A 55,108-nucleotide genomic window follows, 5' to 3' on the forward strand; every position below is an offset into this window, starting at 1 on the left:
TCGGGCCTGTTTTGTTCTCTGGTAGAGCAGAGCAGGCTCAGGGCTACTGAAAGCCCGCTCCGTACCGCTTAGCGGTCGGAGCCGGGTAGTTTACTTGCCCCGATCACAAGAACTTTGTCCCGCTGTCGCGAACGGTTAGGATCGCAACGCTGACTCAAACCTACACTGCACCCCCATGTTGCCATGCAGCGCCAACGCGAACACAGAGCATCGCTGGCTCTGGCGTGACCAGCCCATTCGCTACCAACAGTCGGGATCCACAGGCCCAGCCGTGTTGCTCATCCATGGCTTTGGGGCCAGCAGCGACCATTGGCGGAAAAATTTGCCGGAGCTGGGGCAGCACTGTCAGGTGTATGCGGTCGATTTGTTGGGGTTTGGGGGATCCGCCAAGCCCCTGCCGGGATCCCCTTTGCCCTACACCTTTGAGACCTGGGGATCCCTGGTGGCAGACTTTGTCCGAGAGGTGGTGGGCCAGCCAGTCTATCTGGTGGGCAACTCGATTGGCTGCATTGTGGCTTTGCAGGCGGCGGTTCTGGATCCGGCCCAGGTTTTAGGGGTAGCGATGTTGGATCCCTCGCTGCGGCTGTTGCACGAGCGGAAACGGGGCCAGGTCTCCTGGCTGCGCCGCCGGTTCACCCCTTTGCTGCAATCCCTGCTGGGGTGGCCCCCCTTTGGTCGTTTCTTCTTTGCTCAGGTGGCCCAGGCTAGGGCCATTCGCAATATCCTCCTCCAAGCCTACGGGCGCAAAGAAGCGGTTACCGAGGAGCTGATCCAGCTTTTGCTCAAACCCGCTTTGGAGCCGGGGGCGGCAGAGGTCTTTTTGGCCTTTGTGCGCTATTCTCAGGGGCCTTTGGCTGAAGATCTCTTGCCTCAGCTCACCTGTCCCGTCTTGATCTTGTGGGGGGAAGCGGATCCCTGGGAACCCATTGCTCTGGGGCGGGCCCTGGCAGAGTTTCCTTGCGTGGTGGGGTTCATCCCATTGCCGGGGGTCGGCCATTGCCCCCAGGATGAAGCCCCCGAGCTGGTCAACCCGCTGCTGTTGGACTGGATCCGGGATCCCACCCGAAAACCTGAGAAAGGACTCCATTCTCTCCCCCCAGAAGAGGGGAGCTAGGAAGCGGCGCAGCAAGAGCTTCCCTGGGCTCAAGGATGGCGCGGGCTGCCCTTGGAATTCTCATAATCTACGCCCGACCAAGGTGCTCCAGTTGATCCAGGTTGGGGCCCCTCAGCCGGAATGCATGGCCAAACCCCTGGATGAAGCTACCAGTTTTGGGGACGATCTGACAGAAGTGAAAATCCGCCAAGCCCAGGATCATCTCGGCAATCTCGTACTTGGCGCGATAGAGGGCCTCAAACCCCTGCGCTTGCGCCTCTTCGCGGCTGAGAAACTGGGCTTCTCCGCTCACCATCACCCGCGACAGGGCATGGTTACTGCGGGGATCCCCTGGGGTGGGCGGCTCGTGGATGAGTAGCGCGGCCCGGGGATCCGCCCGCAAAGCCTGGGTGTGGGCAGAAAGATCGCTGATGACAATGGCAAAGCGCAAGGGATCCCGCTGCACCACAAAAGGCACCAACGACACCGCCGGGGATCCCTGCTCCAGCACCGCCAAGCTGGCCACCGGCTGGCCATCCAGCAGCATATTTAACTGTTCCAGCACCGACATGGTTGTCCTCCAGTCCCCTTGCTATTATCAGCTCCCCTGTACTGGGACAAGAGCCACAACCCTGCTTACAGGCTGTTCCTGGCCTGGTTGAACTCTGCCCGGCAGCTCGGAGCGTTGGGCATTAACGTTGTAAATAAAACTTTACAATCCTACGCAAAGCGAGCTACGCTGGGAAAGAAAGCACGAGGAGAACCCTATGACCCGATATCGCTCCGTCGTCGTCGAAGAAGGCGGTCGGCTGAACAACTACGCCATTGAGCCAGAAATGTATGTGGATAGCACCCCCCGCGTGGGCTTCACCGACTATGCAGAGCGCTTGAACGGGCGCTTGGCAATGATCGGCTTTGTTGCCCTGATCCTGTTTGAAGCTCTGTCTGGTACCACCCTGATTGGCTGGCTGCAGTCCCTGGGCCGATAAGCCAAAGAACGCTTCCTAGGAAGAGGGCTGTCTCTAATCGCCGATTGACTGTTCGCGATAGTGGGACGGAGTCCTCACTTTGTTGCACAATTCTCTACAACCTGATGTGCAAACGCTAGGCAGTTGTGCGAGTGTGCAGGGAGCGGGTGGTTAGGTTTATGTTTCTAGACCCCAGCTACCGTTTGAAATGTACCCCAAGCTCTGGGGGAAGTGACATACTCCCATCACTGACCCTACGGGTACAGTGTGGGCTTCTCGCTTCATTGGGGAGCCTACGCAAGAACCCTCTGCGAGCAGACACGGGATGTCCCACCGCGTAGCTGCACCAGATTCCGGCAAAAGCCGTTTTGTGCAACTACTCTCACCATACACCATGTGGGGGTATCTGTATCCCGACACTGACGCTACGGGTACAGTGCGGGGCTTAGCTAACCCCACACCCCGACAAGCTAACGCCTGTGGAGACTCCTCTGGCGGGGTGGTAGGTCTAAAACCTACCGCTAGTCAAGGGTTGCTGAAGCAGGAAGAAAGCAACAGCGCTGAGCAAAAATCTGTTCTGTTCAGTGCTGTGTAGGTCTTTCAGAGCGGCATCTCCCAGTGCAGCTCGACATGGGTATGGCCTTCCGGGGTGCGGGTGCGGTGCCAAGATCCCTTGGGTAGATAGCGGGCGATGGTGTTCATGGCCTTGCTGCCGTAGCCGCCGCTGAGGCCGGGAGCGTACTCGATACCATCGTTGACCACGGAAAGGCAGCAGTGGCGCTCCGTTTGGGCCAGCGACACCTTGACAAAGGAAGCATTGCCTTTGGGGGGTTGTACATGGGCGATGACATTGCCGATGGCCTCCCGCAAAAAGCGCAAGATGTCTTCTCGCTGATCAAACCACTCGCCGGTGTTGGGCTCCTGCAGAGGTTGCAGTTGGCGCTCCACAGACAGCGTCAGGCTGCCCGCTTGGATCAGCTCGTCCAGATAGATCTCGATGCCGCGATGCAACCCCTCTCGCAAGCTGGGGGAGATGCGCAGCTTGGCGGCTAGGGTGCGCACATCGTTGAGCTGATTCCGGATCCCGCGTCCGATCCTCTCCAGTTGCTCGAGCAGGTGGTCGTAGACGGTGGGATCGGGAGCTTTTCCCTGGTGCTGCTGCCATTGCAAGCTCTCCAAGTTGTCCATCACCACCTTCAGCTCCTGCAGCTCGCGATCGTGAATGTCGGTGGCTACTCGGTAGAGCAGCTTGCGAGCCTGGTCAATGGCGGCCTCCTGTTCGGCTCGGCGCAGGCGCTCCAGTTCCTGTTGCTGGGCCAAGAGCCGTTCTTGATTCTCCACAATGACCAAAGTGAGCAGCAGGCTCACCCCCGTTAGCCCACTGGCCAGGGCCGGCAAGACGAGAGGCCAAACCCAACGCCCCAGTAGAAACTGGGCCACAGCCCACCCTTCGTAAACGGCAAGCCCCACCACAGGCCGCAGGAGAAACTGCTGTTGCTTCCAGCCCCAAGGGCTCAAAAGTGCTCCGCACCGCTGACGCGAACGTAGGGGGGGACGATAAAGCACCAAAAGCAGTCCCGTTCCCACTCCCAGCAGCAAGACCACCGCAACCGCCACCCCCCCCGGCACGGATTGGTAGACCTCCCCGGTGAGCAGGCTGGAGAGGACTTGCGCCTGCAGCTCCACCGCCGCAATCTGGGATCCATCCGCAGTCCGCACTGGGAAGGTTTCGGGGTAGCCGCCCACAAAACCCACCAGGACAATTTTGTCCCGCAATTGGTCGGCAACTTCGGGATCGAGGGGAGGGATCCCTTCTTGGCCGCGGCAGGCTTGGCTGGGGTTGATCATCGGGGCAACAGACCCGGATCCTGCCTGGAGAACAGCTGGAGGGCAAACCCGTTCGATGGGGATGATGGGGATCCCGTGCTGGGATCCGAGGGGGTTGAATTGGATCGGCTGCAACCCCCGCTCGCGAAACCAGCGGCTGGCCCGCTCCGGGTCGTATTTGGCAAAAGCCAGAGCCTCGACCGAGGCGAACATCTGCTCCTCTTGGCTGTCGCGGCGCAGGTAGAGCCCCCGCAACTGGGCCTGGCGCAGGATCCCGGCACTGTCTACCCGATGTTGCACCACCCCCTGCACATGCTCTGGCGGCACCAGGTACTCCAGCCGCAGAGAAGAGAAGGGCAGAAAATGGTTGTAGATGTTAATCTCGGAGCGGCCAAAGCTCTCGCTGCTGCGGGTGGCCAAGACCAAGCGATCTGGGTAGCGCTGCACCACCTGACGCAGAGGGGCATCTAAGTTCTCGTTGCCCAGGTTTTGAGGTACCACAAAGCTGCTGGGCAGGTTTAGCACCACCACCCTGGCCTCAGCTTCTTCCAGTAGACGCAACGTCAGGCCGGCGTAGTTGGCCCGTTCCAGAAGGAAGTCAACTTGATGTTGGCCAAGGTGCTCTGCACCACTGGTGCGGCCATTGCTTTCCCCCTGTCCGCTGTTCCCGTTAGCGGGAACGTGCTCCGCACCGCTGTCGCGATCGAGTCCTATACGACCATCAATGCCGACGATCACCACCTCGGGAGAAGGCTGCTGAGGGCCACGCCAAGCGTACAGCCACTCCTGGGCGTCGCTCTCCATCCGCACCAACAAAGGATGCTGAGCAGAAAGGTTAAGCAGAGCAGCCCAACCCAAGCCCCAAGCCAACGCCCAGCCCAGCCGTCGCCGGGAGGGGGACAGTCGAGCTGGAGAAGTATAGCCTTGGCCAACGAGAAAGGGAGGGACGGGATCCGGCATATTGCAAAGGGCTTTGCACCGCTGACGCGACCACACGAACGGCAGTGCAGACGCGAGCCAGCTAAAAAGCGCTCCGCACCGCTGTCGCGATGGAGTTTTCTCTGCCATTTTGGCCGCTGCCGGCGGCTGTCGAGGGGATCCCTGGCCCCCCCGTTGCTGGGGGAAAACCGCAGCCTCAGTGGTGATGGTTGCGCACCCGCGCTGCTTCCTCAGGGCTAATGCCGAGGCGAGTGAGGTTGATACGGCCTTTGTGATCGATGCTGCGCACCTTGACCACCACCTCATCTTCCACAGCCACCTCGTCTTCCACCCTGCCGACGCGGTACTCCGCCAGTTGCGAAATGTGGATCATGCCCTCTTTGCCGGGCAAAAACTCCACAAAAGCGCCGATGGGGATGATGCGGGTCACCTTGCCCAAATACACCTGCCCCTCTTCCACCCGCCGCACCAGATTTTCGATCATCGCCCGCGCCGCCTCCGCCTGGCCGCCCACCGAGGAAGACACGGTGATTGTGCCGTCGTCGCTGATGTCCACCTTGGCCCCTGTCGCTTCGGTGATGCCGCGCACGGTCTTGCCACCGGGGCCGATGATCTTGCCGATATCCTCGGGATCCACCTTGAACGTGAGCAGACGGGGAGCCGTTTTGGCCAACTGGGGTCGAGGCGCAGCAATCGTCTCCAGCATCTTGTCGAGGATGAACTCGCGTCCGGCCTTGGCTTGCCGGATGGCCTGTTCCACCACGTCAACGGTGATGCCGGTGATTTTCATGTCCATTTGCAGAGCGGTGATCCCCGCCCGCGTACCGGCCACCTTGAAGTCCATGTCGCCCAGAAAGTCCTCGATCCCCTGGATGTCGGTGAGGATGCGCACCTCATCCCCCTCCTTAATAAGGCCCATGGCCACCCCGCTGACCGGCGCTTTGATCGGCACCCCGGCATCCATCAGAGAAAGGGTAGAGCCACAGACGGATCCCATCGAGGTGGAGCCGTTGGAGGAGAGCACTTCCGACACCACCCTCACCACGTAGGGAAACTCCTCTTCCTTGGGCAGCACCGGCACCAAGGCCCGCTCCGCCAGCGCCCCATGACCAATCTCCCGCCGTCCCGGCGAGCGTGAAGGCCGCGTTTCTCCCACCGAAAAGCCCGGAAAATTGTAGTGGTGCATGTAGCGCTTCTCATCCACCGGGTGCAAGTCGTCCAGCTCCTGGGCATCGCCGGGCGTGCCGAGGGTAGTGATGGAAAGGACTTGGGTGAGGCCGCGATTGAACAAGGCACTGCCGTGAACCCTTGGGATCAAACCCACCCGGCAAGAGACCGGTCGCACCTCGTCCAGCTTGCGTCCATCTACCCGCACCCCCTCTTGCAGGATTTGCTGGCGCATCAGCTTCTTGAGCAGAGCCTTGAACTGGTTGTCCAACTCTTTGGGGTTTTCCAGAAGATAGAGCCGCAAGGGATCCCCCTCTGGCCGTTCCTGGATTTGGGCCTCCAGCTTGGCCTTGAGCTCCTCCAGTTGCTGTTCCCGGCTGGTCTTGTCCAAAAACTGCCTGAGAATGGAGCGAATGCCCTCCTGAGCCTGCTCTTCTACAAAGGCAATCAGCTCCTCGTTTTTGGGGGGAGGGGGCAGCTCTACCGGGGTGATGTTGAGATCCGCCAGGACTTGCTGTTGGGCTTTGAGCAGCTCCTGGATGGCCTCAAAACCAAACTCGATGGCCTCCACCACATCCTTTTCCGGCAGTTGGTTGGCCCCGGCTTCCACCATGATCACGCCATCGGCACAGCCGGCCACCACCAGATCCAGATCGCCCGCCTCAATTTCGGCATAGGTGGGGTTGAGGATAAATTCATCCTTGACCAAGCCCACCCGCACCGCCGCCACGGGGCCATTGAAGGGGATGCGAGCGCCGTGAATGGCTAACGAGGCTCCCAAAATACACAACACATCGGGCGGCACCGTATCGTCCACCGAGAGGGTGGTGGCCACCACCTGCACATCATCCCGCAGCCATTCCGGGAACAACGGACGAATGGGTCGGTCTATTAAGCGAGAGATCAAAGTGGCCCGTTCCGGTGGCCGGCCTTCTCGCCGCAGATATCCCCCTGGGATCCGCCCCGCTGCGTAGAGGCGCTCTTCGTAATCGACCAACAAGGGCATAAAATCAACGCCAGGCCGGCCTGGCTGCCGTGTGGCGGTAACCAAAATCGAGGTTTCGCCCGAAGTCAGCCAAACCCCACACCCTGCCTGGGGGGCCATCAGCCCAATATTGATGTCAATTTCCCGCCCATAAAAGGAAATCGACCGAGTGTATTCTGCCATGTAACGCTTCGCCTTCTTTTTTTCTTGCCGCTATCGTAGCATTCTCCTTTTGCTCCTTTTCAGCCCCCGCTGACCGGAGGGATCAGGACGACTTCGTCTCCCGCCGATAGGGGAGTGTCGGCAGCTACAAAATTGAGGTTGAGACCGAAGCGCGTTTGGGAGCGCCAAGGAGCCAAGCTGGGGTAGCGCTGGATCAGTTGATCGCACAGCTGCCCGACGGTGGTACCGGGGCTCACCTGCAGGCACATTTCAGTTTGTCCGATCACTTCTTGATAGATGGCAAAGAGCTTCAGCGTGATGGGAAAAAGCTCATCGGGGGCTGGATTTTGGGCAGCAACCATTGACAGTGCTCCCACCTGCTTTGAACGATCTTGTGGACAATCTTGGGCAATCTTTGGCCGGTTTGTCCACCAGAATCCTCTGCCCATCTCCTACTCATCAGGGATCCCTACAGCCACAGAAAAATCGGCTCCGGGGAAAAGATGCCGTCTTTCAGATTCCAGTGAACTGTTCTTCTGGCTCTGGCCGGGGATCCGGGGCAAGGCTAGGGTAGGCCAAAAGCTTGCTTGGCAGCCAACCGGCTTCTGTGCTGATGCTAGAGCCACTGACCCCCTCCCAAATCAGGGCCTACTTGGATCGGATTGGCTACGTTGGCCCCACCCAGCCCACCCTGCAAACCCTCCGCCAGATCCACCTAGCCCACCTGCTGCGGGTGCCGTTTGAAAATCTGGACATTCATCGGGGTCGTGCCATTCGCCTGGAGCGGGATTTCTTGTTCCAAAAAATCGTCCGAGAGCGGCGGGGCGGCTTTTGCTTTGAGCTGAACAGCCTGCTGGCCGCTGCCTTGCAGGGAATGGGGTTTTCGGTACACCTACTCTCAGGACAGGTGAGCCGGTCGGAGTCCGATGTCCGCTTTGGACCTGAGTGCAACCACTTGGCTGTGCAGGTGAACATCGGCGATGAAGCCTGGCTGGCAGATGTGGGGTATGGGGAGGCCTTTCGCGAGCCGTTGCGGCTGGGGGATCCCGGGATTCAAGCCCAGGCTGAAGGACGCTACCGCCTCACCCTTTGGCCAGGGGATCCCACTGCTTGCCGTTATTGGCTCATTCAGCAGGAACAGCCGGATCGCACCTGGAAAACTCTATTTCTTCTGGATCGGATCCCACGCTCCCTGCAGGAGTTCGAGCCCATGTGCCACTTTCACCAAACTTCGCCAGAATCGATGTTTACCCGGCTGCGCCTTTGCACCCTGGCCACTCCGACCGGACGGGTCACCCTCACCGCCCGCGCCAATGGCTCTTTTAAGTGGATCGAGACCACCCCAGAAGGCCGCTGGGAACGCCCTCTCAGGGATGAAAAAGAGTATGAACAACTGCTCGCCTGCGCCTTCGGGATCTGCCTTCCCCCATCTCCTGCCGCCGCTGGGGATCCGAGGGGAAAGGTTGCAAGACCCAAGCCCAATGACGTCTCAACAGAGCCCACCCAAATCTTCCCCAAACAAGGCTAGAACCCCTGCCAGTTAATGTCAAAATAGTAAGGCAATGTTTCGTTATCTCAGTAACCGTTATGGATGCTGCCGCGGTCGCCGGGTTTGATGGCCAAGCTTTGGATCATGTACTCATTTTCGACACCACCCTGCGAGACGGGGAGCAGTGCCCCGGCGCCACCCTCAACACCGAAGAAAAGCTGGCCATTGCCCGGCAGTTGGCCCGGCTGGGCGTCGATATCATCGAAGCGGGATTTGCCTATGCCAGCCCTGGTGACTTTGAGGCCGTGCAGAAGGTGGCCGAGCAGGTGGGAACCCCCGATGGCCCTGTGATTTGCAGCCTGGCCCGCGCCCTCAAGCCGGACATTGAGGCCGCCGCCGCCGCCCTAAAGCCTGCTGCCAAGCCCCGCATCCACACCTTCATCTCCACCTCCGACATTCACCTGAAGTATCAGTTGCGCAAAACCCGCGCTGAGGTGCTGCAAATTGCCGAAGAGATGGTGGCCTACGCCAAGTCCTTCGTGGAGGATGTGGAGTTTTCCATGATGGATGCCACCCGCTCTGACCCAGAGTTCCTATACCAGGTCATCGAGGCGGCCATTCGGGCGGGGGCCAAAACCATCAACATCCCCGATACCGTCGGCTACGTCATGCCGGAGGAGTTCGGCCAACTGATCAAGGGCATCCGCGAAAATGTGCCCAACATCAAGCAAGCGATCCTTTCTGTGCACGGCCACGACGATCTGGGCGTCTCGGTGGCCAACTTCTTGGAAGCGATTAAGCAGGGCGCCCGTCAGGTGGAAGTGACGGTCAACGGCATTGGTGAGCGGGCCGGCAACACAGCCCTGGAAGAGTTGGTGATGGCCTTGCATGTGCGGCGCAGCTACTTCAACCCCTACTTCGGCCTGCCGGTGGACTCCGAGAAGCCCCTCACCCACATCAAAACTCAGGAGATCTATCGCACCTCGCGCCTCGTCTCCAACCTCACTGGCATGTTGGTGCAGCCCAACAAGGCTATCGTCGGCTCCAACGCCTTTGCCCACGAATCTGGCATCCACCAGGACGGCATGTTGAAGAACCGCCAGACCTATGAGATCATGGATGCACAGACCATCGGCCTGCAATCGAGCACCTTGGTGTTGGGCAAGCACTCGGGCCGCAACGCCTTTCGCAACCGCCTCAAAGAACTGGGGTTCGAGCTGTCGGAGCAGGATCTGAACAAGGCCTTCTTGCGCTTCAAAGAGCTGGCTGACAAGAAAAAAGAAATCTCCGACCTGGATCTGGAAGCGATTGTTAACGACGAAACTCGCCCGGTGCCCGAACTCTACCGCCTGGAGCATGTCCAAGTGGTGTGTGGCAATCGAGAGGCTCCCACTGCCACGGTGCGCCTGGTAACCCCGGAAGGGGAAGAGCGGGTGGACGCTGCCGTGGGCACAGGCCCGGTGGATGCGGTGTACAAGGCCATCAACCGCATTGTCAATATCCCCAACAAGTTAATCGAGTTTTCTGTCCAATCGGTTACTGCCGGCATCGACGCCATTGGGGAAGTCACCATCCGCCTGCGCCACGAAGACCGCATCTTTTCCGGCCATGCCGCCAACACCGACATCATCGTCGCTTCGGCCCAAGCCTACATGAATGCCCTCAACAAGCTCTACTCTGCGCTGCACGCGGCACGCTCGACGGCTGACCAGCGCGAGGCTGCTGCCCAGAAGATCTGAGGGAAGGGTTAGGGAATCCCAGTCGTTTCCAACAAAGCTGGGATCCTTCGCTGCTGACCCTCACCCCCAGCCCCTCTCCTCTTGGGGAAGAAGGGAGCCCACGCTCAACCTAACCCTGTTGCAAATGACCCTATGGGCTGGCCGAAGGGATCCCATCCGCAAACACCCGCCCGATCACTTCCTCGATGGGCGGGTCGGTTACCGTTAGATCCAGCACATCCAGCTCTGCCAAGAGCTTGGCCACCGTTTGGGTGAGCTGCTCCCGCTGCACCCACAGCCGCGCCTCACAGCTGCCCGGATCCCCGTCCGTGCGCACCTCTCCATAGAGCTGCAGTTGGGCAACAGGGCAAGGGCGAGCCAATTTCAACCTCACCTCTCGGTAGGGGGCAAAGCGCTCCAGCAATGCCTCGAGGTCGCCATCGTACATGAGCTGCCCCGCGTTGATGACCAGCACCCGTTGGCACAGCGCAGTAATATCGGCCATGTAATGGCTGGTCAACAGCACCGTTGCTCCATAGCGGCGGTTGTAGTCCCGCAGAAATTGCCGCACGCCGGCCTGGGCGTTGACATCCAACCCCAAGGTGGGCTCGTCCAAAAACAAGATCTGCGGGCGGTGCAACAGAGCCGCCAACAGCTCCGCCTTCATCCGCTCCCCCAGCGAGAGCTTGCGCACCGGTTGCTTCAGCTTGCTTTCTAGGTCGAGCAGCTCTGCCAGCTCCCCCACCCGCTCCCGAAACTCCTTCTCAGGGATCTCGTAAACGGCAGCGTTGATGCGCAGAGAGTCCATTGCCGGCAGATCCCAAATGAGCTGCTGCTTCTGTCCCATCACCAGGGTGATCTGCCGCAAAAACGCCGGCTCCCGGCGGTAAGGCACATGGCCGACCACCTGCACCGTGCCGCCGGACGGATAGATCAAACCGGTCAACATCTTGAGGGTCGTGGTCTTGCCCGCCCCGTTGGGCCCCAAGAATCCCACCATCTCCCCCGGCTGAACTTGAAAGCTCACGGACTGCACCGCCGGGATGTGGCGATAGGTGCGGCGAAAAAAGTGGCGCAGGGTGCCAACCACTCCGGGATCCTTGACGGCCACCGGGTAAACCTTGCTCAGGTTGTGGGCAGCGATGATTGGCTCCAACCGGGTCGGCACATCAGGCAACATCTACCCCCACCCCTACAAAACGGCCAGATCCGCTACCCCAACCCCAAGAACAGAGCTTCCAGAGCTGGGCATACCGGATCTGCAGAGGGCTATTTCTCAGTATCCGAGGGAAAGCAACGAACGAATAGGGGAACTACAGCAGTCCTACGTCCATCCCAGGCTTACCCGTGGCCAGCTCCACCTTCAGGATGCGGCCACCCGATTTCTGGATGCGCTGCTGTTCCCGAAACCAGTTCTCATAGGGCACCAGCTTGGTGAAGTAGGTATTTTGCAGCTCCCGCTGGGTGCGAATTCGGGTTTGGCTGGGCACACAGGCCGTGATCTTGAACATGCGCATGATATGGGATCCCCGCTCAACAACAAAATGGGCTATCTTGACCAGCAAAACAGGCGACTCACCCCAGAAAGCTCGCGTACTTCAGCTAGCACACCAGATCCCTGTGGCAAATCGCCCGCCGTGCTCGTTGAAGAATGCACCTCCCCTGAGGCAATGACGCCGGGAGTTAGCTCAGGCCAGAGCAGATGTAATCGAAGTACACCCCCATTTCCTTGCCGGCCTCAGCACCCACCAGAGCGGCAGTTACCTCTTTCATGGCTTGGATGGCCTGGATGGTTGCCCCAATGGGCACTCCCAGGGAATTGTAGGTCTCCTTGAGCCCGTTCAGCACCCGCTCGTCCAGAATGGAGGGATCCCCGGCCAGCATGGCGTAGGTGGCGTAGCGCAGGTAGTAGTCCATGTCGCGGATGCAGGCAGCATAGCGACGGGTGGTGTACATGTTGCCGCCAGGACGGGTGAGATCAGAGTACAGCAACGCCTTGGCAGCAGCATCCTTGACGATGGTGGAGGCATTGGCCGCGATGGTGGCAGCCGCCCGCACCCGCAGCTCGCCTGTGGCGAAGAAGGCTTTCAACTTCTCCATGGCCGAGCTGTCCAGATACTTGCCTTGAACATCGTAGCTGTTGATTACAGCAGTAATTGCGTCTTGCATGATGAGCTTCCTAAATCCAAATCGACGAACAGCAAAGGGTTGTGCGGCAAAAACAATGAGGGATTAGCTCATTGCCCCCACCACAAAGTCGAAGTAGTAGCCGGCTTCAGCCGCATCGTCAGGAGAGAGCAGACCCATGGCCACCTGCTTCATTTGACGAATGCTCTCGGCCACCGCCGGAATGGGTGTGCCCAGGGAGTTGTACATCTCGCGGACACCCACCAGGCCGATCTCTTCAATCGGGGTGACATCGCCGGCAATGATGCCGTAAGTGATCAGGCGCAGGTAGTAGTCCATATCGCGCAGGCAAGTCGCCGTCATCTCTTCCCCGTAGGCATTGCCCCCCGGAGAGACAATGTCGGGGCGCTTCTGGAAGAGTTGGTCGGCAGCTTGTTTGACGATGCGCTCACGAGACTCGGTTAAGACTTGAGCAATGCGCAACCGCTTCTCGCCCGAGGTGACAAAGGACTTGATCCGATCCAGTTCCCCCGGGCTGAGGTAGCGGGCCTCCGCGTCCGCGTTCACAATCGATTTCGTAACAACACTCATGGATATCCATCCTCAAGTCGATTTTTTAAAGAGTATGACGAGCATACCCGCAAGTTATTTTCCGATATGCTTGCCGTCTGCCATCTCAGATCTTCACACTTCTTAAAATCTCTCCCAGAAAAGGGCCGTCCCGCTGGCGCGACCAGTGTTGCGTAGGTCTTTCAGAGCGGACAGTCTCATTCCCGCCCCGACAGGGCAGTTCCCTCCCCAAAGTCCGGCAAGAGAGGGGCTACAATCTCACTTAGACTCACTTAGAATGAAGGCTGAGTCGCCAGGGGATCCCTGCAGGCTTGGTTTAAGACATGCGTTGAGGTTGCGATGACGGATGCCTCTGGGTCAGAACGATTGAAGCGAGCGAAAGGTATTTCTGAGGGTACGCCCTCATCTCTGCCGGATCACCTCATCCGGGCCACGGCGGCAGAAGGCAAAATCCGAGTGGTGGGCTTGGTGGCCACCCAGGCGGTACAAGAGGCAAGGGAGCGGCACAAGCTCTCCTATGTGGCGACAGTGGCCTTGGGGCGGGCCATGAGCGCAGCCCTGTTGCTGGCGGCCAACTTGAAGCGACGCCAGGCGCGGATTAACCTGCAACTGAAAGGGAATGGCCCCTTGGGCAACATCTGGGTGGATGCCGGCTTGGATGGCACGGTACGCGGGTATGTGAGCAACCCCGCCATTGAGCTTCCTCTCACTGCCGAGAGCAAGTTGGATGTGGGCCAAGCCGTTGGGCGCTATGGCTACCTCCATGTGCTGCGGGATCTGGGGTATGGCCAGCCTTACACCAGCGCGGTGGAGCTGGTTTCGGGAGAGGTGGGAGACGACATCACCTACTACCTCTCCTCCTCAGAGCAGATTCCCTCGGCAGTCCTTCTGGGAGTAAATCTCGACTCACAGCGGGTACGCGCCGCCGGCGGAGTGTTGTTGCAGCTGATGCCAGGGGCGCCGGCCAGTCTGATCCCAGAGATGGAAGCCCGTTTGGCCAAAGTGGAAGAATTTAGCCCGATGTTGGCTTGCGGCGGCGGCTTGCGGGAGCTGTTGCAACTTTGCCTGGGCGACCTGGATCTGAAAATTGCGCCGGAAATGCGCACCATCCGCTTCTACTGCAAGTGCAATTCCGACCGAGTGAAGGGGGCCCTGCGCATGCTGGGGCGGGACGAGTTGCTCGATATGATCCACACCGACAAGGGGGCAGAAGCGGTTTGCCAATTCTGCAACGAGGTCTACCGCATCTCGGAAGACGAGCTGCGCTCGATTGTGGCGGAGATGTCGGCCACCCCCTGATGGCACAATGATGGCCAACTACGGGATCCCGATTCTGACACCTCTCGATGTTGTCTGAGCCCCCGGTTGAGTTGGTTGAATTATCGGTTGTTGTCCCCTGCAAAAATGAGGCGGACAACCTGGAACACCTGTTTGAGCGTCTGCGGCAGACCTTGGATCCTTTAGGGATTCCCTACGAGATCATTTGTGTCAACGATGGCAGCCAAGACGACACACTGGAAAAGCTGATCGCCTTTCACCATCAGGATCCCCGCATCAAAGTGGTGAACCTTTCCCGGTGTTTTGGCAAGGAGATCGCCCTCACCGCCGGCCTCGATCACGCCTCTGGCAACGCTGTCGTTCCCATCGATGCCGACCTGCAAGATCCGCCAGAGCTGATCCCGGAGATGCTGCAGCAGTGGCGGCAAGGCTATCAGGTGGTTTATGCAGTGCGTCGCAGCCGCCAAGGGGAAAGCTGGCTGAAACGCTTTACAGCCAACGGCTTCTATTGGTTGATTGATCAACTCAGCCAGGTGCGGATCCCGCGCAATACGGGGGATTTTCGACTGCTGGATCGGCAGGTGGTGGAGGCAGTTAAACAGCTGCGAGAGCGCACCCGCTTTATGAAAGGGATCTTTGCCTGGGTGGGCTACCGGCAAACGGCCATTTTTTACGATCGCGCCCCCCGCTTTCGCGGCAAAACCCAGTGGAACTACTGGCGGCTGTGGAACCTAGCCATAGAAGGCATCACCTCTTTTAGCTCTTGGCCGTTGCGGGTGTGGAGCTACATAGGGTTGGCGATCTCGGTTCCAGCCTTTTTGTATGGCCTTTTTCTCATCATCCGCACCTTGCTCTTTGGCTCCGATGTACCTGGCTATGCCTCTTTAGCGGTGATGATCTTGTTTTTGGGCGGGATCCAGCTGATCAGCTTGGGCGTGATTGGCGAGTATTTAGGCCGCGTTTTTGAAGAAGTGAAAGGCCGCCCCCTCTACCTGGTCGATGGCACCTTTGGGTTTGAGACCCCACGACCTTCCCCTGCCCTAGATTCAGTACCTACGCAAAAGCTAGGATGAAAAGTCATCTTTCAGAGTTTTGGATCCCGAGGCAACATAACTTTGGTACTCGCGTGTAAAGATATCTTTCATCTCTTCTGGAGATAGCTGGATCCCTTGGATTTTGGCGCGGGCGATGGCCTTCATCAGCTCGATATAGGCCAGGCCCAGAGAGAGAGTGAGGGTGGCTGCCGTAGTGGATTGGATAGCGCTGCCTACAATCCCCGGGCCGGGAATCATCTTCAGCAAGTTGGACACAATCGTTCGCCCGATTGCTGTTGTAATTGTAGTGCCTGCCAAAGCGGCTATCAAAGAGTAGTAAAAAGAAGGGGAAGCCTCGAAGCCAAAAATAAAGCTGATATTGGCAATCATGCCTGCTTGGGCTGTAACCAACAGAGGGGCATCTGCAAAGGGAAGGGGCACTGCCCCGATAAACGCTGCACTGGCCACATAGCCTGATACGTACTTAAAGGCAGCCTCGGCTTTGAGATCCACCCGCAGCAATTGCTGGCGGATAAAGGCAAGGCGAGCCACTTCCGGCAAAAGCTCTAGCGTGCAGCCAATTAGGTGCTCCAGCCCGTGGGCAGGAATGGTAATTTGCCGGTTAATCGCCTTGTTGCGGGCCAAAACGGGAACAATGTAGCGGACAGGCAAATTTTGATGCTGCAAATACCGGAAAAACTCGCTCTCTTCAGGATTGGGATATTCCAAGCATTGGGTTAAGACCAAGATGACGGGAACGTCTTTGAGTTCCAACTCCTTTAGCCATTTGCGTTCAACTTCCTCCAACCGCTTCAGTTCGTGGTGGAGGCAGTACCAAACAAGATGGATGTGATGTTCAGGATCCTTAAAGCGCAGCTCCTCGATAAGCTGGGAAACCTCCAGGCGAACTTGCTGATTCTGTTCACCGTCTAGTTCCATGCCAGGTGTATCGTAGATGGTGATTGGGCAACCTGGCTTGGAATACTGACGAATGTGGCGGGTGACGGGGCTGCCAACACCGGTACGGGCCAGCTCATCTCTAAACACTGCATTGACCAAGGTGCTCTTGCCCACCCCGCTTTTGCCAATGACCAGGATGTTGCAGTGGCCCAACTCTGTCTGCGCCTCTAGGAGGTCCTTCTGTAGTATCTGAGACACCGAATTCCAGAAAGACTTAAAGGCTTCTGGCTTCTCGAGAGATTCAGAAGCTTCTGGGATCCCTCGGGCACGGTCAACAATTTGGCGGGTTAGGTCAGTCAGTTTCTCTAAGAAGGATGGGCTTTTCTGAGACATGCTTCTTGCTTCTTCCCCTAAGGCCGATAGCCCCACAAAGGTAGTTCAGGGCGGATCCTACTGCCAAGTTTCTTCCGATACCGGAGACTGACCTAGCCAAGAGCCAATCTGTCTGCGCCCTGATCCCACTCCAAAGGGATCCGCAACAACGGGCTTATTGAGAGTTATTCACAAGAGCCATTTTCTGCACTATGCTAGATTTGGAGGCAAACACCCAGGGATCCCAGGCCCGCTATGGCGGGCAGTTTAGGATTCGCAGCTCCTCTTAACTTGTGCTGGAGAATTTTATGTCCGAAACTTCAACCCTGCGCCAGTCTTTCAACAGCGTGCGCGACAATCCCGTCCTGCTCGGCACCGAGGTAACCCAGCCGGTTTGCGAGGGGATGAACGCCCTGCTGGCCAGCTTCCAGGGGCTGTACTTGCAGTACCAGAAGCATCACTTCGTGGTAGAAGGCACTGAGTTCTATCCGCTGCACCAACTCTTCAAAGATCACTACGAGCAGGCGAGGGAGCATGTCCACGACCTGGGAGAACGCCTAGAAGGGCTGGGAGGTGTGCCGGTAGCCAGCTTTGCCACCTTGGCCCAGCTTTGCTGCTTTACCCCTGAGCCGGATGGAGCTTTTGGGGCGCGGCAAATGTTAATGAACGACCTGGCGGCAGAGCAGGCCATCATCGATCTGCTGCGGCGACAGGCAGCCCAGGCGGAGAGCCTTGGGGATCGGGCCACTCGCTACCTCTACGAGCAAATCCTGTTGAAAACAGAGGATCGCGCTTTCCATCTCCATCACTTCCTGGCCAACGACAGCCTGGTGTTCGGCTTGATGAACGGCAGAGCCTAGCCAGAAGGTCCACAGGTGGGCTTGAGCCTGCCTAGCTTCCGGCCTCTGGCTTTTTTTTGAAAGGCTATTGAGAATTTGTTTCATCTCTTCACTATTCTTTACTCTGAGGTGCTGATCCCGGCCATGAACCCCGTCTTTCTGGACTCTGAGCGCGGCTATCTCTTGAACATTCCTCTGGGCGAGCGCTGGCGCGTTGGTCGGCGGCTGATGGAATTGGGGATCCCGGCGATTTGTACAGGAGATGGTCGTCTGCGGGTGGAGGTGAGTACTCCGTTGGCCGTTCTACAGGTGCGCAGTGTGATCCGTCAGCACACAGCGCGGCGACAGGAGTTATTGGATGGCCTAGAGGTTTGTTGGCAGCTCAACACGGAGGCTGGGGGTCAAGATGAGCAAGTTTCCTAAGCAAGGGATCCCGTTTGAGTCGGAGGGCCAGTTTTTGGGATTTCTTCCCGATAAAGACGGCAAGCTCAAGTACCTGCGTTGGCAAGCCGGAGCGGACGTTTTTTCCGGCAAGATCCCCAAGCCCCTGCGTTCTGCCCTTTACCGCACCCTCAAACCTGGAGACACCGTGCAGATCTGTGGGGAGCGGGAGGTGGATCCGCACAAAGGGCGAGAGAAGTGGGTGCTTTACCGGGTGGTTCCCCTCGGAGAGAGGGCGGGGGGTTTGTCTTCGGCTTCTGGGGCTGAGGCAGCTTCCGAACCGGTTGCTCCAAACATCACAGATATCAAAGGAGATATCAAAGGTACAGACATCAAAGGTAAGGTGCTGGTCTGCCAGAAATCCGACTGTTATCGGCGTGGGGCCGGAGCGGTGATGCAAGCCCTGAACGCCCACTTGGCCGCCTACTCTGGTTCGATTTGCGTGCAGGGGGTGGGCTGCATGAAAGATTGTAAACGGGGCCCCCATGTGGTGTTTATGCCCGACAAGGCTCGTTATAGCGGCGTTTCCCCCCAGGGGATCCCGGCTTTGTTGGAGCGGCATTTTCCGCTTTCCTCGCCGCAACCCCAAGAGGTTGAAGCAGCAGCTTCTTCCTAACGCCCATGGGATCCCCACCGGCGAACAGCTCTGTGAGGTAGGCACAAAATCAAAGGGTGCAGCAGGAGTTTTCCGGCAAACCTAGGCGGAGCGAGATCCGGATTGCCGGGTGGTACAAAGGATCCCTCCTGTGTGATGCTACAGACAGAGGCAGGCTAGGGGAGGGAACAAACCTTGCGGGTGGGGATCATCGGCACCGGCTACGCAGCTCGCTCACGGGCCGAGGCCTTGCGCAAAGATGGGCAAGTGCAGATTGTCGCTGTTGCCGGTCGAGCTCCCGACCGGAGCGATGCTTTTGCCGCCGAGTTGGGGGCCGTCGCCTATTCGGACTGGTCTTCTCTGTTGGGCGAGCAGCGGCTGGATCTGGTTTTTGTCAGCACCATCAATCGGGATCATGCCGCCATTGCCCGTGCTGCTCTGGAGGCAGGGATCCACACCGTCGTGGAATATCCCCTCGCCCTCAGCGCTGCCGAAGCGCGTTCCTTGGTGCAATTGGCAGCCGAGCGGCAAGTGCTGCTGCACGTCGAACACATCGAGCTAATTAGCGGCGTTCACCGGTTGCTGAAACAAGAGCTGGAAGGGTTGGGCAAGCTGTTTGCCGTTCGCTACATCACTCTCACCGCCACCCACCCCGCCCCCGATCGCTGGACCTATCGGCCTGAGTTGTTTGGCTTCCCCCTCATGGGGGCCGTTTCTCGCATCCACCGCTTGGTGGACTTGTTGGGCAGGGTAGAACGGGTGAGCTGCCAACTGCGCTACGACGGGCCGGATCTGCCCCACCGCTACAGCAGTTGCTACTGCACAGCCCAGCTGAGTTTTGCCAGTGGGTTGCTGGCGGTGTTGACCTATGGCAAGGGGGATTCCCTGTGGTGCTCGCAGCGGCTACTGGAGTTCCACGGTCAACGGGGGGGCCTATTGATCAACGGCGAAGAGGCAACGTTGCTGCGGCCCGGCAGCGCCCACCCTCTAGAGACGGGATCCCGCCACGGCCTGTTCGAGCAAGACACCCGCATGGTGCTGGATCACCTGCGCCACGGCAGACCCCTCTATATCCATACTGAAAACATGCTCCACGCCCTGGCGGTGGCCGAGGCAGCCGAGCGATCTGCCCAAACCCAGCAGGTGGTTTGCGTTCAGGATTGGCCCTAAGGGAAGTCCCTGATACATTTACGCTGAACACTGCTGAACATCACTGTTCAACTATGCAGCGATAGCATTCTGTTTGTTTCCATTCGCGTTAGCGGGACGGAGTCCAAACAGAATGGCGGTATCCCGCAAAGCTTTGAGTAGAATACCCAAAGCGCAGTTTCCGTGTCGTCTTACTACCAATTTTCTGCTTTGCTTTGGCTACCATGTTGGCAGACTCGAAAGTAAACAGAAAGATCAACTGGTAGTAATCCGTACTGAACATATTATACATTATTTTCAGTATAGTTGAGCTTATTATTGACTAGAGTCATGCTCTCCCCTTGAGAGAGGGGAGCTACGCAATGGGGAGTTTCACTGGGATGTTATGGTCATTTCAGGTTAAGGTGAGACGCCTGGGCTGCTGATCGCGCCAGTGGGACGGAGTCCTTGAAAAGCCCTATAGCCTGCTGCACTCAGAGTTTTAGGTGTGGGTGCAGTGCCCTAGTTTAATTGAAATGACCATACTGGCAATACAGGGATCCCTGAAAATAGACAGGATGGCGGGGAGGGCTAGTTATGATTGAGGCGGGGGCAAGCGTCTTGAGGCGGATGTTGGGCGTCTACGGCAGCTCTAAGATGGGCGTTCTGCTGCTGTTGGGGTTTTCTTCGGGTTTGCCGCTGCTGCTGATCAACACCACCTTGAATGCTTGGCTGACCCAAGCGGGCTTGACCACCATTGCCATCGGCTTGTTTAACCTGCTCAATTTGCCCTACTCCTTTAAGTTTCTGTGGTCGCCTGTTCTGGATCGATTTCTGTTGCCGGCACCGGGATCCCTGCGGGGCAGTCGGCGGCGGGGGTGGATGGCCCTGACCCAAGTGCTGTTGCTGCTCAGCATAGGGCTACTGGGTTTTCAGGATCCGACCCAAACCTGGCTGGAAGCTCTGGGATGGGAAGAGCTGGCCCAGACTTGGCCGGGAATCACGGTTTTCACCCGCCCGATCTTTCTGGTGGGGTTGCTGGTGGCTTTTTTGAGCGCCTCTCAGGACATCGCGGTGGATGCCTACCGTACCGATATCTTGGCAGAGCGGGAGATGGGGGCAGGGGTAGCCATTTTCGTATTCGGCTACCGTATCGCGCTGCTGGTCAGCAGTGGCGTGAGTTTGATCTTGGCGGACTATTTGCCCTGGTGGCAGGTGTACGGGATCATGGCACTGCTGATGTCAATCGGGGTGGTCACCTCGTTTTTGGCTCCCGAGCCGGAAAACAGCGCCCTCAAGCCTACCTCTTTGCGGGCGGCTATCCTCGAGCCATTTCAATCTTTCTGGCGGCATCGCCTGGCCTGGGCAATCCTGCTGTTTGTGGTCTGCTTCAAGTTGCCGGACAGCTTGGCAGGGCAAATGACCCCTACATTTTTGTTGCAGACGGGATTTAGCACCAGCGATCTGGGCATTATCCGCAGTTGGATAGGCTTGTTGGCCACCTTGGCGGGGGCTTTTGTGGGGGGGGAGTGGGTCAGCCGCATCGGCACCTACCGCTGCCTGTTCATCTTCGCGGCATTGCAAGGGATCGGCAATTTGGGCCTGGGAGCGATTGGGTTGGTGGGGCAAAACTATCCGCTGCTGCTGGGGGCAACCATTTTCGACAACATGGCCGGGGGCATGGGCACGGCTGCTTTTCTGGCTTTTTTGATGAGCCTCTGCGACCGGCAATTTAGTGCCACTCAGTATGCTTTGCTCACCAGTGTGTTTGCCGTGGGGGGAACCTTGGCCGGGGCTGTGTCAGGCTATTTGGCGGCTGCGGTCAATTGGCCTTTGTTTTATCTGATCACGGCGATGACAGCCGCTCCGGCAATGGTGATCCTGCTGTGGCTTGGCCCCCCTTCATCGACTGCAGCCCTGGCCACAACCGCATCTGAACCGTAACTGCCCCACCGCAAATCCGGTTCTAATAGCCTTGCCTTGAACGCAACGGGGATGGTTGCCTACAGCGCAGCCCCGATTTTGGCCGCCAGATCCACCAGCCGCGCCGCATAGCCGTACTCGTTGTCGTACCAGGAGAGTACCTTCACCGTGCGATCCCCTAAGGTCAGGGTGGATCCCAAATCCACAATGGAAGAGTGGGGATCCCCGACAATATCCGCCGAGACGATCTCTGGCGGAGCAATGGCCAGGATGCCGCGCAGCGGGCCTTCTGCAGCCTCGACAAAGGCTTGGTTGACTGCTTCTTTGGTGATGGGCTGCTCGGTACGCACCACAAAGTCCACAATCGAGCCGGTCAAGGTGGGCACCCGCAGCGCCAGGCCATCCATCTTCCCTCTCAGGGCGGGCAAAACCTCGGCCACTGCCGTGGCGGCCCCGGTGGTGGAAGGCACGATCGACACTGCTGCCGAGCGGCCCCGCCGGTAATCTTTGGGATCCGGGCGATCCACAATCGCCTGGGTGGCGGTATAGGCATGGCAAGTGGTGAGAAAGCCGGTCTCGATGCCGAAGCGATCCAACAAAACCTTGGCCAGCGGCGCCAAGCAATTGGTGGTGCAGGAAGCATTGGAGACGATGTGATGCCGCTCCGGGTCGTATTGGTCGTCGTTGACCCCCATCACCACCGTCAAGTCGGGGCCTTTGGCGGGAGCAGAGATGATCACCTTTTTGGCCCCGGCTTCCAGGTGTTTGGCCGCCCCCTCTCGTTTGGTGAACAAGCCGGTCGATTCCACCACCAGGTCAACCCCCAGATCTTTCCAGGGCAGTTGTGCCGGATCCCGCTCTGCCAAAACTCGGACTTTCAGGTGGTTGCCGATTTGCAGATGCCCGTCCACCGCGCTCACGGTTTGGGGAAGGCGCCCATAGGCCGAGTCGAACTGGAGCAGGTAGGCCAAGTTGTCGGGTTCGGTCAGGTCATTGACTGCCACCACCTCCAGCTCTGGAGCTGGCTGAGACAGCAGCACCCGCAGGAAGGCCCGCCCAATGCGACCAAATCCGTTAATGGCTACCCGTGTGGTCATCGCAATCCTCCGGTATCAGTTTATACGATGGATCAGGGGACGCGGCATGGGAGACGCTGCCCCCCTAGGGATAGGGTAAAAGAAGAACGGGATCCACATCGCTTTTGCACCCAAGATCTCCAGATTTGCCACTGGGACTTGCAAAAGGACTCACCCAAGAAGTTGCCGGCAGAAGGGAAAAGTAGGAATGAAGGTATTGCTGACCAACGATGACGGCATCGAGGCTGCCGGGCTGGCCAACCTCAAGTTGGCCCTCAGCGCCCTCATCCCGGAAGAACACTGTTGGATTGTGGCCCCCCACCAACCGATTTCCGGCTGCAGCCACCAGGTGACGACGGGGCGACCTTTTCGAGCCTTGGCCCGCGGCGAGCGCACCTTTGCCGTCGAGGGATCCCCTGCCGACTGTGTGCGGGTGGCCCTATTCAAGCTGGCCCCAGCGGTGGATTGGGTGCTTTCCGGTATCAACGAGGGGGGAAATCTTGGATCGGATGTGTATCTGTCGGGAACGGTGGCGGCGGTACGGGAAGCAGCGATGCGCGGGATCCCGGGAATTGCCATTTCCCAATACCGAGCAGGGGGCCAACCCATCGACTGGGAGCAAGCCCAGCGGTGGACGCGGGAAATCTTGGCGGAGCTGATGGAACAATCCCTGCCCAGGGGGGCGTTTTGGAATGTGAACCTGCCTCACTTGCCCGCCGGATCCCCTCTGCCGGAGCGGGTTTATTGTCCCCTCTGCACCCAACCCCTGCCGCTCGATTATGCGGTGGAAGCCGAGGGAAATGGGGCAGAGTCGCTGTGGTTTCGCTATCAGGGCCGCTATGCGGAGCGCGCTCGGGATCCCCAAACCGATACCGACATCTGCTTCTCCGGTCGGGTGGCCATCACCCAAGTGCAACTGGCCTCAGGCGTTTCCGCTGGGGGGGGTAGAAGCCAGGTTGCGGGCAATGGTTCTCAGCCGTTGCAGCCGTAGCGCCGTCAGGATATCGGTGGGATCCAGCTTCAGAACCTGTTCTATGGCATCTGCCAGGTGTTGAGCGGCCTCCTGTCGGGTGTAGCCGCGAAACTGAGCACGGCGCAGGGCAAATTCATCGGCATCGAAATGGGCGCTCTCCCGGTTCAGGTTTTGCCAGATCTGCCGGACGGAGAGAGCCGTAATGCCACCTGCCAACAGAGCGGAAAAGGGGTGCTGCAAAGAGAGCTCCGCCACGGTGGTGATGCCCCCCATCAAGGCCAGCGATTGGTAAAACCCCGGCTGCAACCAATTGCGGTTGCCCAGCCAGCCCACCTCCCGCAGAAACAACAGATCCCGCTGTGGCTGAGGGATCCCTTGCCAACGGCGAAAATCGATGGCGATGGTGCCCTGGGGCTGCCAAGGGGCTTTGCGGCGGGAGATGAGCAGGGCTTCACCCCCGAAGTGGGGAACGACGCTGATCAAGGGTCGGAAAGAAGCGGGGAGCAGATCCCGCAACCGTTCGGTTTCTTCTTTTTCAAAGGATTTGAAATCTGGGCGGCTGTTCATGGCCTCACCTGTTAGGGGCATTGAGGCGGGGAGCCCGCCTGAACACGGGCGCTGTTCCGGCCCCCGACACCACAGCCCTGTGTAGAACCAATGCGAGGTTAGTCTATCGCATCTCCAGGCTGGCCGTGGAACTCTGGCCGTGGAACTCTATAGGTGGAACCCTGTAGGTTTCAAAGATCCCAATCCTAGGTTGCGTAGACTGGGAAGGCGAGCCTACCCGTCTTACCTACTCGTCTTAAATCCGAGACCATGACCTTCCCAGCTCAGCCAGAACCCCAAGTGCTCCGTACTGCTGACGGGAATGAGCAGAGTATCAACAGCCCCCTTTACACCTACGCCTTCTTCCCGCAGCCAGCTCCAGAACTTTTGCCCTTCATCCGGCAAACCGAGGGGATCCATCGGTCGGTGCAGGTGTTCTCCCCGACAGGCAGCCGAATTGCCGCTGCTGTGGAGCCGATGCCGGATCCGGAGTCGCTGCAAGTCTCGGATGAGGTGTTGGTGCGCTCTGCCCTGCGCCACGACCAGGTGATCTGCCGACTGTTCGCCCAGATGCCGGTGCTGCCCCTGCGCTTCGGCACCTGCTTCCTCTCAGCAGAAAAGCTGGGATCCCATCTGCTGTCCCGGCAGACGGAGTACGAACAAGCCCTCGCAGCCATTGGGGGGCGGGCCGAGTACTGTCTCAAAGGAAGGGTTCAACCTCAGCCCCAACCGGAGCCACAGCCCTCCCTAAGCGGGACGGCCTATCTGTTGGCCCGCAAGCAAGCCTATCTCCAGCAACGACAGGCCCAAGAGCAGCAAGAGCAGGAGCAGCAAGCCCTACAGCAGCTTTGGCCTTCCACCTGGCCTGTGCAAAGGGGGGATCCCCAGCCAGGAGAAGCCTTGCGGCTTTACTTTTTGCTCACCCCTGCCGAGTGGGAAGCCGCCGCTCAGCTCACCCAAACCTGGCTGGATCAGCACCCCCATTGGCAACTGGATTGGAGCGCCCCTTTGCCCCCCTATCACTTTGTCCGTGCCTTGCGGGATTCTCTGGCGGACAAGTGTATAGATCCCAACTAAGGACGCCGTCCCGCTAGCGCGAACAAAGTGCTCTGCATGCGGATCATGGTCGCGTTAGCAGAGCGTGGATCCAAGCGTGATAATGGTGAGGGGATCCCGTCCGCTTCCTGTTTGCATTGGCGAGGCGGAGCCCTCACAGGGCAAAGGACTCCGTCCCGCTAACGGGAACAGCAGGCAAAAGGAAGAGTTGTGGTCTAAAGCGCTATGCGCCGCTACCGCGAACGAGTTGGGCTATTGGGGCTGGGCACGGTTGGCACGGGTGTTGTGCAAATTCTGCAGCAACCCCGGCATCCTCTCTTGCAGTCAGTTGAGATTGCGGCGGTGGGGGTGCGCTCTTTGGATAAGCCGCGGCAAGTGCGGATCCCACCTGAGCGCCTGACCACCAATCTGGAGCAAATCGTGTCGGATCCGGAAATCGACGTGGTCATCGAGCTGATGGGGGGCTTGGAGCCGGCCCGCACCTTGATCTTAAAAGCCCTTGACCACGGCAAACCGGTGATCACAGCCAACAAAGCGGTGATCGCCCGCCACGGGGAGGAGATCTTTCAGGCGGCAGCCCAAGCCAAAGTCTCGGTGCTCTTGGAAGCGGCAGTCGGGGGCGGGATCCCGATTCTGCAGCCCTTGCAACAGTCCCTGCAGGCCAGCCACATCCAGGCGGTCTGGGGCATTGTGAACGGCACCACCAACTTCATCCTCAGCCAGATGACCCAGGCGGCCAGCTCGTTTGAGGAAGCCCTGGCCCTGGCCCAGGCCCACGGCTACGCCGAGGCGGATCCCAGCGCCGATGTGGAAGGGTGGGATGCCGCCGACAAGATCGCCATTTTGGCCAGCCTTGCTTTCGGGGTGTCTGTGAAGCGGGAAGCCATCCCCTGCGAAGGGATCCGCGGCATCAGCCCCACCGACATTCGCTATGCCCGCGAGTGGGGCTACACCTTCAAGCTCTTGGCCATCGCCCAAAGGGCCAACTCTGGCGGGGAGGCAGCGAAGATGGCTTTGGATATCCGGGTTCACCCCACCCTTCTGCCCTCTACCCACCCCTTGGCCAACATCAACGGTGTGGACAATGCCGTCCTGGTGCAGGGGGATCCCTTGGGGCAGGTGGTGCTGTCGGGGCCGGGGGCGGGGCGGGGGCCGACTGCCAGTGCCGTTGTTGGCGATCTGCTGACCCTGATTGCCCACCGGCAAACGGGGGCTGATGCCCCCAATCCGCTGTGGGGATTCTCCTGCTTCCCCGCTGCCGCCTCTTTGATCCCTCTCTCGGAATTGGAGTCGGAGTTTTACGTGCGGGTGTTGGCTCAGGATCAGCCGGGGGTAATGGGGGCGATTGGCACCTGCTTCGGTCGCCACCGGGTTAGCCTGGAGAGCATTACCCAAAAGGAATGTCACCAAGAGCAGGCGGAGATCGTCATCCTCACCCACACCGTCCGCGAGGCCGATTGCCGACAGGCGCTGGCCGAGATCCAACAACTGCCCCAGGTGGCCGGGATCCCCAGCCTATTTCGGGTGCTGCGCTAGCTGCTATAGATCCAAAATGCTCCGCACCGCTGACGCGAACGCGCTGGTGGGACGGGGAGCGGCTCAGAGCATAATTGTTTGACTCTTGAGGATTGAAAACCCCGTTGGAACCCAAAAGATGAACTCTTCTGTTGAGCACTTTAGCGGGACGCAGTCCTTGCAGGCCGAGGTGGTGGTGGTGGGGGCGGGCATCAGCGGCCTAACGTTGGCCTTGCGATTACAACAGGGCTTATCCCCCAAGGATGAATCCACCCAGCCGCTGCTCCTGGCCGAGGCCAGCTCCCGCGTGGGGGGCTGTATCTCCACCCAATCCAAAGACAGCTATCGCTGGGAAGAGGGCCCCAACAGCTTTACCCCCGTCCCCGCCCTGCTTAACCTCATTGCCGAGGTGGGCTTGGCGGAGCACCTGGTGCTGGCCGATGCCAAGCTGCCCCGCTACATCTACTGGGAAAAAGAGCTGCTGCCGGTGCCCCTGAGCCCTTCTGCAGCCATTGGCTCGCGGCTGTTGAGCGTGGGCGGCAAGTTGCGGGCCTTACGTGGGTTGTTGGGGTTTGTCGCGCCGCCGCCAGGCGGAGAGGAAACGGTGCGGCAATTCTTCCGGCGGCAACTGGGATCCGAGGTGGTGGAACGGCTGGTCGAACCTTTCACCTCAGGGGTGTATGCCGGGGATCCGGATCAGCTCAGCGCCTTGGCAGCCTTCCCCCGCATTGCCGGCTTGGAAGAACGCTACGGCAGCCTCTTTGCCGGTGCTGTGCAGGCTTTGCGCAGCCGTTATCGCTACGCGACGCTCCCGCGAACCCGTCACCAGGACAGCGCCAACTCCCCCATCCAGCCTCCTCCCAAGCGGGGCCAACTGGGTAACCTGCGGCAGGGGTTGCAGCAGCTACCTGAGGCGATTGCCCAGAAACTGGGCAGTGCGCTGCGGCTGGGCTGGCGGGCTGTGCATCTCAAGCGGGATGAGACGGGCTACCGGGTGGGCTTCGTCATACACGACAGCGGCGCGGAGCACAACGCCCCAGAAGAAATCCACTGGGTGGTGGCTCAACAGGTGGTGCTCACCCTCCCTGCCTACGCTGCTGCCACCCTCCTGCAGGATCTCAACCCCCAGGCCAGCCGGCTGCTGAGGGAAATCCCCTACCCGCCTGTGGCGGTGGTGGCTTTGGCCTATCCAGAAGAAGCCCTCCCCCAACCGCTGCGAGGGTTTGGCCATCTGATCCCTCGCTCTCAGGGCCTGCGCACCCTGGGCACCATCTGGGCCTCCTCCCTCTTCCCAGAGCGGGCTCCTCAGGGCTATCACTGCCTGATCAGCTTCATCGGGGGAGCTACCGATGCGGCTTTTGCCCGCCAGAAAGGGATCCCGCCCATTACGGCGCTCTCCCCTGACGAGCGGGCCCAAATTGTGCATGCAGAACTCAGCCAGATCCTGCTCACCCGCCCTGTCGAACCCATCCGCCTGGGAGAGCGCCTGTGGCCCCAGGCTATCCCGCAATATACGCTTGGCCACCGGCAGCGGATTGCCCAATTGCAGGCCAGCCTGGCCGACCAAACCCCAGGGGTGTGGGTGTGTGCCAACTACCTGGATGGCGTGGCCTTGGGAGATTGTGTGCGGCGGGCCGAGGCCCTAGCCCAGCAGATCCTGTCCGTCCGGCGTTAGCGGTGCAGTTCCCGTTCGCGTGTAGCAGCATAGAGTGCTGTAGACATAGCAGCATGAGCCATCCCTACACCAGCCTCCTGCTCATCCCCACCGGCATTGGTGCCCGCATCGGTGGTTTTGCCGGGGATGCCCTGCCTGTTGCCCGCACCCTGGCAGCAGCCGCAGAGCGGGTCATTACCCATCCCAACGTGTTAAACGGAGCCAGTTTGTTTTGGCCGATGGGGAACGTGTTGTACGTGGAAGGGTACGGCCTGGATCAGTTCTGTGCGGGGGTGTGGAATTTGCGGCCAGTGCGCCAAAACTGTGTTGGGGTGGTGCTGGATGCCGGGATCCCCCCTGATCTGCAACAACGCCACCTGCAGGTGATGCAAGCCGCTCAGGCCACCTTGGGGCTCAACATTGGCCCCTGGCGCTTGACCCGCCAACCCTTGGGCGTTTCCGTCGGCTTCTCCCCCTCAGGAGCCAGCCAGGGATCCCTGGCCCGGCCCGATGCTCTCTTGGAGACTGCCCAGGAGCTGGTTCGCCTGGGGGCAGAGGCCATTGCCGTGGTGGCCCGCTTTCCGGATGACTTGGACTTCAGCCAGTACGAGCAGGGAAGGGGGGTGGATCCCCTGGCCGGCGTCGAAGCCCTGATCAGCCACCTGGTGGTGCGGGAGTTGCGGATCCCTTGTGCCCATGCCCCCGCTTTCTACCCTGAGACTTTCCCCAAGCCGGTTCACCCCCGCGCTGCTGCTGAAGAGGTGGGGTTTACCTTCTTGCCTTCGGTTTTGGTGGGCCTCAGCTACGCTCCCCAATTTGTCAAGAGCGGGGATCCCGCCCAACCGGGCGACCTGACAGCAGAGCAGGTGGACAGCGTCATTGCCCCGGCCACTGCCTTTGGGGGGCCTGGCTTGCTGCACCTGGCCAGCCGTTATTGCGGCGCAACGCTGTCGCAACCCCACCACAATGCTCCGCCGCTGACGCGAACGGACGGAGTCCTTGCCCGTCCTCCGCTTTTCATTGCCGTCGAGGAAAACACCACCGTGATGCAGGTGCACCCCCGCCAGTTGGGGATCCCTCATGTATCGGTAACCTCCTATCTAGAGGCGATTGGAGTGGTGGTGGCCCACCGAGCAGGAGTGGCCTGGTCGTCGCTACGGCTCTCCCCCTCCACCCCGGAAAAGCTGGGATCCCACACTTGCGCCGTTCGCGGTCGCGGTGCGGAGCACTTGAGCGGGACGGAGTCCCAGTAGGCTACCGGTCGCGTTAGCGGGACGGAGTCCATGAGCAGATGGGAGCCGGCAGGGGATCCGCCGGGTTTAGGCCGGCAAACCACTCCGACAGGGCGGCCGGCAAGCAGAGGCCGGGGTTTCCCTCGATGTGCAGCCGCTCCAGTCGGGGCAGTTCTGCCAAAAAGGTCGGCAGTTCTCCCGTGAATTGGTTACGTGCCAGGCGCAGATCCCGTAACTGATTCAGCTGAGCCAGCTCGGGGGGCAGGGATCCGCTGAGGCGATTGTCCGACAGGTAGAGGTTTTCCAGGTGGCGCAGTTGCCCCAGTTGGGGGGGAATAGGCCCAGAGAGCTGATTGCGATCCAAAAACAGGCCCTTGAGGGAGCTCATCTGGCCCAGTTGGCCGGGAAGGGTGCCGCTGAGGCGGTTGTTTTGCAGGATGAGGTTTTCCAGGTGGCGCAGTTGCCCCAGCTGGGGGGGAATAGGCCCAGAGAGCTGGTTGTGATCCAAAAACAGGCCGCGCAGGTTGCGCAGCTGCCCCAGCTCGGATGGGATGGAGCCGGAGAATTCGTTGTAGTCGAGAAACAGGTTTTCCAACTGGCTGAGTTGCCCCAGCTCGGGCGGCAGGGGGCCGGAAAGTTGGTTGTGGCTGAGGGACAAGGCTCGCAACCGGCGAAATTGGCCTATTTCGGGCGGCAGGGATCCGCTCAACCCCTGACGATCCAGCACCAGTTGGACAAGACACTGATCCGGATCAAAAAGGGCCACCTCCTCTACCTTCACCTCCGGACGGCCCAGAGCTGCCAAGATCTGCCGCAGCAAGAGGGGATCCCGACAAAGGGGAGCAGACCAGGCCCCCATCCCCCAGCTCAGCCAAACCCAGATCGCCAACAGGCCCACCGCCCACCTCTCGTGCCGAGCCATTCCCCTCTGCTGCTTCATCCCTGCTCTCCAAAGGATCTTTGCCAAGGTAGCATCCTACTCCGTCCCGCCTCCGCCGGGGTTGTTGCTATGGGCAGGGGAACCGCGACGTAGAAGAGTTCTGGCCCGGAACCGGCTAAGGACTCCGTCCCGCTAGCGCGAGCAGCTACACTGAAAAGCCGATGACCTCCTCTTCGGCAAACCTCCATGGCCAGGATCAACGACCACTTCCTCAAGCTCAAGACCGGCTATCTCTTTCCCGAGATCGCCCGGCGGGTGCAGGCTTTTGCCACCGCCCATCCCGAAGCTCAAATTATCAAAATGGGCATTGGCGATGTCACCGAGCCGCTGCCGGAAGCCTGTCGAACGGCCATGATCCGGGCGGTGGAGGAAATGGGGGAACGGGCCACCTTTCGCGGCTATGGGCCAGAGCAGGGCTACGAGTGGCTGCGCCAGGCCATTGCCCGGCACGACTTCCAGGCCCGCAACTGCGATATCGACGCTTCCGAGATCTTCGTCTCCGATGGCTCCAAGTGCGATTGCGGCAACATCCTGGATATCCTCGGCCACGACAACACCATCGCCATCACGGATCCTGTCTATCCGGTTTATGTGGACACCAACGTGATGGCGGGCCATACGGGGCCGGCCAACGAACGCGGCGAATACGAGGGCCTGGTCTATCTGCCCATCACTGCCGAAAATCACTTCACCGCCAGCCTGCCCAGCCAAAAGGTGGATGTGATCTACCTCTGCTTCCCCAATAACCCCACAGGCGCAGTGGCCACACGGGAGCATCTGCAAAACTGGGTGGACTATGCCCGTGCCCACGGCTCCCTGATCCTGTTCGATGCCGCCTACGAAGCCTATATCACCGAGCCCGGGATCCCCCACTCCATTTACGAGATTCCAGGGGCGCGGGAATGTGCCATCGAGTTCCGCTCCTTTTCCAAAACCGCTGGGTTTACCGGCACCCGCTGTGCCTTTACGGTGGTGCCCAAGTCTTTGCGGGGGCAAGCTGCCGATGGATCCTGGGTGGATCTGTGGAGCTTGTGGTATCGCCGTCAATCCACCAAGTTCAACGGGGTGTCCTACATTGTGCAGCGGGGGGCGGAGGCGGTCTATTCCGAAGCGGGGCAAGCGCAGGTGCAAGGTCTGGTGCAGTTTTACCTGGAAAATGCCCGCATCATTCGCCAGCAGTTGGCCGAAGTGGGGATCCAAGTCTATGGCGGCGTGAATGCCCCCTACGTCTGGGTGAAAACACCCGATGGGCTGAGCAGTTGGGAGTTTTTCGACAAGCTGCTGCACACCTGCCATGTGGTGGGTACCCCCGGCTCTGGCTTCGGCAGCGCCGGAGAGGGCTATCTGCGCCTGTCCGCTTTCAACAGCCGCGCCAACGTGGAAGAGGCAATGCGCCGCATTGGCAGCGTGTTTGCGGGGGCTGGAGCCGTTGGTTAATTGAGTCTTGACCCAGAGGGCGAGGATTCTTTCAAGCGCTCCCCGCCGCCAGAGGCGAACAGCTTGGGCCCGACAGGAAAGATGACGAACCAGTCGGCGATACCGCCGCGAACCCTTTTGCCTGCAACGCAGCAACTGGGCCAGCTTCCCCTTCGGCTTTCCGGGTACTGCCGCTTCGACTGCAGCTCCTGACCGTTAGCGATGAAGATATCCATACCCTCATGGGCAGTGGCCAGGTGAACTTTGCCCAAATCCACCCCATTTCCACCAGAACGGGTGTGTTCTGGGGCCAAGGTATCACCCTTTCTCATTGGGCAGATAGAGTTCGCAGCAGCCCAGCAAAAAGCTGCCCTGATCGCGTCAGCAGGTCGTATCTTGGTCGGCCAGTTCTGGCGAAAGCCTTTCACAAAGCAGGCCGTAGGTCTTTTGCCTGGATCCCTAGACCAGCAGCGGGGCTTTGCGCCAAGCCTTGGGCTGCTGGAACCGGTGCAGATCTCGGATCAGCCGCACCCAGCCGTCAGACATGGACTCCACCAAAACTTTGCCTTTCTCCGGCGTGGCGGCGGTGGCATCGCCCAAAACTCCGCTCTGGGTGAGATCGCGAGTTGCCCAAGCGAAAGGGATCCGCCCTTCCATGCTGAGCAAGCTGTTTTCCGGCAGATCGTGGGGATATTCGCAGACCAATCGGTCGGTTCGCACCGTGTCCGGCAAAAGGTGCATCAGCATACTGGTCTCCCCATCGCCGGCGTGAATGCCCAATTCCCGTTCTTTCTCGGTAAACAGCTCTCGTCCTTCGTGGGGAACGCGCCAGACCGACACCGGAAACAGCATGAAATCTTCATACTTCTGGTGCAGATCGCGGGCAACAATCTCCAGGACCTGTGGCTGGCCACCGTGGGAATTGAGGAACACCAGCTTGCGAAACCCAGCTCGGTAGATGCTCTCTGCCACTTCTGTCAGCACCGCCATCAGGGTTTGAGCCGAGAGGGTAATGGTGCCGGGGAAATGCCAATGCTCGTTGGCTTTGCCGTAACATTGGGTGGGCAAAACATAGGCCGGGATCTCAGGCTCCAGCTTCTCCATGGCGCGCCCAATGATCGCCGTGCCGATGCAGGCATCCACCACCAGGGGCAGGTGGGGCCCATGTTGCTCGATTGAGGCAACCGGCTGAATGATCACCACGTTCTCTTTGTCGGGCATGGCCTGGATCTCCGTCCAGGTCAGGTAGGGGAAAAAGCGGTGGGGCGGGACAAAAGTGTGCATCATGGCGGGATCCGTTCAAGTTTGATCAGAAAGCTACCTAGCACCATGCCACAAAATCGGGTTTACGAAATGCCCGCAAAGACGGGATCCCCGGCCAACCCGCCTGCCAAAGAAACGTAAGAAAGCCATCGATTAGGATAAGTACAGTCTGTACAGTTTCCGGTCAACGATTGCATGACCCTGTTGCCTTGTTTGCCCGCCCAGTGTGACTCTGTTGAGGGCCTGCGTCTGCTGGGGCGCCCTTTGCCCGCCTCGGCGGAAGTGGGCAGCGCTACCCCCTCACCCCGTCCCATTCTCGCCCTGCCAGGGTTGCAGGCCACCCTCTATGTGGAGCTGATTCAGGTTTCTCGCCACAGTCTTGAGGCAGGCTCTGACACCCCGCCGCTGCTCTGGGTGCGGCCTCTCCTGCTCAGGCAGGGATCCCAAGTCTTCAACCTGCGGGCCACCTCGGATTTGCTCTGGCCTGCTGCCGGCTTTGTTCCGGCCTATGCGGAGGAGGTATTGCCCCTTCTGGAACAGGCAAGGGATCCCGCTCCCCACGAGCTCCCTGCCCGACAGCAGTTGCAGGCATTTCTGCGGCAAGTCTGGCGAGGCTAGGCTGCCCCGGAATGGCCAAGGGAGGCGGCCAACCTTTGCAAAGCCGATGCCAACATCGCTAGAGCCGCGTCAATTTCTGCCGGGGTGACGATCAAGGGGGGCACAAAGCGCACCACCTGGGATCCTGCCGGCACCAACAACAGCCCGCAGTCCATGGCTGCCTTGACCACTTCAGCCGCCGGGATGCGCACCACCAAGCCCTGAATCAGGCCCCAGCCCCGCACTTGCTCAACGAGCTGCGGAAACTGCTCCGCCAAGCGGGACAGCCCCTGACGCAGATACACCCCTGTCTGCTGGGCATTCCAAACCAAACTCTCCGACATTAGCGTGCGGCAAACCGCCAGGCCCACCGCACAAGCCAAGGGGTTGCCCCCAAAGGTGCTGGCGTGATCCCCCGGCTGAAACACGGCGCAAAAGTCTTTCGCCAACAAGGCCCCGATGGGGATCCCACCGGCCAGGCCCTTGGCCAAGGTGAACACATCCGGCTCCACCCCCAGGTTACAGTGGCCCCACAGCATGCCAGTACGGCCCATGCCCACCTGCACCTCATCCAAAATCAGCAGAATGCCCCGCTCGCTGCAGATCCGGCGCAACCATTGAAAATAGGCGGGATCCCCCGGCACAACCCCCCCTTCCCCCTGCAACGGCTCCAACAGCACGGCACACACCCGCTCGCCCCAGCGCTCCAACACCGCTGCTGTGCCCTCGATGTCGTTGTAGGGAACGTAATCAAAGCCGGGCACCAGAGGGGCAAAGTCTTTTTGGTATTTGGGCTGGCCGGTGGCGGTAATGGTGGCCAGGGTGCGGCCATGGAAGCTGGCATGGGCGGTGAGGATCATCGGATCTTGGATCCCGCGCACCGTGTGGGCATACTTGCGAGCCAGCTTAATGGCTCCCTCATTGGCTTCCGCCCCTGAGTTGCAGAAAAACACCTTGTCGGCACAGGAGTGCTGGGTCAGCCATTGAGCCAGTTGTGCCTGCGGCTGGTTGTAGTAAAGGTTGGAAACATGGTGCAACTGTTGTGCCTGCTCGGTGAGCGCCTGAATCCACAGCGGGTGGGCATGCCCCAGGGTACAGGTGGCAATGCCGGCCACAAAGTCCAGGTACTCGCGCCCCTGCTCATCCCAAACCCGACACCCCTGCCCGCGCACCAAGGTCAGGGGATAGCGCCCATAGGTGGCCATCACATGCTCGGCAAACAGCTCGGCAGTTGTCGGGGATCCCGAGGGGGCACTGGCAAGAGGCGAAGTCAGGGGGGACATGGCCGGTGAAGGATTGTTGTCGTGTTGGCGGCGCGGAGCGCTTTGGGGCTGGCGCAAGCCGTGTTTCGAGTGTACCACCCTGCTTTTGGAGATGATATTCTGGCAGGGCCCAAGATTCAGGGATCCCTACGAACCGATGTCGCGGCGGGGGGTAACGGTCTGGTTTACGGGATTGAGCGGGGCGGGCAAAACCACCCTGAGCTGCGGCGTGGCCCAGCAGTTGCGCGCTTGGGGGCTGCCGGTGGAAGTGCTCGATGGGGACCTGGTGCGGCAACATCTCACCAAGGGTCTGGGCTTCAGCAAAGTGGATCGGGAGGAGAACATTCGCCGCATCGGCTTTGTGGCGGAGATGCTGACTCGGCACGGGGTGATTGTGCTGGTGTCGGCCATTTCCCCTTATCGGGCGGTGCGGCAGGAGGTACGGCAGTATATTGGCAGCTTTATCGAAGTCTTTGTGGATGCCCCCCTGGAGGTGTGCGAACGCCGGGATGTGAAGGGCCTCTATCGAAAGGCGCGGGCAGGCTTAATCCAGCACTTTACCGGTATTGACGATCCCTACGAGCCGCCGGAACAGCCGGAGGTGGTGTGCAAAACTGCCGAGCAAAGCATCTCCGAATGTATTGACCTGGTGATACAAAGCCTAAAAAGCAGAGGTTATGTCTAACAGGCCCCCTGCTCTTACGTTGCCCGTAGAGGGTGGGCTTCCCCCTGGAGTAGCTGCAAAGAACCTAGAATTAAGAAAGGCTTACAAGCAACTCCTATGGCTTCGACATCGGCATCGGCCACTCCCATTTCGGCGCAGTGGATCTGGCGGGGGCAGTCAGTTCATTACGTCAAACAGGGTGAGCAGGGGCAGCCTCTGCTTCTGGTGCACGGCTTTGGAGCCTCCACCGACCACTGGCGCAAGAACATTCCCGAATTGGCTCAACACTACCAGGTGTACGCTATCGATTTGCTGGGTTTCGGTCGCTCCGCCAAGCCCAACTGGGACTACCGCGCCGAAATCTGGCGGGATCAGCTGCGGGACTTTTGCCAACAGGTAATCCGTCGGCCTGTGGTAGGGATCGGCAACTCCCTGGGCGGCTATGTGGTGCTCAGTTTTGCGGCGGAGTGGCCGGAGTGGGTGCGGGGCGTGGTGCTTTTGAATGGGGCAGGTGGGTTTTCCACGCTCAAAGGATCCCCGACCGGATGGCGGCAATGGATAGGCGGATTGGTGGGCTGGGGCCTGCGCCAGCGCCTGGTGTCTTACCTGCTGTTTCAGTATTTGCGGCAGCCGCACGTGATCCGAGCCAAGCTGAAGCAGGTTTACTACGACCCGGCAGCCGTGACCGATCAGCTGGTCGAGGCCATCCATCGCCCCACCCAGGATCCGGGGGCTGCCGATGTGTTTGTGGCCTTGATGCGAGGTGGGCAGAAGGGACGGTATGTAGATGAGCTGCTGTGCAGCTTGGTGCGCCCGCTGTTGTTGATCTGGGGAGAACGGGATCCCTGGATGCGGGCTCGGGAACGCTCTAAGCTGTACCGGGCCCACTACCCTCAAGCAGTGGAATACTTCCTGGAGGCTGGCCACTGCCCCCACGATGAGCGCCCCGAAGAGGTCAATGCCCTGATTCACCGGTGGATCGAGACCGGGATCCCAGCCACCACTTCTCCCCCCATTTCCAAAGCTGCCCCTGTATCGGAAGTCCATCCCTAGGCGGCCCGTCTAGCTTGGGCTATCCAACAATTCCTCCTGGGGATCCCCTTCTAGGCCGATGGTGTACTTAGACCATTCTCGATGGGAACCACTGCCGACGGCTTTGGAGATTTCAAAGTAAAGAGTGCTGTGGGGACGGCGGGGTTGGCGCAGCAGGGGCATACCGGCTTCGCGGGGGGTGCGGTTCCCTTTTTTCACGTTGCAACGCACACAGGCACTGACCACATTTTCCCATGTATCCCCGCCGCCACGAGACCGAGGGATCACGTGATCCAGGGTGAGATCTTCGCCGAAGCAGCCGCAGTACTGACAACGATGCCCATCCCGGTAGAGGACGTTGCGGCGCGTAAGTGGGATCTCCTTGTGGGGAACGTGGACATAGTGGCGCAGACGAATGACAGTGGGCAAGGGAATGTTGCCGTACACCACTCGGCCATTGTGCTCGATTTGCTCGGCCTTGCCCTTAAGCAAAAGAACGACTGCCCTGCGCCAACTGGTGATGTTGAGCGGCTCGTAGGAGGCATTCAAAACCAAAACCTTGCCCATAGTGCCGCGCACCGCTGACGGGATCCCCAACCTAAGCCGGAAGGCGCCAGCCCCCTGAAGTTATGCAAAATGTTAACACAGCTTTAGATTCAAGCAGTAGGAGTTCTGTGCTCCAGGAGATATTCCCGGCTGCTGCAAAACGCTACTCTGGAGAAGAGCTGTTGGCAAGGGCGTGTTCAATCCTAGGGCATTACGTGGGGTTTCCCGAATAGGCTGAACTTTATTGAGGTGATGAAGCCGGAACTGAAATCTTCAACTCAACAGCAGGATCTGCCCCAAAAGAGAAATCCAGGCGAGGGATCCCGCTGGCTGATGGGTCTAGCCATCCTGCTGCTCTGTCTGGGATCCCCCAACCGCTGGCTGCACTGGTTTCCGGGAGCGCTGCTGGGCCTAGCCCTGCTGTTTGGCCTGTGCGAGCAACGGCAAGGGTGGGCGCGGTGGCGTTTGGCCTATGGCCTCTGGTTTTGGGTTTGCCTGTATGCCTTCTGGGTGGATCCCTTCTCGGTTGAGGTGTTGAGCGCCTGGGAGATCCTAGGGGGCGTGGTGGTGGCTCCCCTGATCCCCCTCTTTTTCACCACCGCTACGCTCCTCAGTTTGGAGCTGAGCCGCCCCCTGCCGGCTTGGGCACGTCCGCTGGGCTTGGCCACGGTCTGGACAGGCTTGGATGGGCTGTTGGGCTTGCTCTGGTGGCCCATCCCTTTCCACTGGGGATCCCTGTTGTTCGACTGGCCCCTCGGGATCCAAGTAGCCGATGTTACGGGGATCTGGGGGGTTACCTTTTTTGCCGTGTTCGTCAATGGGGTTCTTTGGCAGATGGCCAGGCAGATTTCTAGCCGGTGGCAGGCGGCTGGGGGATCCCTGAGAAACGTTTTGGGTGAGATGCTCAGGAACAGGGATTTCTGGGGTACGCTCGCCTGCGGCCTGGGGTTGACGGGGCTGGTCTTGGCCTATGGAAGCGCACGCCTGGCCTACTTCGATGCCTTGGCCGTCGAAAACAGGGATCCTGACTTTCGGGTGGCGGCGGTGCAGCAGGTGGCTTGGCTGGAAGCCGATCGCAGTTGGAACTACCGCCTGGAGCGCTACCGGGAGCTGCATCAGCTTTCTGCCCAGGGGGTGGCTGCTGGGGCACAGTTGGTGGTTTGGCCGGAGGGGGCGCTGCGGGCACGGCTGCTGAATACTGGCCTGGAACCCTACGTGATCGAGCCAATGCAAGCGATTCTGCCGCCGGAAGGCGCTTTGATTACGGGGGCAACAGAGCCGGATCCCCGCACAGCCCATTTGCCGGAGCCAGAGCAGCGATTTTTTAACACGGCCCTGTTGTTTGACGCCCGGGGCAACTTGCTGGATGGGTTTGGCAAGCAGTGGATCTTTCCCTATTTCGAGTCGGGGCGCTACGTGCCTTCACCCGATGGCTATCGGCCTCTGGACGGAGGGGAGCTTTTCGGGCCTTTGGGGGTGATGATCTGCTTGGAGAGCGTCTTGCCTGCGCCCAGCCGAACTTTAACCCGTCGCGGCGCCGAGTCTTTGATCGTGATTTCGGATGATAGCTGGTTTGGTAATAGCCACTGGCCGATGTTGCATGGCCAGCTCTCGGTTTTCCGGGCTGTGGAAAATCGGCGGGGCGTGGTGTTTGTCAATAACACAGGCGGCAATCTGGTGGTGGATCCCTCAGGTCGGCTCCAGCAGGTTGGCCCCATCTTTCAGCGGGGGGTGATTACGGGAGAAGTGAAGCGGCGTTCTGAGACAACTTTCTACAATCGCGCGGGGGATTGGCTGGCGTGGCTGACGTTGGGGCTATCTTTGGGGCTATGGCGCTGGGGATCCCGAGCAAGGCAAGGATGAGTTAGAATCGATAGGCCCACCGGTGGGTCTGCGGATTCTCCTATCCAGTCCTCACTTCAAAGCCCTGCTGATGTAGCTCAGTTGGTAGAGCAGCTCACTCGTAATGAGCAGGTCGTCGGTTCGAGTCCGATCATCAGCTTTCTGGAGTTGAACACCTCAGAGTCCCTTTGGGAGAAGAGTTGGGGGTGGTCGCGGAAGCGGCGCGGAGCGTTTGGGCAGCAGCGATCATTCTTTCGAATTGCAGTGAAACCTTGGAACGGCTACAGTTGTGGAGGGCACCAGAAAAGATTTCGGGTAGAGACCCCCAAAGAATGGAGAATATCTCTCATTACCCCTGTGCAGTACTTCCAATGCTCAGGATCTGCACACATGCGGTCGGGATTTAACTCCATCTCATAATGGATAACATTGGGGATCCCGGCAAACTCATCAGAAGACTGAGGAGAAACAATCAGCAGCAGAAAAGGCTTGCCCCTGCGCTTAGCCGCCAGCTTATCCATTAAGTCAACAACGGCCTCTCGCCGGCAACCCCCTGTGCGCACAAACAAGACTTTATCGGCTTTTTCCAAAACATACATAAAACGCTTGGCGCGAGCAGTGTAGCGAGTTCGCATTCGCTCATGGATGGGGTGCATATTCTGAAGTGGATCTTCCCCCTCTTCCACTTCATGGCCAAAGGAGAGGCCCGTCCACTTGCTGTGGTAAATTCGCCGATCTTCAGGGCTGTAGTGTAAATATTGCGGATCCCACATGCCCTGAAACTCGTTGTGGATCATATCGGCCACATCAGCCAAATTGCTGGTGCGTGTCAAATCAAAAGGAAAGGCAGGCCCGTCATATTCCAACTTGTAGAGCAGCATTCGCACCGCGCAGCGATCCCCTAACGGCACAATGGCAACACGATGAATATCGGATAATTTGCAGGTGTATTCCAGCAGCATGACCGATTCGGGAGCAGCCTTTACCCGGCTTTCGAGGCCGCCTTCCCCGATCATCAGGGTTCGGAAGAGAGCTTCGCGGTGGCTCGGATCTTCATAAACACCCGCTGGCATGGCTTTGAGAGCAGCCCGCACTTCCTTCCACATGGGGTGGATGTTGTACTCGTGATTGCTCTGGTTGATCACGCACAGGCGAGGTATGGGATCAGAAGAGCCTTCTGAGGATCCACTGAGCTTGAGAAGGATCAACGATCCATCCTCGAAGATCGTTTCTACTGATTCCGAGGAAAAGAACTGAGCTATTGGGGAGAAGACAAGATCGGCATCCGCAGGAATGGAGAGGGTGGTTTGCACCGAACCATCTTCTTGTACGGAAAGGGAATATAAGGTAGCATCCCCTAGCCTTTCATCGCTTTTGCCAATATACAGACCCGGCTGTAGACCTGCTTTTTGGAAAGCGGCTTGCAAAGGTTGCCAAGTGGGCGTGATGGTATAAGGGTAGGGAGTTATATTCACGATGCGAAATTGGTTTTTGCCTGTTTCTGCAGTCACCCAAAAACCATGCTCATCTGCAAAAACGACCCGTTCTCCAACGGGTTGAGCAAGCTTTCTACGAGCTGAACTAACTTGGCCGGGATCCAAAAGAGAGAGATCGATGGCCTCAAACATGACCTGATGACCCTTGGAATTGGGGTGAGCTGGGTCAAAAGCAAGGTCTGGTTTCCAGCGGCTCTGTCCATCTTCCAAATGAGGCAGCCAATTGAACACAGGGCATCCCCAGCTGAGCATTCTTTGCTGAGTTTCTTGCAAAAGAAGATGCTGTTCTGGGCCGTAGTTTGCATGGGGATAAACCCCTCCCAGAACTGGCAAGGCTCCAATGTCTTGAATTCGCTGAATTAGCCGCTGCAGGCCGTTTTCAAACCGTCTCTGCAGGGCGCGGCGATGCTGGGGCAAGGCCGATGCCAAGCCTTCATTTCCCAAAGACAAAGCAACAATAACGACATCGGGATGTTCAGGGATCACCGCCTGCTCAAACCGCAACAGAGTTCGGCTGACATTGGCCCCCAATTGGGAGAGATTTCGCACTTGATGGCCATAGCGCTCTTGTAGAGCTTTCTGCAACAGCCAAGCCCAACCTCGCAACAGCCAGGCGCTGCACCCCAGGGCAACGGAGCTGCCCAAAATGACGACTTTTAGCCCTTGCGGATTTTCCGGTTCGACCTCAGGAATGGGATCGGCAAAATAGCCGTAAGGATAGGCAGGGATCTGGCCAAACTCCCCATCCTCGACAATCAAAACTGCCGGTAAAGGTTCTGGCTCAAGTGGCACCCAGCGATTGACAGCGGTGGATTCCCAAATCACTTCGCCACCGGCTTGCACGCGCAGATACCGGTACTCTACTCGAGGGATTTCTTTTGAACACCCGCTATAGGGCAACAACGGGCCGGGCGCGCCGTCTGCTGGGCTCAACGGCAACTCTACCCACCACAGCGGATAATGAGCGGGATCCGTCTGCAGCCAAATACAATGGCAGGGATCCCAGGAGCCCAATTTTGCGCTGGATCCCACCAAGGCAATTCGCTCGCCCGGCTGGGTGATGGCACGAACCTGGAAGCGATACATAACGTTTTCCTGGCACAGGATTCAATGGGAAATTGTGGGGCTGTGCGGGCGGACTGCACTCACTCATCACCCAATCAACAGCTCAGCAGCCGGCTGAGAAGGGCAAGAGCCTGGGAGCTGATCCCATCTCTGCTGTTTTATCCGGGAAAAAGAGAAGTTCTTAAATCTGGAAAGGAAAGATCTCTAGTACCCAAAAATCCAGTTCAACTGGGCCAATACGGTTCTTAATACAGTTCTGAATAAAGACTCAGTCAATCTTGGCTTAAAGCTAGCATATTGACCGAGGGCTGTCTGTTTTCCAGAGCACTTTTAGACTCTCTCTGGGGTACAGGTTTCCAACTGCCGCTGGGGCAAAATAACTTCAAAGCTGGATCCCTGGCCCAGCTCGCTCTCCACCTGCACCTGACCTTGATGCTGTTGGGCAATGCTTTTGACGATCGCCAGCCCCAAACCTGACCCCGAGAGGCGACCGGGATCCCCGCTGCGAGCCGGATCTGCTCGATAAAAGCGATCGAACACATGGGGCAGAGCCTGGGGGGGGATCCCTGGCCCGGTATCTTGTACCCGTACCACCAGCTCTGGGGATCCGGAGCGCAGCCGTTGTTCCAGCCTCACCTGCACCTCTCCTTGCGGGGGAGTGTGGAGAAGGGCGTTTTCAATCAGGTTGGTGAACAGGCGGGCCAATTGATCTTCATCTCCCCAAAAACCGAAGGGATCCACTTGGGCGGGAGAAGGTTCCTTCCCGCTCTCAGGGGCAGCAATCTCCAGCTTCAAGCGGATCTGCTTTTGGTTGGCCAAGCCCTGCAGCTCCTCCACCACCTGCAGCAGCAGAGCATCCAGCGCACAGCAACGGGGTTGGAAAGGCACCATACCGCTGTCGTGGCGGGCCAGAAACAGCAGGTCATCCACCAGGCGACCCAGCCGCAAACACAGCCGCTCCACCATCTGCCAGCGCTGCCGGGTGTCGGCATCCAATTGGGAATCCGCCAAAGCCACCTGTACCGCGGTTTGGATGCTGGCCAAGGGACTGCGCAGCTCGTGGGAGGCATCGGCGGTAAATTGCTTGAGCTGCTGATAAGACTGCCGGATGGGCTGCATGGCCAGGCCGGAGAGCATCCAGCCAATGGCCCCCACACCCGTCAAACCGGCCACCACCCAGAGGGAAAGATCCCGGATCAACTGTCGCGTTGGCTTGCTCACCTCAAACCAAGGATGGCTGACCCGCAGATAGCCCAGCAGCTTCCCATGGGCCACGATCGGCTCGGTGAACTGACGCAGCCAATACCCAGGGGCGATACGGGCAGTGTGCAGGGATCCCTCGGTCAATAGGGGGGCAGGGATCCCGCCGGGCACCGTGGACCAGATGAGCGTTCCTTGAGGGCCGAACCACTCCAAGTCGATGTGATCGTCCTCTAGGGTGCTGGGATCATCCCGAAAGCTGGCCTCCAAGCTGCGGCGGGCTTGCTGCGGATCCAAGAGGCTCTCATCCACCACCAAAGACCGCTCGACAATTTCCACCACATGGCCAAGGGTATCGTCCACCCGTTCAATCAGGGTTGACTGCACGTACCAATAGAAGCTGCCGGCAAACAACAGCAGCAACACTGCCGTAACCGTTGTATACCAGAAGGCCAACCACTGCCGCGTCGCTTGAAACATGGGAGCTGCACCGCGGGGGGAAACGGAGTGGGGCTAGCTGTGAACACGGGGTTCGGGGTGAAGGGAAGACAAGATCTCGGCCTCCACCTGGAGTAGAGTATCGAGACGCTCCTGCACCTGATCGGCGGGAAACTGCTCCAACGCCAAATCCAAATAAAGCTGCCAATGGCGCTCCTCCGCAGCCGCCAGCCAGAGATAAAACTGCCGCAGCTCTGGGTCGGGCGCGTGGATCCCGAGCAAGCCCAAGCGTTCGTGGCTGCGGGCCTCGATGATGGCAGCCACCAGCAGGGCATCCAACAGATGTTCCGGCTCAGAGCGGCGCAGGTGTTGGTTTAGGCGAGCGGCATAGGGAGCAGCCGACAAGGGCTTGATGGGGATCCCCAGCCGTTGCAGGTGGCGATGCACCCGCTCAAAATGCTGCAGCTCCTCCCGCGCCAGCGGCGAGAGGGTTTCCACCAAACGCCCATTAGCCGGGTAGCGAAAGAGCAGACTGAGGGCGTTGCCCGCTGCTTTTTTCTCACAATTGGCGTGGTCTAGCAAGACCAGATCGATGTGCCGGGTAGCCTGTTCGATCCAGTCCTCAGAGGTACGAGAAGCAAGTTCTAGAGCAAGCACAGGGTCGGTAGGAAAGGGTTAAGAGAAGTTCTAGGGACGAACAATCTCCACAGTAACCCGCCCCGTCAGCTCCGGGATCGGGGGATGACACTTGGTCAATCGGATCTTAGCTTTGCTGGCCCCTGTCTCCCGCAGCACCATTTCGGCAATCGCCTCCGCCAAGCTCTCGATCAGCACAAACTGATTGCTTTTCACCAATTCCGCAATCCCGGCCACTGCAGAACGGTAGTCGAGGGTGTCGCGCAACTGGCCGCTGAGAGCAGCCGGGCGCAGATCCGCCCACAGCTCGAAATCCACTTCAAACCATTGCCCCAAAGCCCGTTCCGCCTCATCAAAACCGGTATAACCGTAGTAGCGCAGGCCGGAGACGATCAGCCGATCTCGCAACTGCTCGGGGGGTCGCCGAGGGATCCGATCGGGATCTGGATAGGGCTGCTGACTGTTGCTGCTGACACTGGTGGGGATCTGTAGCTCCATCACATCCTCCAAGCTCGACCTGGAGACCCCATCCCACAGGGCCTGACGAAACAACGAAACCTTGGCTCGACCCTAGGAGCAGGCTGCCCCTTGTCCCCATTTCCTTTTTGATTCTTTAACAAACTCCGGGATCCCCGTCCCTCAGCGGCTGAGGGCCAACGCTCTTCCCTCTACGGTCGCCGCCATCTCCCACAACAGATCTTCCGTCTCTTCCCAGCCGATGCAGCCATCGGTGATGGAAACCCCGTACTGGAGCGGCGCCCCTTCCTGCCAGGTTTGCTTGCCCGGGTAGAGGTTGCTCTCCAGCATCAGCCCCATCAGAGCCCGCTGCCCCGCCTGGTACTGCTGTAGCACTGCTCGACAGACGGATCCCTGGTTGCGGTAATTTTTGTGGGAGTTGTCATGGGAGCAGTCCACCATCACCGAGCGAGGGATCCCTTGATCCTTCATCAGCAGTGCCGCCCGCGCCACATCTTCCGGGCCGTAGTTGGTCTTGCCCCCTCCCCCCCGCAACACGATGTGCCGATCCGGGTTGCCGGTGGTTTTCACCAGAGCCGTCATGCCATCTTGGCCGATGCCCAGGAAACTGTGGGGATGGCTGGCGGAGAGAATGGCATTGAGCGCAATTTCCAGCCGCCCGTCGGTGCCGTTTTTGAAGCCCACAGGCATGGAGAGGCCGCTGGCCATTTCCCGGTGAGTTTGGCTTTCGATGGTTCTGGCGCCAATGGCCGCCCAGCTCACCAGATCCGCCGTGTATTGAGGGGTCACCGGATCCAGCATCTCGGTAGCACAGGCCAGGCCCAGCTCGTTGATCTGCAGGAGAATGGAACGGGCCAGTTGCAGGCCGGTGGCAATGTCGCAGGAGCCATCCAGGTGGGGATCGTTGATCAGGCCCTTCCAGCCCACCGTGGTGCGGGGTTTCTCAAAATACGTACGCATGACAACCACTAGGTGCTCCCGAGTTTGGTCGGCCACCCGCTTGAGGCGATGGGCATACTCCAGAGCCGCTGCAGGATCGTGGATGGAACAGGGGCCGACGATCACCACCAAGCGATGGAGATCCCGTCCGTGGATGATGTCGCGGATGGCTTGCCGAGTGGAGAGCACCACCTGGGCTGCCGTTTCCGTAAGGGGCAGCTTGGCCTTGACAGCAGCAGGGGCAATCAAGGGAGTCACCTCTTGGATATTGCAATTGTCGGTTTGAGGGGGCATGGAACTGTCCTCAGCGTGCAAGTGGGTAGATGGGGTCTCGAGCCATCAAAAAAGCCCTGGCGCTGGGCTCAGGGCTTCAGGACTGACTCGGGTAAACTGTAGGTCTTTGTTTACGCGCCACCCTTCTGCCCTGGTCGTTGCCAGGGAAAGCTAAAGTAGCCAAAAAAGGAAGCGCGCCAGACCATGCGGAGAACAAACTTAAAACCTGTACGAGATAACTATACCCGAAAAAACCCTGTTTGCCATCTCAGGGATCCGGTTTCCTGGGGAAGTCTTAAGTCGACCGAGCCGCTGGCTTGGCAATCCAGTAGCCGCAGGGGTGTTCTCCCTGCACCTGCCAGGTGATGCGCTCTACTCGGCAATCGGGCAAGGCGGCAGCAAACATCTCCAGTTCGTGGCCGCAGACGCTAGGAAACGTGTGGGCAATCTGGGCAATGGCGCAATTGTGCTCGACCAACACATACTGCTCGACGTAAGGCTCGGATCCCTCTGCTGCCAGCGGCACAGTCAGGTCGGCAGGATAGGGGTAGTACTCCGCCATGTAACCCTCTGCCTGGCGCAACTGCACCAAACGCTCCAGCCGCTCCCGTAGGGATCCAGATCCCAGCTGGGCCTGATATTCCCGGGCTTTGCGCTGCCACTGATGGTGGAGAAGGGATCCCATCTGTTCGGATCCCAGAGTTTCGGCCAGGGTGTTGAGCAGACCAAGGGCAAACTCATCGTAGCTGGCGGGAAATTGCTCTTCTCCCAAGGGGCTGAGCTGATAGAGATGCTGGGGTCGCCCTAGACCATTGGGTTGAGCGATATGTTTGATCAACCCCTCTGCCTCCAGATCCTTGAGGTGGCGGCGGATGGCCTGGGGAGAAATGCGCAGGTGCTCTGCCAGCGTTTGGGCGTTGGCCTGCCCCGCCTTGCGCAGATAGACCAAGATGGCCTGCTTACTCGAAGCGGGTTGAGCGACCTGCCCGGTGATCTTGCGCGCGCTGTCCACCCTCGCCCTCCTGGTTAGACTGGGTTAATCGGCTGCCGCTGCCAGCACAGCTCTCTGCTATTTTGACAACGGGATCATTGCTAAAGTAACCTGAGGATCAGTTAAACAACAACTCTGTTGTTTTATTTGGCCATCTGTCTTAGTCGCGTTTCTACCCTGTCACTACTCGAGAGCCATCCATGTCTACGAGCGTCCGCGCCCTGGTCAACCAGCCCTACAAGTACGGCTTTGTAACCGACATCCCCTCTGAGTCGATTGGCAAAGGCTTGAACGAAGAGGTGATTCGGCAGATCTGGGCCAAGAAAGGGGAGCCGGACTTTATGCTAGAGTTCCGGCTGCGGGCCTACCGCCAGTGGCTGAAGATGAGCGAGCCCACCTGGCCCAACGTCAGCTACCCGCCCATTGACTACCAAAACATTGTCTACTACTCGGCCCCCAAGGTGCAGCCCAAGAAAAAGAGCCTGGACGAAGTGGATCCGGTGCTGTTGGAGACCTTCGAGAAATTGGGGATCCCCTTGTCAGAGCAAAAGCGGCTGGCCAATGTGGCGGTGGATGCCATCTTCGACAGCGTTTCGGTAGCCACCACCTTCCGGGAAAAGCTGGCCAAGGAAGGCGTGATTTTCTGCTCCATGTCAGAGGCACTGCGGGAGTATCCGGAGCTGGTGCGCAAGTACTTGGGCAGTGTGGTTCCCATTGCTGATAACTACTACGCGGCGCTGAACTCGGCAGTGTTCAGTGATGGATCCTTTGTCTATGTGCCCAAAGGGGTGCGCTGTCCCATGGAGCTTTCCACCTATTTCCGCATCAACAACGGCGAATCGGGCCAGTTTGAGCGCACCCTGATCATTGCCGACGAGGGATCCTACGTCAGCTACTTGGAAGGGTGTACTGCCCCCATGTTCGACACCAACCAACTGCATGCGGCGGTGGTGGAGCTGATTGCCCTAGACAATGCCGAGATCAAGTACTCGACGGTACAGAACTGGTATGCCGGCGACGAAAACGGCAAAGGGGGCATTTACAACTTTGTAACCAAGCGCGGCCTGTGTCAGGGGGCAAACTCCAAGATCTCCTGGACGCAAGTGGAGACCGGCTCGGCCATCACCTGGAAGTACCCCAGCTGTGTGCTGGTGGGGGAAAACTCGGTGGGCGAATTTTACTCGGTTGCCCTCACCAACCACTACCAGCAGGCCGATACCGGCACCAAGATGATTCACGTGGGCCGCAACACCCGCAGCAAAATCATTTCCAAGGGCATCTCGGCGGGGCACTCCAAAAACAGCTACCGCGGCCTGGTCAAAATCGGGCCGAAAGCAGAAGGGGCCCGCAATTTTTCCCAGTGCGATTCCATGTTGATCGGGGATCAGTGCAGCGCCAACACCTTCCCCTATATCGAGGTGCAAAACAACACCGCCAAAGTGGAGCACGAAGCTTCCACCTCCAAGATTGGAGAGGAGCAATTGTTCTATTTCCAGTCGCGCGGGATCGGCATGGAAGATGCCGTGTCCATGATCATCAGCGGCTTCTGCCGAGAAGTGTTCAACCAATTGCCGATGGAGTTTGCCGTAGAAGCCGATCGATTGCTGAGCCTGAAGTTAGAGGGATCTGTCGGCTAGGGGATTGCTCCCAATGCGAAGCTGAGCAAGTGGGCGAGGCCGCTGACACGCTGTGGGAGCAGGCGCTGCCATTTTCAGGAGAAGGGTAAGGGGTTAGGTAACTCCCAAGGCAGAGGGCTGTGATCCCCTGAAGCCAGAGGCGGCCCAAGGGCTTGGCGACGTTGCAAACAGCGCATGGATGCAGGGGGGGAGAGGGGATAATCAAGGAGTTTTGAACCGTAAGGCTAGGCAGGAGAAGTTCCCCATGAGGGCATTTCTGGAGGAGTTCAAAAAGTTCATCAGCCGGGGCAATGCCTTAGATTTGGCTGTTGGCGTTGTTATTGGAGGTGCTTTTGGGAAGATTGTGACTTCTTTTGTAGCAGATCTGTTTACTCCAGTTTTAGGCTTGATGATTGGTGGAGTGAGCTTCCAGAACTTGGTCTGGAAAATCGGTGGAAGTCCTGAAGACCCAGTTACGATTAACTACGGCAGCTTTCTGCAAGCTGTGTTTGATTTTGTGATTATCGCTTTTGCTCTCTTCTTACTATTGAGAGCGATCAACACTCTACAGCGAAAGGAGGAAGAATCTCCTTCTATATCGCCCCCATCAGAAGTGGTCTTGCTGGCAGAAATTCGGGACATCCTCAATCGCCGCTCCCAATAGAGCTATAGGGGATCCTTAGGCCCAAAATCCAAACCTGGTTTAGGGATCCCCTAACCTTCCAATCCCTGCCCTTCAGTGGCAACTCTAGAGTCTAGCTATGATTTGCGAAAACAGCCCTGTCATCTTATCCGTTCGAGATCTCAGCGCCGAGATCGACGGCACCCCCATTCTCAAGGGGTTGAGCCTGGAAATTCGCGCCGGAGAAATCCACGCCATCATGGGCCCCAATGGCTCTGGAAAAAGCACTTTTTCCAAGATCTTAGCCGGCCACCCTGACTACAGGGTGACGGGGGGCGAGATCCTCTACCTGGGAAAAAATCTCTTGGAGATGGAGCCAGAAGAGAGGGCTTGGGCAGGGATCTTTTTGGCATTTCAATACCCCATTGAAATCCCAGGGGTGAGCAACTTGGATTTCCTGCGCGCCGCCTACAACGCTCGCCAGAAATATCGGGATCAGCCGGAACTGGATGCTCTGGATTTTGACGACCTGGTACGGGAAAAGTTGGATATTGTCAAAATGGATCCCGCTTTTTTGGAGCGCTCTGTGAACGAGGGCTTTTCCGGCGGTGAGAAAAAGCGCAACGAGATCCTGCAAATGGCGGTGTTGGAGCCCACGCTGGCCATTTTGGACGAGACGGATTCCGGCCTGGATATCGACGCGCTGCGCATTGTGGCCCACGGCATCAACCGACTGGCCGGCCCTGAGAATGCCATGCTCTTGATCACCCACTACCAACGCTTGCTGGACTATGTTACCCCCGACTACGTGCACGTGATGGAGGGGGGTCGTATCGTCATCAGTGGGGACAAGACCTTGGCGCTGGAGCTGGAGGAACGGGGCTACGACTGGATCAAAACTCAGTTGGGCCAAGAATCAGCAGCCGCAACATCCCGGCGGGAGGAAGAGGGATGAGCGCCACCTTGCCCAAACCTTTTGCCCCAGAGAGCCGCCTATTCCTGGAGCACATCCTCGGCCAAATCCCGGAAAGGCAGGATCCCTACACCACCCTTAGGCAGCAGGCCCGCGCCCAACTGGCCGAACTGGGGATCCCGACCCCACGGGAAGAAGATTGGAAATACAGCGATCTCTCGCCGCTGCTGGCCCACGAGTTTCGCCTGGCTGTCGCGGCGGATCCGGCTCTGGATGCGGCAACCCTAGAGCCCTGGCTTTGGCCGGAAGCCAGCTATAGCCGCGCCGTGTTCGTCAACGGCTACTTTGCCCCCCAGCTTTCTGATTTGAGCGGCCTGCCCACCGCTTTGCAGGTGATCCCTTTAGCCCAAGCCCCAGGGGAGTTGCTGCAAACCCTGGCCAAGACGGATGTGTTTACGGCCCTCAACACCGCTCATCTGGGAGATGGGATCCAGATTGGCCTACAGCCCGGCCAGGAAGTTCCGTCACCGCTGCACCTGCTGTTCATAACGGTGGCTCCTGAGGGAGAGGCCGTTTTGGCCCAGCCCCGCTGCCTGCTGTCTTTGCAAGCCCACAGCTCCCTCACGCTGATCGAAGATCATGTATCCCTGGGATCCGGGATCCCCTTTGGCAACGCGGTTACGGAGATCGCCCTGGCAGAGGGATCTCGTTTGCACCATGTGATTTTGCAAAGGCAGGGGTCTCAGGCTTTTCACATCAACCAGACCGCCGTGCGCCAAAGCTGCGACAGCCACTACCGCCTCCAGGCGATTCAGTGGGGATCCCAGTTTTCTCGCCACAACCTGGAGATCACCCAAGCCGGAGCCCAGGCCCACACCCAACTGCAGGGGCTAACGCTGCTGAAGGGATCCCAGCACAGCGACACCCACTCCCGCCTGGTGCATCAGGCCCCCCACGGCAGCAGCCGCCAATTGCACAAGTGCATTGTGGACGAGACGGCCCATGCGGTCTTCAGCGGACGGATTCTGGTGAGCCGAGAGGCCCAACTGACGGACGCCGCCCAGACCAACCGCAACCTGCTCCTAGGCCCCAAAGCGCGGGTCAACACCCAGCCGCAACTGGAGATCTTTGCCGACAACGTCAAGTGTGCCCACGGGGCCACCGTCAGCCAACTGGAGGCAGAAGAGATCTTCTATCTGCAAAGCCGGGGTATTCCCCAAGCTGAGGCCAGGCAACTCCTCACCTGCGCTTTTGCGGCAGAAGTTCTGGAAGGGATCCCGTTGGCTCAACTTCCCGCCCTGGTGGCCCGCCAGTTGGCTGGGATCCCGTGAATCCAATCAATTCCAATAACAATAATAAGTTGTTGCTCCCCCATGACCCTCAAGAGTGGCCAGGCTGGGGCGTAATGGATAGGCAGCAGTAAACTACCCGACTCCGACCGCTAAGCGGTACGGAGCGGGCTTTCAGTAGCCCTGAGCCTGCTCTGCTCTGCCAGAGAACAAAACAAGCCCGGACCTCTAGGCTGGTTTACGACAGCCCCCAAAAGCGCAATCACATTCGCACCATTCAAATCCGCATCTCCTTCCCATCCACAGTGCCTACACTTAAACTTCTTTCCACTGCGGTAGGATTGCGCAGGGTCGGGATGGATGTGCAAACACCGGTGGCAGGTCTGCGACGTGTAGGCAGGCGGTACCAGAATCAAGGCAACCCCTGCACGCAGAGCCTTGTACTCCAGAAAATGACGGAGTTGATAAAACGCCCAACCGTTGGCCCTGCGCCGTTCGGCTTTGCTGCGTGGCTGTTGATTGACCCTTTCTCGGATCCCTGTCAGGTCTTCCAGGGCGATAGCGCTGTTGGTAGCTTTTGCCCTGGAGACAATAACTTTGGAGATGCGATGATTGACCCACGTTTTTGCTACGCAACGCTGACGCGACTGAAAGCGTCTCTCCTTGCCAGACAGCCGTTGCAACAGTTCTCTGCATCTGCGCCGCGAACTGCGTGTGCCCTTACTGGCTTTGCGTTGGAGTGCCGCCCTCAGCTTGGAGTAGTGGTCGCGGACTCGGTTCAACTGCTGCCCATTCCAATTGTCCCCCTCTGACGTATGGGCGATATCCGTCCTGCCCAAGTCCACCCCGATCACCCTGTCGGTATCTTGTTGCTTGGGCGGGTTTTTCTCTACGCAAATCTGGATGTAGTAGGAGCCGTCCTTCCGCTGGACTAGGGTGGCCGATTTGGGGTTAGAACCAGCCAGCATCCCACGCTGGTAGTTACCAATGGCTAGTTCAAAGCGCTCTCGCCCCTCCACCGTGGTCAGCGACACCGTCCAGTCTTTCTCGCGAAATGAGAAGATACGTGCATCGTAGGTAACGAACCTACGCTTGAACTCTTTAACCGGACGGTTGCGCTGTCTCGCCACTTTGCGAGCGCCCGCCACCCGTCTGCACACCTGTTGAGCCAAGTTACTGGACAAGCCGAACCGAGCTCGAATCTCGTAGTAGCAAAGGGATTGCAGTTTAACCGCGTTGACGATCTTCTCCGGCGTGTTCTGGTTGACCCAGTTCAATGCCTGCACAAAGACATCCATCGTCGCGTCCAATTTGGCGGCTTGCGACTGGGACGCCTTGAGCTTACAGGAGACGGTCAGGACTTGGCTCATAAGTTCATTGTACTTCATCAAAGCGCATTCCTCCCGGCAGTGACCCTACGGGTACAGTGCGGGGCTCCTGCGATTTCTAGCTGACGCGACAGAGATTTAGGAGCTTCCTTATCAATCCTCTGCAGTTGCGTTTTGCTGCAAATCTTGGGTTAGAAACGCTCAAATTGCCTCAGAGCAAGGGTTTTAGCCATTGTCATCACTGAGGAAATAGCCAGAATAAAAGTAGCCATTGACCCAGCGATGGGCGCTACGACAACTCGGTGAACGAACGATGTTTCCCTCTCTTTTAACTCCACGTGCAGCAGGCATACTCCTATCGGGAGCTGTCTTGGGCATCCACTGCCAGGTGGCCATGGCCACCCCTTTTCGCGACACCTTTGGCCACTGGGCCCAAGCCTACATTGAGACCCTCTCCGCTCAAGGAGTGTTGAACGGCTTCCCCGATGGTACCTTCCGCCCCAATGAGCCGGTGACCCGCGCTCAGTTTGCCACCATTGTCAATACCGCTTTCCGCCTCCGCAATACCTCCGGTACTTTCATCGGCTTTCGGGATGTGCCCCCCACCCACTGGGCAGCCAGCGCCATCTCGACGGCAGCAGCCAACAACTTAGTCGCAGGCTTTCCTGATGGCACCTTCCGTCCTGAACAGCCCGTTACCCGCACCGAAGCGCTGGTGGTTTTGACCAACGCCATTGGCAACACGGGAGCGATCCCAGCCGCTCAGCCCAGTGATCTCTTCAGCCGCTATCGAGATGCGGCAGCCATCCCCAATTGGGCCCTGGCACAAATTGCGGCGGCCAACCGCGCCGGGTTGATTGTCAATTATCCAGACCCGATGCTCTTGGAACCCAACCGCCCCGCCACCCGTGCCGAGGTGGCAGCCTTCACCCACCAGGCCATGCTCAGCCGGGGATCCTTGGTGGCGCAAAACCCAGGGGGATCCCTCTCCGGTTCCCAGCCAGGCTTTGACCTGCGCCTTTCCACCCTAGCGGCGGGCACCTTGATGCAAACCACCACCCCCTTCAACGAGCGCCTCTTCATTGCCCCCAACGAAACCCGGCCCATGTCTTTGATCGTCCGCAACCCGATTCGCAACGCCCAGGGGGATATTCTGGTGCCTTTTGGCTCACGGGTGGATGGCCGCTTTGAGCCGGCCCCAGGGGGCACCCGTTTTGTGGCGGAAAGCATCATTGTCAACAACCAACTGTTCCCCTTGGCTGCCCAGTCAGACATCATCCACGATGTCAAGGATCCCCGCTACACCACCACAGGCAAAATCATTCAGGATGCGGCCATCGGTGCAGCAGCAGGCGCTATTCTCGGCTTGGTAACCGGAGACAATGCCATTGCCACAGAGGAAGTGCTGGGGGCAGGGGTGGCCGGAGCGGTAATTGGCAATGTAACGGCACCACAGGTGGTGGTGCTGGATCCCAATCAGGTGATCGAGCTGCGCCTCACTCAGGATCTGGCGCTGACCCCAGCATCCCGATAAAAGCGGTGCTGGCATAGCTATCTCCCCAGCCAATCCAAAAGGGTTGTTCCCCCCAACCACAGGCCGATCAAAATGGAAGTGGTCAGCAGTCCTCCTGCTACACAGATCAGGGATCCCAAGCTGCACAGGATCCCGTCTTCTTCCAGGAGGCCAAAAGCGGTGACGAAAACCCCCATCGCCGGCAGGGTGTTGGTGCCTGGAACGGGGATGATCATGGAAATCCCCATCAAGCCGATCCAGGTGCCCAGCCAGACTTGGCCGAGCCGTGTCGTGCAAAGCTGCTTCCAACGGGGGCGGGCAATTTTTTCAATGCGCTGCAACCATGGGATCCCAGCCTGCACCCACTTTTGAAAATGCTTCCGTTCAATAGAGGTCTGCAACACCCATTTCGGCAGCCAAGGAGTGGTTCGCCCTGCCAGCATTTGTGCGGCCAGCAACAGGATGACCACGCCAAAGGGAGTGGAATAGCCGGGAGCCGGCAGAGGCAAAGCAGAAGGGAAAGAGAGCACCGCCAAAAACAAGCCAAAACTGCGCTCGCCCGCCAGTTTTAGAATGTCTTCGATGCGGATCAACCCTTCCGGGGAGGGTTCGGGTTGCTCTGGGCTCTCGGGAAGGCGGGAAAACCGGGCTAGCTCTTGAGACAGACGGGCCATAGAGGGGGCAGGGCTGGAGCGGGCAAAGTTTGGCAACGGGTGGGCACTACCTGGAGGGCCAACGATAGCCTACTGCAAATTCAAGTTGTGTTGGATATCTTGAGCAAAGGGGTGGTTTCGGAGAGGTGACATGCTCGGTGACAGGTTCAAGAGGGCCGTAAACATCAGCAGCCTTGAGCGACAGCAGAAGGCTCCGACTCAGTTCCGCAAAGGGGGGCGTGGGCTGGGATGGCTCCTGCTGCTGGGATCCCTGTTGATGGTGGGGCGCGGTGTGGCCCTGGCAGAAGCGCAGTTGGAGGTGGGCACTTCCACTACCCTATCCCCGCAGGCAGCTCCGCCGGTGTTGCCACCCCCCCCTGTGGGAGTCCGACAAATTTCCCTGGATACCGATCCCGAACAAACTGCCGATATGCCCCTTTCCCTGATGGCTGAGCAGGTACTGGAGGCAGTGTGCGAAGCGCAAATTGAT

Annotated in this window: 51 protein-coding genes and 1 tRNA gene (1 of these 52 cut by a window edge); 28 read left to right on the forward strand and 24 right to left on the reverse strand. The window is 59.0% G+C overall.

The window, feature by feature from the left end; translation table 11 throughout:
- The first annotated feature begins 175 nt into the window (after positions 1–175).
- A complete protein-coding gene (locus ACVWZF_RS08825; RefSeq protein ID WP_041436448.1) occupies positions 176–1,114 on the forward strand; it encodes an alpha/beta fold hydrolase in 939 nt (312 codons plus the stop codon).
- Between the two features lie 67 nt (positions 1,115–1,181).
- Here ACVWZF_RS08825 and ACVWZF_RS08830 read toward each other — a convergent pair whose 3' ends face one another.
- Positions 1,182–1,664, reverse strand: coding sequence for a pyridoxamine 5'-phosphate oxidase family protein (locus ACVWZF_RS08830; protein WP_011433063.1), 483 nt, complete (start codon positions 1,662–1,664; stop codon positions 1,182–1,184).
- A 196-nt stretch (positions 1,665–1,860) separates the two neighbouring features.
- On the opposite strand from ACVWZF_RS08830, the gene ACVWZF_RS08835 reads away from it, so the two are divergent.
- On the forward strand, positions 1,861–2,082 hold the full coding sequence (locus ACVWZF_RS08835) for a high light inducible protein (protein ID WP_011433062.1): 222 nt from the start codon (positions 1,861–1,863) through the stop codon (positions 2,080–2,082).
- Between the two features lie 579 nt (positions 2,083–2,661).
- Here the strand turns inward: ACVWZF_RS08835 and ACVWZF_RS08840 are convergent.
- The 3 genes from ACVWZF_RS08840 to ACVWZF_RS08850 form a co-directional block, all read right to left on the reverse strand.
- Complete coding sequence (locus tag ACVWZF_RS08840; protein ID WP_011433061.1) at positions 2,662–4,848, reverse strand: CHASE2 domain-containing protein; 2,187 nt, start codon at positions 4,846–4,848, stop codon at positions 2,662–2,664.
- A 175-nt stretch (positions 4,849–5,023) separates the two neighbouring features.
- Positions 5,024–7,162 carry a polyribonucleotide nucleotidyltransferase gene (locus ACVWZF_RS08845; RefSeq protein WP_011433060.1) on the reverse strand — a complete coding sequence of 713 codons (2,139 nt, stop codon included), beginning with the start codon at positions 7,160–7,162 and terminating at the stop codon, positions 5,024–5,026.
- Between the two features lie 59 nt (positions 7,163–7,221).
- A complete protein-coding gene (locus tag ACVWZF_RS08850) occupies positions 7,222–7,503 on the reverse strand; it encodes a MoaD/ThiS family protein (RefSeq protein WP_011433059.1) in 282 nt (93 codons plus the stop codon).
- A gap of 251 nt (positions 7,504–7,754) precedes the next feature.
- Here ACVWZF_RS08850 and ACVWZF_RS08855 point away from each other — a divergent pair, with 251 nt between their 5' ends.
- On the forward strand, positions 7,755–8,669 hold the full coding sequence (locus ACVWZF_RS08855; protein WP_011433058.1) for an arylamine N-acetyltransferase family protein: 915 nt from the start codon (positions 7,755–7,757) through the stop codon (positions 8,667–8,669).
- 59 nt (positions 8,670–8,728) lie between these two features.
- Positions 8,729–10,369, forward strand: coding sequence for a 2-isopropylmalate synthase (locus tag ACVWZF_RS08860; protein WP_457411283.1), 1,641 nt, complete (start codon positions 8,729–8,731; stop codon positions 10,367–10,369).
- Between the two features lie 130 nt (positions 10,370–10,499).
- Here ACVWZF_RS08860 and ACVWZF_RS08865 read toward each other — a convergent pair whose 3' ends face one another.
- The 4 genes from ACVWZF_RS08865 to ACVWZF_RS08880 all read right to left on the reverse strand — a co-directional run bounded on the left by ACVWZF_RS08865 (position 10,500) and on the right by ACVWZF_RS08880 (position 13,066).
- Positions 10,500–11,528, reverse strand: coding sequence for an ABC transporter ATP-binding protein (locus tag ACVWZF_RS08865; protein WP_011433056.1), 1,029 nt, complete (start codon positions 11,526–11,528; stop codon positions 10,500–10,502).
- Between the two features lie 133 nt (positions 11,529–11,661).
- Positions 11,662–11,865 (reverse strand): phycobilisome linker polypeptide, encoded by a 204-nt coding sequence (locus ACVWZF_RS08870; protein ID WP_011433055.1) that lies wholly within the window; start codon positions 11,863–11,865, stop codon positions 11,662–11,664.
- 166 nt (positions 11,866–12,031) lie between these two features.
- Positions 12,032–12,517, reverse strand: coding sequence for an allophycocyanin subunit beta (gene apcB, locus ACVWZF_RS08875; protein WP_011433054.1), 486 nt, complete (start codon positions 12,515–12,517; stop codon positions 12,032–12,034).
- A gap of 63 nt (positions 12,518–12,580) precedes the next feature.
- Positions 12,581–13,066, reverse strand: coding sequence for a globin family protein (locus tag ACVWZF_RS08880; RefSeq protein ID WP_011433053.1), 486 nt, complete (start codon positions 13,064–13,066; stop codon positions 12,581–12,583).
- Between the two features lie 387 nt (positions 13,067–13,453).
- Here ACVWZF_RS08880 and hslO point away from each other — a divergent pair, with 387 nt between their 5' ends.
- Entirely contained in the window at positions 13,454–14,344 is an 891-nt protein-coding gene (gene hslO, locus ACVWZF_RS08885) for an Hsp33 family molecular chaperone HslO (protein ID WP_041437303.1), read from the forward strand.
- A 47-nt stretch (positions 14,345–14,391) separates the two neighbouring features.
- Positions 14,392–15,396, forward strand: a complete 1,005-nt coding sequence (locus ACVWZF_RS08890; protein ID WP_041436443.1) for a glycosyltransferase family 2 protein — start codon at positions 14,392–14,394, stop codon at positions 15,394–15,396.
- Here the strand turns inward: ACVWZF_RS08890 and ACVWZF_RS08895 are convergent.
- On the reverse strand, positions 15,388–16,650 hold the full coding sequence (locus tag ACVWZF_RS08895) for a YcjF family protein (RefSeq protein ID WP_011433050.1): 1,263 nt from the start codon (positions 16,648–16,650) through the stop codon (positions 15,388–15,390). The genes ACVWZF_RS08890 and ACVWZF_RS08895 overlap by 9 nt on opposite strands.
- Positions 16,651–16,937: 287 nt before the next feature.
- On the opposite strand from ACVWZF_RS08895, the gene dpsA reads away from it, so the two are divergent.
- From dpsA to ACVWZF_RS08920, 5 genes are all read left to right on the forward strand, one after another.
- The gene (gene dpsA, locus ACVWZF_RS08900; protein ID WP_011433049.1) at positions 16,938–17,489 is read left to right on the forward strand and encodes a DNA starvation/stress protection protein DpsA; all 552 of its coding nucleotides are present in this window, start codon (positions 16,938–16,940) and stop codon (positions 17,487–17,489) included.
- A 123-nt stretch (positions 17,490–17,612) separates the two neighbouring features.
- A complete protein-coding gene (locus ACVWZF_RS08905) occupies positions 17,613–17,891 on the forward strand; it encodes an Asr1405/Asl0597 family protein (RefSeq protein ID WP_011433048.1) in 279 nt (92 codons plus the stop codon).
- Positions 17,875–18,525, forward strand: coding sequence for a (2Fe-2S) ferredoxin domain-containing protein (locus tag ACVWZF_RS08910; RefSeq protein ID WP_011433047.1), 651 nt, complete (start codon positions 17,875–17,877; stop codon positions 18,523–18,525). The genes ACVWZF_RS08905 and ACVWZF_RS08910 overlap by 17 nt, the downstream gene beginning before the upstream one ends.
- A gap of 174 nt (positions 18,526–18,699) precedes the next feature.
- On the forward strand, positions 18,700–19,674 hold the full coding sequence (locus ACVWZF_RS08915; protein WP_011433046.1) for a Gfo/Idh/MocA family protein: 975 nt from the start codon (positions 18,700–18,702) through the stop codon (positions 19,672–19,674).
- Between the two features lie 615 nt (positions 19,675–20,289).
- Positions 20,290–21,576, forward strand: a complete 1,287-nt coding sequence (locus tag ACVWZF_RS08920; RefSeq protein WP_457411284.1) for an AmpG family muropeptide MFS transporter — start codon at positions 20,290–20,292, stop codon at positions 21,574–21,576.
- A 59-nt stretch (positions 21,577–21,635) separates the two neighbouring features.
- Here ACVWZF_RS08920 and gap read toward each other — a convergent pair whose 3' ends face one another.
- Positions 21,636–22,652: a type I glyceraldehyde-3-phosphate dehydrogenase gene (gene gap, locus ACVWZF_RS08925; protein ID WP_457411286.1), complete on the reverse strand. Its 1,017-nt coding sequence runs from the start codon at positions 22,650–22,652 to the stop codon at positions 21,636–21,638.
- A gap of 187 nt (positions 22,653–22,839) precedes the next feature.
- On the opposite strand from gap, the gene surE reads away from it, so the two are divergent.
- Complete coding sequence (surE, locus tag ACVWZF_RS08930; protein ID WP_011433043.1) at positions 22,840–23,622, forward strand: 5'/3'-nucleotidase SurE; 783 nt, start codon at positions 22,840–22,842, stop codon at positions 23,620–23,622.
- Here the strand turns inward: surE and ACVWZF_RS08935 are convergent.
- Complete coding sequence (locus ACVWZF_RS08935; RefSeq protein WP_041436440.1) at positions 23,554–24,171, reverse strand: DUF3318 domain-containing protein; 618 nt, start codon at positions 24,169–24,171, stop codon at positions 23,554–23,556. The two genes, surE and ACVWZF_RS08935, sit on opposite strands and share 69 nt — an antisense overlap.
- 249 nt (positions 24,172–24,420) lie before the next feature.
- Here ACVWZF_RS08935 and ACVWZF_RS08940 point away from each other — a divergent pair, with 249 nt between their 5' ends.
- The 4 genes from ACVWZF_RS08940 (at position 24,421) to ACVWZF_RS08955 (ending at position 29,628) form a co-directional block, all read left to right on the forward strand.
- Positions 24,421–25,227, forward strand: coding sequence for a GvpL/GvpF family gas vesicle protein (locus ACVWZF_RS08940; RefSeq protein ID WP_148202720.1), 807 nt, complete (start codon positions 24,421–24,423; stop codon positions 25,225–25,227).
- Between the two features lie 204 nt (positions 25,228–25,431).
- Positions 25,432–26,742 (forward strand): homoserine dehydrogenase, encoded by a 1,311-nt coding sequence (locus ACVWZF_RS08945; RefSeq protein WP_011433040.1) that lies wholly within the window; start codon positions 25,432–25,434, stop codon positions 26,740–26,742.
- Positions 26,743–26,860: 118 nt separating this feature from the next.
- Positions 26,861–28,396, forward strand: a complete 1,536-nt coding sequence (gene hemG / locus ACVWZF_RS08950; protein ID WP_457411287.1) for a protoporphyrinogen oxidase — start codon at positions 26,861–26,863, stop codon at positions 28,394–28,396.
- Positions 28,397–28,449: 53 nt separating this feature from the next.
- Positions 28,450–29,628, forward strand: coding sequence for a DUF3326 domain-containing protein (locus tag ACVWZF_RS08955; RefSeq protein WP_457411288.1), 1,179 nt, complete (start codon positions 28,450–28,452; stop codon positions 29,626–29,628).
- Between the two features lie 13 nt (positions 29,629–29,641).
- Here ACVWZF_RS08955 and ACVWZF_RS08960 read toward each other — a convergent pair whose 3' ends face one another.
- The gene (locus ACVWZF_RS08960; RefSeq protein WP_457411290.1) at positions 29,642–30,529 is read right to left on the reverse strand and encodes a leucine-rich repeat domain-containing protein; all 888 of its coding nucleotides are present in this window, start codon (positions 30,527–30,529) and stop codon (positions 29,642–29,644) included.
- A 204-nt stretch (positions 30,530–30,733) separates the two neighbouring features.
- Between ACVWZF_RS08960 and ACVWZF_RS08965 the strand changes: the two genes are divergently transcribed.
- Complete coding sequence (locus ACVWZF_RS08965; protein ID WP_011433036.1) at positions 30,734–31,984, forward strand: LL-diaminopimelate aminotransferase; 1,251 nt, start codon at positions 30,734–30,736, stop codon at positions 31,982–31,984.
- Here the strand turns inward: ACVWZF_RS08965 and ACVWZF_RS08970 are convergent.
- Both ACVWZF_RS08970 and ACVWZF_RS08975 read right to left on the reverse strand, forming a co-directional pair.
- Positions 31,981–32,277 (reverse strand): hypothetical protein, encoded by a 297-nt coding sequence (locus ACVWZF_RS08970; protein WP_148202718.1) that lies wholly within the window; start codon positions 32,275–32,277, stop codon positions 31,981–31,983. The two genes, ACVWZF_RS08965 and ACVWZF_RS08970, sit on opposite strands and share 4 nt — an antisense overlap.
- 145 nt (positions 32,278–32,422) lie before the next feature.
- Positions 32,423–33,247 (reverse strand): creatininase family protein, encoded by an 825-nt coding sequence (locus tag ACVWZF_RS08975; protein WP_011433035.1) that lies wholly within the window; start codon positions 33,245–33,247, stop codon positions 32,423–32,425.
- 174 nt (positions 33,248–33,421) lie between these two features.
- Here ACVWZF_RS08975 and ACVWZF_RS08980 point away from each other — a divergent pair, with 174 nt between their 5' ends.
- Complete coding sequence (locus ACVWZF_RS08980; protein WP_457411291.1) at positions 33,422–33,844, forward strand: hypothetical protein; 423 nt, start codon at positions 33,422–33,424, stop codon at positions 33,842–33,844.
- On the opposite strand, the gene ACVWZF_RS08985 is transcribed toward ACVWZF_RS08980, so the two are convergent.
- A complete protein-coding gene (locus ACVWZF_RS08985) occupies positions 33,841–35,106 on the reverse strand; it encodes an aspartate aminotransferase family protein (protein ID WP_011433033.1) in 1,266 nt (421 codons plus the stop codon). The two genes, ACVWZF_RS08980 and ACVWZF_RS08985, sit on opposite strands and share 4 nt — an antisense overlap.
- 136 nt (positions 35,107–35,242) lie before the next feature.
- On the opposite strand from ACVWZF_RS08985, the gene cysC reads away from it, so the two are divergent.
- Together cysC and ACVWZF_RS08995 are read left to right on the forward strand one after the other, a co-directional pair.
- A complete protein-coding gene (cysC, locus tag ACVWZF_RS08990) occupies positions 35,243–35,770 on the forward strand; it encodes an adenylyl-sulfate kinase (protein WP_414349709.1) in 528 nt (175 codons plus the stop codon).
- 96 nt (positions 35,771–35,866) lie between these two features.
- Positions 35,867–36,802, forward strand: a complete 936-nt coding sequence (locus ACVWZF_RS08995; protein WP_011433031.1) for an alpha/beta fold hydrolase — start codon at positions 35,867–35,869, stop codon at positions 36,800–36,802.
- Positions 36,803–36,811: 9 nt separating this feature from the next.
- On the opposite strand, the gene ACVWZF_RS09000 is transcribed toward ACVWZF_RS08995, so the two are convergent.
- Entirely contained in the window at positions 36,812–37,348 is a 537-nt protein-coding gene (locus ACVWZF_RS09000) for an HNH endonuclease (RefSeq protein WP_011433030.1), read from the reverse strand.
- A 231-nt stretch (positions 37,349–37,579) separates the two neighbouring features.
- Here ACVWZF_RS09000 and lnt point away from each other — a divergent pair, with 231 nt between their 5' ends.
- Both lnt and ACVWZF_RS09010 read left to right on the forward strand, forming a co-directional pair.
- Positions 37,580–39,190 (forward strand): apolipoprotein N-acyltransferase, encoded by a 1,611-nt coding sequence (gene lnt / locus ACVWZF_RS09005; protein WP_011433029.1) that lies wholly within the window; start codon positions 37,580–37,582, stop codon positions 39,188–39,190.
- Positions 39,191–39,256: 66 nt separating this feature from the next.
- Positions 39,257–39,329 (forward strand) — tRNA-Thr (locus ACVWZF_RS09010).
- A gap of 121 nt (positions 39,330–39,450) precedes the next feature.
- On the opposite strand, the gene ACVWZF_RS09015 is transcribed toward ACVWZF_RS09010, so the two are convergent.
- The 6 genes from ACVWZF_RS09015 to sufR all read right to left on the reverse strand — a co-directional run bounded on the left by ACVWZF_RS09015 (position 39,451) and on the right by sufR (position 46,705).
- Positions 39,451–41,751, reverse strand: coding sequence for a DUF1796 family putative cysteine peptidase (locus tag ACVWZF_RS09015; protein ID WP_457411293.1), 2,301 nt, complete (start codon positions 41,749–41,751; stop codon positions 39,451–39,453).
- Between the two features lie 309 nt (positions 41,752–42,060).
- Positions 42,061–43,410, reverse strand: a complete 1,350-nt coding sequence (locus ACVWZF_RS09020) for a sensor histidine kinase (protein WP_457411295.1) — start codon at positions 43,408–43,410, stop codon at positions 42,061–42,063.
- A gap of 33 nt (positions 43,411–43,443) precedes the next feature.
- A complete protein-coding gene (miaE, locus tag ACVWZF_RS09025; protein ID WP_457411296.1) occupies positions 43,444–44,025 on the reverse strand; it encodes a tRNA isopentenyl-2-thiomethyl-A-37 hydroxylase MiaE in 582 nt (193 codons plus the stop codon).
- A gap of 30 nt (positions 44,026–44,055) precedes the next feature.
- Positions 44,056–44,502 (reverse strand): dihydroneopterin aldolase, encoded by a 447-nt coding sequence (folB, locus tag ACVWZF_RS09030; RefSeq protein ID WP_414388443.1) that lies wholly within the window; start codon positions 44,500–44,502, stop codon positions 44,056–44,058.
- 141 nt (positions 44,503–44,643) lie between these two features.
- Entirely contained in the window at positions 44,644–45,714 is a 1,071-nt protein-coding gene (locus tag ACVWZF_RS09035; protein WP_457395774.1) for a 3-deoxy-7-phosphoheptulonate synthase, read from the reverse strand.
- 274 nt (positions 45,715–45,988) lie between these two features.
- Positions 45,989–46,705 (reverse strand): iron-sulfur cluster biosynthesis transcriptional regulator SufR, encoded by a 717-nt coding sequence (gene sufR, locus ACVWZF_RS09040; RefSeq protein WP_457395772.1) that lies wholly within the window; start codon positions 46,703–46,705, stop codon positions 45,989–45,991.
- A gap of 179 nt (positions 46,706–46,884) precedes the next feature.
- Between sufR and sufB the strand changes: the two genes are divergently transcribed.
- The 4 genes from sufB (at position 46,885) to sufD (ending at position 51,166) form a co-directional block, all read left to right on the forward strand.
- Complete coding sequence (gene sufB, locus ACVWZF_RS09045) at positions 46,885–48,321, forward strand: Fe-S cluster assembly protein SufB (RefSeq protein WP_414357846.1); 1,437 nt, start codon at positions 46,885–46,887, stop codon at positions 48,319–48,321.
- Positions 48,322–48,565: 244 nt separating this feature from the next.
- Positions 48,566–48,964 (forward strand): large-conductance mechanosensitive channel protein MscL, encoded by a 399-nt coding sequence (gene mscL / locus ACVWZF_RS09050; RefSeq protein ID WP_414522537.1) that lies wholly within the window; start codon positions 48,566–48,568, stop codon positions 48,962–48,964.
- Between the two features lie 97 nt (positions 48,965–49,061).
- Positions 49,062–49,877 (forward strand): Fe-S cluster assembly ATPase SufC, encoded by an 816-nt coding sequence (sufC, locus tag ACVWZF_RS09055; protein ID WP_457395769.1) that lies wholly within the window; start codon positions 49,062–49,064, stop codon positions 49,875–49,877.
- Positions 49,874–51,166, forward strand: a complete 1,293-nt coding sequence (gene sufD / locus ACVWZF_RS09060; RefSeq protein WP_457395767.1) for a Fe-S cluster assembly protein SufD — start codon at positions 49,874–49,876, stop codon at positions 51,164–51,166. The genes sufC and sufD overlap by 4 nt, the downstream gene beginning before the upstream one ends.
- A 110-nt stretch (positions 51,167–51,276) precedes the next feature.
- On the opposite strand, the gene ACVWZF_RS09065 is transcribed toward sufD, so the two are convergent.
- Positions 51,277–52,494, reverse strand: a complete 1,218-nt coding sequence (locus ACVWZF_RS09065; protein ID WP_457411300.1) for an RNA-guided endonuclease InsQ/TnpB family protein — start codon at positions 52,492–52,494, stop codon at positions 51,277–51,279.
- Between the two features lie 352 nt (positions 52,495–52,846).
- On the opposite strand from ACVWZF_RS09065, the gene ACVWZF_RS09070 reads away from it, so the two are divergent.
- Positions 52,847–53,986: an S-layer homology domain-containing protein gene (locus ACVWZF_RS09070; protein ID WP_457396349.1), complete on the forward strand. Its 1,140-nt coding sequence runs from the start codon at positions 52,847–52,849 to the stop codon at positions 53,984–53,986.
- 17 nt (positions 53,987–54,003) lie between these two features.
- Here ACVWZF_RS09070 and ACVWZF_RS09075 read toward each other — a convergent pair whose 3' ends face one another.
- Positions 54,004–54,639 (reverse strand): exopolysaccharide biosynthesis protein, encoded by a 636-nt coding sequence (locus ACVWZF_RS09075; protein WP_011433016.1) that lies wholly within the window; start codon positions 54,637–54,639, stop codon positions 54,004–54,006.
- 130 nt (positions 54,640–54,769) lie between these two features.
- Between ACVWZF_RS09075 and ACVWZF_RS09080 the strand changes: the two genes are divergently transcribed.
- Positions 54,770–55,108: the 5' portion of a hypothetical protein gene (locus tag ACVWZF_RS09080; RefSeq protein ID WP_011433014.1), read on the forward strand. It continues 87 nt past the right edge of the window; the window shows 339 of its 426 coding nt (coding positions 1–339); its start codon is at positions 54,770–54,772; its stop codon lies beyond the right edge, outside the window.

The sequence above is a fragment of the Thermostichus sp. OS-CIW-30 genome (assembly GCF_054060215.1).

Excerpts from the sequence above, each read along its gene's own strand:
- ACVWZF_RS08975 (WP_011433035.1), bottom strand. The coding sequence starts at position 33,247 with ATGCACACTTTTGTCCCGCCCCACCGCTTTTTCCCCTACCTGACCTGG.
- lnt (WP_011433029.1), top strand. The coding sequence starts at position 37,580 with ATGAAGCCGGAACTGAAATCTTCAACTCAACAGCAGGATCTGCCCCAA.
- ACVWZF_RS08825 (WP_041436448.1), top strand. The coding sequence starts at position 176 with ATGTTGCCATGCAGCGCCAACGCGAACACAGAGCATCGCTGGCTCTGG.
- sufC (WP_457395769.1), top strand. The coding sequence starts at position 49,062 with ATGATTTGCGAAAACAGCCCTGTCATCTTATCCGTTCGAGATCTCAGC.
- ACVWZF_RS08870 (WP_011433055.1), bottom strand. The coding sequence starts at position 11,865 with ATGCGCATGTTCAAGATCACGGCCTGTGTGCCCAGCCAAACCCGAATT.
- hemG (WP_457411287.1), top strand. The coding sequence starts at position 26,861 with ATGAACTCTTCTGTTGAGCACTTTAGCGGGACGCAGTCCTTGCAGGCC.
- ACVWZF_RS09015 (WP_457411293.1), bottom strand. The coding sequence starts at position 41,751 with ATGTATCGCTTCCAGGTTCGTGCCATCACCCAGCCGGGCGAGCGAATT.
- ACVWZF_RS08940 (WP_148202720.1), top strand. The coding sequence starts at position 24,421 with ATGACCTTCCCAGCTCAGCCAGAACCCCAAGTGCTCCGTACTGCTGAC.
- ACVWZF_RS08965 (WP_011433036.1), top strand. The coding sequence starts at position 30,734 with ATGGCCAGGATCAACGACCACTTCCTCAAGCTCAAGACCGGCTATCTC.
- cysC (WP_414349709.1), top strand. The coding sequence starts at position 35,243 with ATGTCGCGGCGGGGGGTAACGGTCTGGTTTACGGGATTGAGCGGGGCG.
- ACVWZF_RS08865 (WP_011433056.1), bottom strand. The coding sequence starts at position 11,528 with ATGTTGCCTGATGTGCCGACCCGGTTGGAGCCAATCATCGCTGCCCAC.
- dpsA (WP_011433049.1), top strand. The coding sequence starts at position 16,938 with ATGTCCGAAACTTCAACCCTGCGCCAGTCTTTCAACAGCGTGCGCGAC.
- mscL (WP_414522537.1), top strand. The coding sequence starts at position 48,566 with ATGAGGGCATTTCTGGAGGAGTTCAAAAAGTTCATCAGCCGGGGCAAT.
- ACVWZF_RS08845 (WP_011433060.1), bottom strand. The coding sequence starts at position 7,162 with ATGGCAGAATACACTCGGTCGATTTCCTTTTATGGGCGGGAAATTGAC.
- ACVWZF_RS08960 (WP_457411290.1), bottom strand. The coding sequence starts at position 30,529 with ATGGCTCGGCACGAGAGGTGGGCGGTGGGCCTGTTGGCGATCTGGGTT.
- ACVWZF_RS09075 (WP_011433016.1), bottom strand. The coding sequence starts at position 54,639 with ATGGCCCGTCTGTCTCAAGAGCTAGCCCGGTTTTCCCGCCTTCCCGAG.
- ACVWZF_RS08955 (WP_457411288.1), top strand. The coding sequence starts at position 28,450 with ATGAGCCATCCCTACACCAGCCTCCTGCTCATCCCCACCGGCATTGGT.
- ACVWZF_RS08920 (WP_457411284.1), top strand. The coding sequence starts at position 20,290 with ATGGGCGTTCTGCTGCTGTTGGGGTTTTCTTCGGGTTTGCCGCTGCTG.
- ACVWZF_RS08850 (WP_011433059.1), bottom strand. The coding sequence starts at position 7,503 with ATGGTTGCTGCCCAAAATCCAGCCCCCGATGAGCTTTTTCCCATCACG.
- sufB (WP_414357846.1), top strand. The coding sequence starts at position 46,885 with ATGTCTACGAGCGTCCGCGCCCTGGTCAACCAGCCCTACAAGTACGGC.
- ACVWZF_RS08935 (WP_041436440.1), bottom strand. The coding sequence starts at position 24,171 with ATGAACAGCCGCCCAGATTTCAAATCCTTTGAAAAAGAAGAAACCGAA.
- ACVWZF_RS09070 (WP_457396349.1), top strand. The coding sequence starts at position 52,847 with ATGGCCACCCCTTTTCGCGACACCTTTGGCCACTGGGCCCAAGCCTAC.
- folB (WP_414388443.1), bottom strand. The coding sequence starts at position 44,502 with ATGGAGCTACAGATCCCCACCAGTGTCAGCAGCAACAGTCAGCAGCCC.
- ACVWZF_RS08880 (WP_011433053.1), bottom strand. The coding sequence starts at position 13,066 with ATGAGTGTTGTTACGAAATCGATTGTGAACGCGGACGCGGAGGCCCGC.
- ACVWZF_RS09020 (WP_457411295.1), bottom strand. The coding sequence starts at position 43,410 with ATGTTTCAAGCGACGCGGCAGTGGTTGGCCTTCTGGTATACAACGGTT.
- ACVWZF_RS08995 (WP_011433031.1), top strand. The coding sequence starts at position 35,867 with ATGGCTTCGACATCGGCATCGGCCACTCCCATTTCGGCGCAGTGGATC.
- ACVWZF_RS08985 (WP_011433033.1), bottom strand. The coding sequence starts at position 35,106 with ATGTCCCCCCTGACTTCGCCTCTTGCCAGTGCCCCCTCGGGATCCCCG.
- ACVWZF_RS08910 (WP_011433047.1), top strand. The coding sequence starts at position 17,875 with ATGAGCAAGTTTCCTAAGCAAGGGATCCCGTTTGAGTCGGAGGGCCAG.
- ACVWZF_RS08840 (WP_011433061.1), bottom strand. The coding sequence starts at position 4,848 with ATGCCGGATCCCGTCCCTCCCTTTCTCGTTGGCCAAGGCTATACTTCT.
- ACVWZF_RS08835 (WP_011433062.1), top strand. The coding sequence starts at position 1,861 with ATGACCCGATATCGCTCCGTCGTCGTCGAAGAAGGCGGTCGGCTGAAC.
- ACVWZF_RS09035 (WP_457395774.1), bottom strand. The coding sequence starts at position 45,714 with ATGCCCCCTCAAACCGACAATTGCAATATCCAAGAGGTGACTCCCTTG.
- ACVWZF_RS09000 (WP_011433030.1), bottom strand. The coding sequence starts at position 37,348 with ATGGGCAAGGTTTTGGTTTTGAATGCCTCCTACGAGCCGCTCAACATC.
- ACVWZF_RS08860 (WP_457411283.1), top strand. The coding sequence starts at position 8,729 with ATGGATGCTGCCGCGGTCGCCGGGTTTGATGGCCAAGCTTTGGATCAT.
- ACVWZF_RS09065 (WP_457411300.1), bottom strand. The coding sequence starts at position 52,494 with ATGAGCCAAGTCCTGACCGTCTCCTGTAAGCTCAAGGCGTCCCAGTCG.
- sufD (WP_457395767.1), top strand. The coding sequence starts at position 49,874 with ATGAGCGCCACCTTGCCCAAACCTTTTGCCCCAGAGAGCCGCCTATTC.
- gap (WP_457411286.1), bottom strand. The coding sequence starts at position 22,652 with ATGACCACACGGGTAGCCATTAACGGATTTGGTCGCATTGGGCGGGCC.
- ACVWZF_RS08890 (WP_041436443.1), top strand. The coding sequence starts at position 14,392 with ATGTTGTCTGAGCCCCCGGTTGAGTTGGTTGAATTATCGGTTGTTGTC.
- surE (WP_011433043.1), top strand. The coding sequence starts at position 22,840 with ATGAAGGTATTGCTGACCAACGATGACGGCATCGAGGCTGCCGGGCTG.
- ACVWZF_RS08830 (WP_011433063.1), bottom strand. The coding sequence starts at position 1,664 with ATGTCGGTGCTGGAACAGTTAAATATGCTGCTGGATGGCCAGCCGGTG.
- apcB (WP_011433054.1), bottom strand. The coding sequence starts at position 12,517 with ATGCAAGACGCAATTACTGCTGTAATCAACAGCTACGATGTTCAAGGC.
- ACVWZF_RS08945 (WP_011433040.1), top strand. The coding sequence starts at position 25,432 with ATGCGCCGCTACCGCGAACGAGTTGGGCTATTGGGGCTGGGCACGGTT.
- ACVWZF_RS08855 (WP_011433058.1), top strand. The coding sequence starts at position 7,755 with ATGCTAGAGCCACTGACCCCCTCCCAAATCAGGGCCTACTTGGATCGG.
- ACVWZF_RS08905 (WP_011433048.1), top strand. The coding sequence starts at position 17,613 with ATGAACCCCGTCTTTCTGGACTCTGAGCGCGGCTATCTCTTGAACATT.
- ACVWZF_RS08980 (WP_457411291.1), top strand. The coding sequence starts at position 33,422 with ATGACCCTGTTGCCTTGTTTGCCCGCCCAGTGTGACTCTGTTGAGGGC.
- ACVWZF_RS08895 (WP_011433050.1), bottom strand. The coding sequence starts at position 16,650 with ATGTCTCAGAAAAGCCCATCCTTCTTAGAGAAACTGACTGACCTAACC.